The sequence below is a fragment of the Pseudomonas sp. HMSC065H01 genome (assembly GCF_001815235.1).
Taxonomy (GTDB): Bacteria; Pseudomonadota; Gammaproteobacteria; order Pseudomonadales; family Pseudomonadaceae; genus Pseudomonas; species Pseudomonas aeruginosa.
On record NZ_KV819837.1, the window covers coordinates 1 to 53,415 of the forward strand.

Sequence of the window (53,415 nt, forward strand, 5' to 3'; positions counted from 1 at the left end):
CGACGAAGTCGTAGTCGTAGCGCAGTTGCCAGGAGCGCTCGCCGGCGCTGGTGAAGTTGCGCACCTGGATGTCGTTGACCAACGGGGTGCTGGTGCCGGCGATGTAGAGCATCCCGTCGTCGCCGTACATGCGCTGGTAGCCTGCGCCGAGGCTGTGGCCGCCGCGGGTCGCGCTGAAGAAACCGGTCAGCGCGCGATTCTCCAGTTCACCGAGCTTCGCGGCACCTTCGTCGCGCGTGTCGAAGAGCCCGACGCTGGCGCCCAGGCGCCAGCCGCCGAAGCTCTGCTTGTGGCTCAAGCTGTAGTAGTCCTGCCGGTAGATGTCTTGCAGTCGCGCCTGCCACAGCCCGACCTGGCTGCGCTCGGCATTGAAGCGGTACTCCGCGCCCAGGTAGTCGAAACGGTCGGAGAACGCCCCGCCGCGCCCATCCACCGAGAGGTCCTGGTGGTCGCTGGAGTTGCGCTGGCTGAGCGAACGCATCTGCCCGCCGTGCAGGGTCAGGCCGGCGATTTCCCTGGAGGTCAGCATGCCGCCCTGGAAGGTCTGTGGCAGCAGGCGGCCGTCGTTGCGCAGGAGGATTGGCAGTTCCGGCAGCAGTTCGCCGAGCTTCAGCTCGGTATTCGACAGCTTCAGCTTCGGCGCCACGCCCAGTCGCGCGTAGTCGTCCGCTGCGCGTCCGTCGGCGTGGCGTGGCAGCAGCCCGGAGCCAGCACGATCAGGGCTGCTGTCGAGCTTCAGGCCGAGCTGGCCGATCAGCTCGACGCCGAGGCCCAGGGTGCCCTGGGTATAGCCGGACTTCGCCTGTAGGAGAAAGCCTTGGGCCCACTCCTCCTGTTTCGACTGCGCCGCGCCGGGCTGGCGGAAGTCGCGATTGAAATAGAGATTGCGCAGGCCGAGGCTGACGCTGGCGTCTTCGATAAAGCCCTCGGCGCCGGCGAGCGACGGCAGGCCGGCCAGCAGGACCGGAGCGAGCGAGGCGGATTTCAGCAGGTTCGGAGCGGAACGGGTCATTGTTGTTTTTCCTTTTCCCAGGCCGAAGCGAGCCGTGGAGCGCTGCGGCTCCAGGCGATGTGTCTCTCGTCGAAGGTGCGACGCCTCCTGCCCCGCCGCGACGGTACAGGGAGGCGCCAGGGAGCGCGTTACGAAGGGGCGGCGCTCTGGTTGTCGTGTCGCATGCAGGCGATCAGGCTTTGCGCCTGCCCATCCGGCAGGCGATCTCGAACGCCTGGCGGGTGGCGCCGACGTCGGCCCTTCCCTGCCCGGCGATATCGAAGGCGGTACCGTGGGCCGGCGTAGCGATGGGGATCGGCAGGCCGCCCTGGACGGTTACGCCGCGGGAGAAGCCCATCAGCTTGATCGCGATCTGCCCCTGGTCGTGGTACATGGTCACCACCGCGTCGAAGGCACGGGCGTCGCCCTGCACCTTGAGGAAAATGGTGTCGGCGGGATACGGGCCGTCGGCGGCGATCCCCTGTTCGCGCGCCTTCTGCACCGCCGGAGCGATGATGTCCAGCTCCTCGCGGCCGAAGCTGCCGTTGTCGCCGTTGTGCGGGTTCAGTCAGCAGACGCCGATGCGCGGCCGCGCCAGGCCGCTGCGGCGCAGCGCGTCGTCGATCAGGCGGATCGCCTCCCCTACCCGCTCCTGGCTGAGCAGGCCCGGCACCTCGGCCAGGGCTACGTGGGAGGTCACCCGCGAGGTCCAGAGGTCGTCGAGGACGTTGAACTCGCAGAACGGGCCGCCGAACCCCAGGCGCTCGGCGAACCAGTGCAACTCGTCGCTGTGGTCCATGCCGGCCATGTGCAGCGAGGTCTTGTTCAGCGGGCCGAAGAGGATCGCGTCGGTCCTGCCGCTGCGGGTCAGTTCGAGGGCCAGCGCGAGGGTTTCCAGGCTGTAGCGGCCACCGACGGCGCTCGCTTCGCTGCGTGGGAACTCGTCCCCGCCCTGGCTGAGCCAGGGATGCAGCAGTGGCGTGGCGTCGGCGAAATCCAGGGTCTCCAGCGCGTCGATGCGCCGGTAGGGGAATTCGCAGCCGGCGATGCGCATGCCGCGGCGCATTTCCGCTTCGTCGGCGATCAGCACGATGTGCGCCTTCTCGCGCACCTCGGTGTCGGCCAGCAGGCGGGCGATCAGTTCCGGGCCGATGCCGGCCGGATCGCCCAGGACCATGGCCAGTCGCGGTAGGGATGGAGCGTTCATGGGGAAGTCCTCGGGTCGAGCGACGCCTGCTGCAGGCGCACGGTGTCGGGTACGGTGCGGTAGATGCGCCGCGCGTTGCTATGGAAAAGCCGTTCCTGGTCGGCGTACGGCAGGTCGGCGACGATGCGTTTGAAACCGCCATAGATGTCGTCGAACGAGCCGCACAGGCTGTCCACCGGGAAGTTGCTGGCGAACATCGCCCGCTCGACGCCGAACAGGGCGATGCTTTCGCGGACGATCCAGGCGTTGTCCTCGACGCTCCAGCGCCGGCCGGCCTGGCCGATGCCGGAGATCTTCAACGCCACGTTGGGGCATTCGGCGAAGCGCGCCATGGCCCGTTGCCAGGCGGCCAGCCCCTCCTCGCTGCGATCGGACGGCAGGCCGGCGTGGTTGAGCACGATCAGCGTATCGGGGAAGTCGCGCGCCAGGCATGCGGCCTCGGCGAGGTTCCACCAGGGTGTCTGCAGGTCGAAGTGCAGGCCGTGCCGGGCCAGCTCGGCATAGCCGCGGCGCCAGCGCTCGTCGCTCATCAGGCTGCGCAGCTCGCCGACCTGTTGCGGGCGTTGCGGACCGCCGGGCTTGTGGCGGACGCTGCGGACCCGTGCGAAGCCCGCCTGCGCCGCCAGCACCTCGGCGGCGTCCGGCGCGTCCAGCCAGGCCTGCGCCACCACTGCGTGGGGCGCGCCATGGCGTTCGGCGAGGTGATGCACGAAGCGGGTTTCGCCGAGCGGATCGCGCGGGTCCCACTCGGTTTCCACGTAGACCGTCTCGACCACCCGGTGTGCGCCGACGTCGCCGAAGTAGTCCGCCGGCAGGTAGCGGCGCTTGATCGCGCTGTAGTCGCCGTAGCGGAACGGAATCTTGGCGTCCTCCGCGAGCCAGGGGTGGTAGTTCGCCTGCGGGTCCCAGAAATGATGATGGGCGTCGACGATCGGCCCGTCGTACAGCTCAGCCATGCTTTGCCTCGGTCTTGTCCAGGGAAATCAGCAGGGTGCCGGCGATGAAGGCTGCCGAGCAGAGGGCGAAGAAGCCCAGCACCGCGGCATATCCGCCCAGGTGTTGCAGCAGCAGCCCGACCAGGATCGGCACGGCGATGCCGCCGAGGCTGCCGGCCATGTTCATCACCCCGCCGACCAGGCCGACCCGGGCCGGAGTGGCGAGCAAGGCCGGAAAGCTCCAGTACAGGCTGCCCCACATCAGGAAGAAGGCGGTCAGCGCCAGCAGGGTCACGGCGGCATAGGCATCTTCCAGGCTCGGCAACAGCAGGAAGGCGACCAGCGCCGCGAGGCCCGAGACCGTCAGCAGGCCCTTGGCCGCCAGGCCGCGGCGCACGCCCTTGCGGATCAGCAGGTCGCAGAGGAAGCCGCCGACCAGGGAACCGACGGCGCCGCAGAGGAAGATGACGAAGGTCGCGGCGCCGATACCCTTGATATCGAAGCCGCGCGCCTGCGCCAGGTAGCTAGGACCCCAGGTCAGCAGGCCGAAGAACACCATGGCCCAACTGGCGCGGCCGAGGACGATACCGACCAGGGAGCGGCCGGCGATGCCCAGTCTTCCGCCGGCCTGGCAGTCCGCTTCGGCGAGCGGGGTGGTGCGGTCGGCGTTGATCCGGTCCAGCTCGGCGGCGTTGACCCCGGGATGCTCGGCCGGGTCGTCGCGCAGGTAGTGCCAGGCCAGCCAGGCCATGGCCAGGGTGGCGATGCCGGCGATGAAGAAGGCGCTGCGCCAGGAGCCGAGCACGGCGATCAGGTAGGCGATGACCAGTCCGCCGAGAGCGACGCCCAGCGGCCCTCCGCAGTCCATCAGCACGGCGCCGCGGCTGCGTTCGCTGGAGCCCAGCCACAGCGAGTTGAGCTTGCCGCCGGAGGGGAACAGCGGCGCTTCCGCCGCGCCCAGGGCGACCCGGGCGAACATCAGCGACAGGCCGCCGCTGGCGAAGGCCGCGAGGGTCTGGAAGGCTCCCCAGAGGCCGGTGGACCAGCCGATCACCCGGCGCGGGCCGTAGCGGTCGATCAGCCAGCCGCCGGGAATCTGCAACAGCGCGTAGGCCCAGAAGAAGCTGCTGAGGATCAGCCCCTGCATGCTCGGCGTGAGCTGGAATTCACCGGCGATGGTGGGCATGGCGATGGACAGCGAGACCCGGTCGACCAGGTTGATCACCGTCAGGGCGAAGACGATGGCGAAGATGCGCCAGCGGACGTTGCTGGGTTTTGCGGCAGTGGCCTTGTCCTGGGCAGGATCAGCCTGGAGCACGGCGGTCTGTGCCTGAGCCATGGGTCGTACCTCTTTTATTGTTGTTCTTGTGCTGCGGAACTGGGTTGGCAGGTCCGGCACGCCCACTATCCGGCTTCCCATCGATAACCGTCTAATCAAAGCTGCTCATACGGCCATTTCCTACGGTTATCGCTCCAGGTATCCGACATCCGCTTCCACTCATAACCCCAGGCTATCGGTGTATGCCTTATTTTGAGTGGACGCTTATCGGTGCGCTTCGCACACTCCGCTCTACCCATAACAACAATGACAACCAGAGGTCCTCCATGCGTACCGCATATGCGCGCTCCGTCCCCTCCTTCCTGGCCGCTTGCGCCCTGCTCTGCTGCACCGCCCTGCCCGCCCTGGCGGCTGCCTGGAAACCCGAAGAGAACCTGGAGATCGTCGTCGCCGGCGGTCCCGGTGGCGGCACCGACCAACTCGCCCGCCTGGTCCAGTCGGCGATCAGCCAGAACAAGCTGCTCGACGTCAACACCGTGGTGCTGAACAAGGGCGGCGGCAACGGCGCCGAAGCCTTCCTCGACCTGAAGCTGGCCAAGGGCAACGCGCACAAGCTGGTGATCGGCACCAACAATGTCTACCTGCTGCCGCTGGTGGCCCGGCTGGGCTACCAATGGACCGACCTGACGCCGGTGGCGGCGGTGGCCGAGGACGACTTCATCCTCTGGACCTACCAGGCGGCGCCGTGGGCGGACGCCGCGGCGTTCCTCGCCGATCTGAAGAAGGACGCGACAGGCATGCGCTTCGGCGGCAGCCAGTCGAAGGACGTCGACCAGACTCTAAGCCTGCTGCTCGGCAAGCAGGTCGGCGGCAAGCTGACCTACATCCCCTTCAAGAGCGGCAGCGAGGCGTCCATCCAGTTGGCCGGCAGGCACATCGCCGCCAACCTCAACAACCCGGCGGAAAGCCTCAGCCAGTGGCGCGGCGGCCAGGTCCGGCCGCTCTGCGTGTTCAGCCACGAGCGCATGATCTACACCGCCAAGGTCGCTGCCGAGCAGTCCTGGGCGGACATCCCCACCTGCCACGAGCAGGGCCTGGGCATCGACCAGTACCGCTTCCCGCGCACCGTGTTCCTGCCCGGTGGAGTCAGCGACGAGCAGCGCGCCTTCTACGTCGAGTTGATGCGCAAGGTCAGCCAGACCGCCGAGTTCAGGGACTATGTCGAACGCTCGGCGCTGGCGCCGACCTTCCTCGCTGGCGAAGACCTGGTGAGCTACATCGAGAAGGACCGCCAGCGCGTCATCCCGCTGTTCCAGGAAGCCGGCTGGCTTCGCCAGTAACCCGCGTAGCGCGACCAGGAGACGAACATGTCCAGCTCATCCGATGCGCCGCTGGTCGCCACCCGCTGGGTGGAGATCGGCCTGGCGCTGTTCACCGCCGCGCTCGGCGCGATCGTCATGTACGGCAGCCAGGATATCGGCATCGGCTGGGGCGACAGCGGCCCCGAGGCCGGCTATTTCCCCTTCTACATCGGCCTGCTGCTGAGCGCCGCCAGCCTCGGCAACCTGCTCTTGGCCCTGTGCCGCTGGCGGGCGCTGGGTACCTCGTTCGTCGCCCGCGCGGCCTTTCGCCGGGTGCTTGCGGTGTTCCTGCCGATCGCCGCCTACGTGGCGGCCATGCCGTTCGCCGGGATCTACCTCGCCTCCGCGTTGTTCATCGCCTGGTTCATGTGGCGCGACCGTAGCCGCGACAAACCCTACGGCGTGCCGCTGATCGTCACGCTGTCCTGCGGCGCGGCGCTGGCCAGCTACCTGGTCTTCGCCGTCTGGTTCAAGGTGCCGCTGGATGCCGGAATACTGGTCGACCTCGCGGCCTTCGTCGGGAGCGCCAGGCCATGAGCGAATTCGATTCCCTGATGCAGGGCATGAGCCTGGTCCTCAGCGCCCATCACCTCGGCCTGATGGTGATCGGCGTGCTGCTCGGCATCCTGGTCGGCGTGCTGCCGGGCCTCGGTGCGCCGAACGGGGTGGCGCTGCTGCTGCCGCTGACCTTCAGCATGTCGCCGGTGTCGGCGATCATCCTGCTTTCCTGCATGTATTGGGGCGCGTTGTTCGGCGGCTCGATCACCTCGATCCTGTTCAACATCCCCGGCGAGCCGTCGTCGGTGGCCACCACCTTCGACGGCTACCCGATGGCGCGCAACGGCCAGGCCGGCGAAGCGCTGACCGCCGCCTTCACCTCGGCGCTCCTCGGGGCGCTGGTCGGCGTGCTGCTGCTGACCTTCCTGTCCACCCATATCGCTCGCTTCGCCCTGGCGTTCAGCTCGCCCGAGTTCTTCGCCGTCTACCTGCTGGCGTTCTGCACCTTCATCGGCATGAGCCGCAACCCGCCATTGAAGACCCTGGTGGCGATGACCATCGGTTTCGCCATGGCCGCCGTGGGCATGGATACCGTGTCCGGCGACCTGCGCCTGACCTTCGACCAGCCCTGGCTGCTTTCCGGGCTGAGTTTCGAGGTGGCGGTGATCGGCCTGTTCGGCATCGGCGAGATCCTCTGCACGGTGGAGGAAGGACTGGTGTTTCGCGGCGAGCGCGCACGCATCACGCCGATGGTGATCCTGCGTACCTGGGCCAGGCTGCCGCGCTACTGGCTGACCTGGCTGCGCAGCGCGCTGGTCGGCTGCTGGATGGGCGTCACTCCGGGCGGCCCCACCGCCGCCTCGTTCATGAGCTACAGCCTGGCGCGGCGCTTCTCGAAGAACCGCGAGAACTTCGGCAAGGGCGAGGTGGAAGGCGTGATCGCTCCGGAGACAGCCGACCATAGCGCCGGCACCAGCGCCCTGCTGCCGATGCTGACGCTCGGCATCCCCGGCTCGGCGACCGCCGCGGTGATGCTCGGTGGCCTGATGATCTGGGGGCTGCATCCCGGGCCGACGCTGTTCGTCGAACAGCACGACTTCGTCTGGGGCCTGATCGCCAGCATGTACCTGGGCAACGTGGTCAGCCTGATCGTGGTACTGGCGACCGTGCCGCTGTTCGCCTCGATCCTGCGGATTCCGTTCGCCATCGTCGCACCGATCATCGTCATGGTCTGCGCCATCGGCGCCTACTCGGTGCACAACGCCATGCTCGACGTGGTCCTGATGCTGCTGTTCGGCGCGCTCGGCTACCTGTTCAAGAAACTCGGCTACCCCATCGCCCCGCTGGTGCTCGCCGCGGTGCTCGGCGACAAGGCCGAGGACGCGTTCCGCCAGTCGATGCTGTTCTCCGACGGGCAACTCTCGGTGTTCTGGTCCAACCCGCTGGTGGCCAGCCTGACCGGCGCGGCGCTGGCGATGCTGCTCTGGCCGTTGCTGGCGCGGTGCGCCGGGGCGCTGTTCCGGCGTGGCCGGCGGAGTCTCCGGCATGCCGCCTGAGCCTGCGTCTGGCGGCGGGGTGGATTTCTTGTCACCCTGGGTCTCCCCGCCGCCAGCGAGATACGCCATGTCCCGGATTCCCGACGCCAGCATCATCCACAGCCGCCTGCGCCTGCGCCAGTTGCGCCTGATGCTGGCCCTGGAGGAACTCGGCTCGCTGCGCCGCGCCGCCGACGAGATCGGCATGACCCAGCCGGCGGCGACCAAGATGCTCCACGAGGCCGAAGACCTGCTCGGCGTCGAGTTGTTCGAGCGTTTGCCGCGCGGCATGCGCGCGACGCCTTTCGGCGAGACGCTGATCTATTACTCGCGGATGATCTTCGCCGAGCTGTCCGGGATGCGCGAGGAACTGGTCGCGCTGGAATCCGGCAACCTCGGCCGGGTCACCGTCGGAGCGATCCCGGCGCTGGCCTCGAGCCTGCTGACGCGCACCATCGCCACCCTGAAGCAGAGTCATCCACGGCTGTCGATGAGCATCCAGGTGGACACCAGCGACGTGCTGGTCCAGGCCCTGCAACAGGACCAGCTGGACGTGGTGCTCGGACGCATCCCCAGCGGCGCGCGCACCGACGACCTGGTGTTCGACAGCCTCGGCGAGGAAGAACTCTGCGTGGTGGTCGGCGCGCAGAACCCGTTGTCGCAGGCACGCAAGCTGGACTGGGGCGAGTTGCAGGAGCTGACCTGGGTGTTGCAGCAGCACCCCAGCCCGATGCGCGGGATCGTCAACCAGGCCTTCCACAATGCGCGCATCGACCTGCCGAGCAGTATCGTCGAGACCACCTCGATCATGACCCTGCTCTCCCTGCTGCAACAGACCGACATGATCGGCATCACTCCACGCTCGGTGATCGAGGACTACCCGGGCAAGCACCTGCTGGCGATCCTGCCGATCCAGCTGGAGCCGCGCCTGCCGCCCTACGGCCTGATCACCCGACGCAACCGGGTCCACTCCTCGGCCATGCAGACCTTCATGGCCAGCGTACATGCCGAACAGGCGCGGCACCTGGCGAAGTGAGCGGCACTAGCACAAATGAGCTAATAGCCGCGAGCCGGCTGGACCTCTAACATCCTGCGGCATTTCAACGGAGTGAATGCCATGCCCTCGATCAAGCCCTTCGGTCTCGCCCTGCTCGTCCTCGGTCTCAGCGCCTGCGCCTCCCTCGGTCAGTCGGGGAATCGCGACAACGAGGTCAAGGTCGCCGCGCAGAAGCTCATCGGCCAGCCCGCCGGCAAGGCCTTCGAACTGTTCGGCAAGCCCGACCAGGGCCTCGGCCCTTCGTCCTACGGTAGCGGCGGCTTCTACGCCTGGAACCGCGTGCGGACCCACATGGGGCCGGACAAGGTCTTCATACAGACCGGCACCGAGTACGTCGGCCAGCGCGAGACCTGGGTCGGCGTCGGTGGCCAGGGGGTCGCCGGCATGGCGCCGGTGAGTAGCGAGGCGGTCTATCGCAAGACCGGCTACTACGAGAACGAGACCATCCTCGACTATTTCTGCAGCATCACCCTGTACACCGACAGCCGGGACATCATCACCAACGCCAGTGTGATCGACTGCCGGGACAGCCGCTGACGGGGCCGCCGGGCCCCGGCCTTCCTTCTCGACGACGAACCCCCGACGCGGAAGCCCTGCGGACAATGGCGTTACGCTATCGTTTTTTATTTCCTTGAATCCTTGTTTTCATACCTCTTATTTCGTCTGGAAATAAGATAGATCGATTCATTCTTTTCTCCCGACCCTTGGCCCCTGCCAAACTCCCTTCGCCACGGGATACCCCCGCGCCGACATGGCGGCATTCCCATCCGGAATGTCCGCCCCACATTGCAAGGCCCTGATCGTCGATCGCGGCCGACAAGGAGCTGGAACTTTCATGAAGAAACTCCCCGCCATCACCGCCCTCGCCCTCGCCCTGATCTCCGGCCTGGCCCAGGCCGACCGCCTGGAGGACATCCGCAAGGCCGGCGTATTGCGCGTCGCGTCCTTCGACAGCAACCCGCCGTTCGGCTTCGTCGACGCCAAGAGCAAGCAGATCGAAGGCCTCGACGTCGACTATGCCAAGGCCCTGGCCGACAAGCTGGGCGTCCGGCTGCAAGTGCTGCCGACCAACCCGGCCAACCGCATCCCGCTGCTGACGGCGAACAAGGTCGACCTGGTCCTGGCCAACTTCACCATCACCCCGGAGCGTGCGCAGCAGGTGGACTTCAGCATCCCCTACTTCTCCTCCGGACAGCAGTTCATCGTCAAGAAAGGCACCCTGACCTCGCCGGAAGTCCTCAACAAGTGGCGGGTCGGCGTGGACAAGGGCACGGTCAACGAAGGCGTGCTGCGCGAGAAGTTCCCCGGCGCCAAGGTCATCGCCTACGACGACACGCCCTTCGCTTTCACCGCCCTGCGCAACGGCCAGGTCCAGGCCATCACCCAGGACGGTCCGAAGCTGATCGGCCTGCTGGCCAACGTGCCCGACCGCGACAAGTACGAAGTGCCGCCCTTCACCATTTCCAACGACCTGATCGGCGTCGGTATTCCCAAGGGCGAGAAGGCCCTGACCGAGTTCGTCGACAAGAGCCTGCGCGAGCTGGAGCAGGACGGCCAGGCGCAGAAGATCTACGACACCTGGTTCGGTCCGCAGACCAAGACCCCGCTGGCGCGCCTGTACAAGATCGGCGACAAGAGCTGAGCGGCCCGCTTCGCCCGCACGACCCGCGCGCCTCACTTCGCTGAGGCGCGTTTTTCGTTCTACCCGACGGAATCCCGCACATGTTCGGCGAACTTCTCGCCCCGCAGTACCTGCGCTGGTTGCTCGACGGCTTCCTGCTGACCCTCGGTCTTGCCCTGCTCAGTTGCCTGCTCGCCACCCTGATCGGCGCCCCCCTGGCCATCGCCCGGCTGTCGCGCCGGCGCCTGCTGTCCTGGCCGGCGCGCGCCTACCTGGCGCTGTTCCGCAATACCCCGCTGCTGGTGCAGCTGTTCTTCTGGTACTTCGGCGTTCCCGCGCTGCTGCCGGAGGCGCTGGTGAGCTGGCTGAACACGCCGCACGAGACGCCCTTGCTCGACTGGCCGTCCTTCGAGTTCCTCGCCGGTGCCTGGGGGCTGACCCTCTATACCTCGGCTTTCGTCGCCGAGGAGTTCCGCGCCGGCATCGCCTCGGTACGCCCCGAGCAGCGCGCCGCCGGCCTCGCCCTGGGGCTGACCCAGCGCCAGGTATGGCGCGTGGTGGTGCTGCCGCAGGCCCTGCGCACGGCTCTGCCGCCGCTGCTCGGGCAGTACATGAATGCGCTGAAGAACTCCTCGCTGGCGATGGCCATCGGCCTGGCCGAGCTGTCCTACGCTTCGCGCCAGGTGGAAACCGAGACCTTCAAGACCTTCCAGGCCTTCGGTATCGCCACCCTTCTCTACATCGGCGCCATCGCCCTGATCGAAGCTTTCGGCCAGGCGTTGCAGCAGACCCGCCGCTACCGCCAGGGAGGTGCCTGAGATGGATTTCTCGGTCATCTCGGACAACCTGTCCTACCTGCTGCTCGGCGCCTACCCGGACGGCCCGCTCGGCGGAGCGGCGCTGACCCTGCTGCTGGCGTCGCTCTCCGGACTGGCTTCGGCGGTGCTCGGCCTGGTCCTCGGCGTGGCCCTCGCGGTGCTGCCCGGCAAGCCGCGCCTGCTGCTGGTGGCGCTGCTCGGCTTCTTCCGCGCGATCCCGGTGCTGATGCTGATCTTCTGGACCTACTTCCTGCTGCCGATCGTCTTCCATGTCGACGTACCGGCGCTGGCCACCGTGGTCTGCGCGCTGTCGCTGATCGGCGGCGCCTACCTCGCCCACTCGGTGTACGCCGGCATCCACAGCCTCCCCGCCGGGCAGTGGGCGGCCGCCCGCGCGCTCGGACTGCGGCCGTGGCAGGTATTGCGCCTGGTGATCCTGCCGCAGGCGCTGCCGGTGATGCTGCCATCCTTCCTCAACCAGTGGGTGTCGCTGATCAAGGACACTTCCCTGGCCTACGTGATCGGCGTCGGCGAGCTGTCCTTCGTCGCCACCCAGGTGAGCAACCGGGTGATGGTCCACCCGACGGAGATCTTCCTGTTCGTCGCCCTGCTCTACTTCCTGCTCTGCACCAGCCTCGACCTGGCCGCCGCGTTCCTCGCCCGCCGCCGGCGGGCCTGAGCGGCGGCCGGTGGCTCAGGCGTCGCCGCGCGCCCGCGCGTAGTCGACCAGGTCGCCGAGGTAATGCGGCGAGGCGCGCAGGACGCCATCGTCCCAGCCGTAGAGCACGCCCAGCGCCGACACCTCCATGGCCCACCAGCCCCAGGCGTAGGGGCCGGTCAGGCGGCGGGTCTTCTTCTGCGCCTTGGGGGAAAGCTGGAAGAACTCCCGGTACTGGCTTTGCAGGTAAGGCGCCAGCGCCTGGGCGTCGCTGCCGTCCGCCTCTTCGAAGAACGCCCGCAACTGTCCGAACGGCCGTGGATGGAAGGTTTCCTCGCTGGCGGAAGTCAGGCCGAGGGCGGCCGCGCCGAGATAGTCGAGCAGGCGGTCGGTATCGAACTGCAGGACCTCCTCGACCAGCGCCGGGATGAGCTCCTGGGCATCGAGCAGCACGCCCATGGCGAGCAGTTGCAGCGCGAACGGATACTGGCCTGTGCGCGGCGCCAGGGCCGGCGCCGTCTCGAAGTCGACCTCGCCCTGCTCGCGCAGGCTGTCGCGGGCGGCGCCGAGCAGCCGGCTGTAGTCCAGCCACAGCGCGGCGGTCTCCAGGTAGATGGAGCGCAGTTCGGCGCCGGCCAGGCCCCGGTCGATGGCCTTGAGCAGCAGCGTACTGGCGTTTTCCGCGGCCTGGCCCCAGGCCCAGGCGTTTTCCAGGGCTGCGTGCCCTTGCGCGGCGAACGGCTGGCGATAGCCGTGGCTCCGGGAAAACCTGTCGAGCGCGGCGATCAGTTCGCGCCAGTCGGCTTTCCAGTCGGCGAGGTCGATGTTCCTTCGCGGCGCCCGGTCGGTGCGGGCCAGGTTGCGCCATAGCGGCAGGGCTTCGGCGAGTCGGTTGTCCAGGGTGAGGGGGAATGCGTGCATGGCGGCCTGTGGTGATCGCGGCCGTTTCCGGCCGTTCCGTGCGATCCGGAGTGCGGCCGTCCAGGCCGCATCCGGTATGGACGGCCGATGCTAGCGCAGCGTGGTGCCCCGCGGAAGGTCCGTTCTAGCGGCCCGCCGGCTGGTTCCGGTAGTAGTCGAGGAAGGCCTCCAGCGGCAGTGCCTTGCCGAAATGCCAGCCCTGGCCGAGGGCCTCGGGCGAGCGGCGCAGCACGTGGTCGGCCTGGGCCTGTGTCTCGATCCCTTCGACGACCACGCCGATCTCCAGGTGCTCGGCCATCGAGCAGAGCTTGTCGAAGATCAGTTCGACGGCGCTGCTGTCGCCGATGGACTGAGTGAAGACCTTGTCGATCTTGATCGCGTCTACCGGCAGGTTGGCCAGGTAGACCAGGTTCGAATGACCGGTGCCGAAATCGTCCACGTAGATCTTCAGGCCGAGTTCGCGCAGGCGGTTCATCCCGGCCAGCAGGCAGCCCTGGGCCTCGGTGGTGCGCTCGGTCAGTTCCAGCGCGACCTGTTCCGGGCGCACGCTTTCCCTGGCCATCTGGCGCATGGCGAAATCGATGAAACCGGGGTCGGCGATGTCCTTGCCGGTGACGTTGACGCTGACGTAGAAGCTCCGCTGCTCCCTCAGCAACGGCCCGAGCTGCTTCAGGGCGCGGCGGAAGACGAAACGGGTCAGCAGTTCGATGTCGCCGCTCTCCTCCAGGGCGCCGATGAAGACATCCGGGGAAACCCGCCCCAGGCTGCTATCGGTCCAGCGCGCCAGGGCCTCGACCCCGGCGCAGCGGCCGCTGGCCAGGCGCACGATGGGCTGGTAGTGCACCTCCAGGGCCTCGCGCTTCAACGCGCGCAGCAGCCTGGCCGGCAGTTTTTCGTCGTTGAGGAAGCCGAACAGGTAGCTGAGCAGCAGCATGACGCCGAACAACAGCCCGCCGCCGATCGCCGCGGCCATGGCCGCGCGTCCGGGCTCGGTGCCAAGCAGGCCGCGTTCGCGGAGAAGGGAGACCACGCAGATGTCCTGCGTCGGGTCGCACAGGCTTATCTGCCGGGCGCCGATGAAGCGCGGCCAGCCGGGCCGGCCGAGCGCCTCGAGGGGCTGGTCGTCGTCCCAGGCGAAACGGTGGTAGATGTAGTCGCCGCCACTGCTGACGGCCGCCGCCGAGATGCCCGGGTCCGGGTGGTCGACATCGAAATAGGCGTGCGGGGCAATGAATACGACGGCGTTGCCGCGACTGACCAGTCCGGTGGGCAACGCCTGCAACGGCAGGGGCATGCCCTCCGTCCAGAAGCGGGTGCCGGCGGCATCTACCCGGTCGGGCGCGGACAATCCCCAGGGCGCGCGCAGCCGGCCCCGGACGCCCGTGCACATGACCCGGTCGCCGCTGATCCTGCCAACGTCGCTCATGAAGCGCGACTCGAGCACGATGGAACGCAGCATTTCCAGGTCCCGGTCGCTGCAGGCCGGCGCGCTGCCGGCGTTCATCTCGCGGAGCATCTGGTCCGCCGCGGAGGAAATCTCCAGTGCCCGCTCCAGCGCCCTCTCGGTGTACGAGCGCAGGTGCGCGCCGTCGTGCTGGCGATCCAGTTCGTTGATGACGAAGATCCCACAGACACCGCCCACCAGGGTGGTGGTGAGCAGTATCGGCAGGATGCGTCGCCAGTTGATCCGGCCTTCTGCAGCCGTTCCACGCTCGGACATACCTTCTTCCGCCTAATGAATCCATGGAAAGCACGCCAGATTGCCGAACAGCTTCACGGGCCCTGCCGGGCCGTGCGCAGAACCTTTTCAGATTTGTCCCGATCGTGACAACGCTACCTTCGCCAGCGCCGTCCAGTCCGATTCCCCGTCGCCATGGGCGATGGCTTCGAGCAACACGTCGTGCAACAGGCTGGCCAGCGGCAGCGGCACGTTGTGGCGCTTGCCGGCGGACAGCGCCAGGTCGACATCCTTCAACCCGAGGACCAGGCGGAACCTGGCCGGTGTGAAACGCTGCTCGACGATCTGCGGGCCGTAGTTGCGATAGACAGGCGCATCGAAAAGCGTCGAGGACATGAGCTCCATGAACCGGCCGGGCTCGACGCCCAGGCGCTTCACCAGGGCGACGCTTTCGCCCATGCTTTCGATGGCGCTGGCGATCATGAAGTTACCAGAGATCTTCACCGCCATTGCCCCGCGCGGGTCTTTTCCGAAAAACCATGTCTTCTGTCCCATAATTTCCAGCAGCGCCTTGACTTGCTCGATGGCTTCCTCCGGACCGCCGACGACGATGTTCAGCTTGCCGGCCTCCGCCACGTCGGTGCGGCCGAACACCGGCGCGGCGACGAACGCGAGGCCCTGGCGCTGGTGCTCCTGGTCGAGCGCCTCGACGCAATCGAGCGACAGGGTCGACATGCTCAGGTGGATGAGACCCGGCCTCGCCCGTTCGAGCGCGCCGCTGTCGAGCAGCACGCCGCGAATCGCCTGGTCGTCCGCCAGCATGCTGATGACCACGTCGAGGCCGAACAGCTCGCCGACCTCCTCCGCCCTGGCAGCGCCCAGCGCCACCAGGGGCTCGCAGGCCGCCGCGGAACGGTTCCACACCGTCACTTCGAGTCCCGCCTGCACCAGGCGGGTGGCCATGGCGGCGCCCATGCCGCCCAGGCCCAGAAATCCGACTTTCATCCGTTTCACTCCTCATGGGGTCTTGTAGGTTCCGGATCTACCGGAGACAGGCTGGCCGCTGGCAGTTCCTCGAGGAGGAACACCTGGCGGTCCGCCAGGAGATCGGCGACGGCATCGGCCATCGCCCTGTAGTGCGGCATCCGTCGGTGCCGCTCGATGGCGTCGCGGTCGGCCCAGCGCTCGACGAAGACGAAGCGCCCGGCCTCGTCGAGGCTCCGGTGCAGGACATAGGACAGGCAGCCGTCCTCGGCCCGCGACGGCTGCACGCAGGCCAGCAGCAGCCGCTCGACCTCCGCCGCCCTGCCCTCGCGCGCCTGCAACAGCGCTACCACACGGACCGCCTGGTTCATGCGTCGGCTCCGACGCGCACCACCAGCTTGCCGAAATTGCGTCCCTGGAGCAGGCCGAAGAAGGCCTCGGGGGCATTCTCCAGGCCGTCGACCCGCTCTTCGCGGTACTGGATGAGGCCGTCGGCGAACCACTTCGACATGTCGCGCTGGAATTCATCGTAGCGATGGCCGTAGTCGTCGAAGATGATGAAGCCCTGCACCTTGATGCGCTTGCGCAGGATCGTGCCCATCAGCGCCGGCAAGCGGTCCGGCCCGGGTGGCAGCTCGGTGTCGTTGTAGTGGGCGACGATGCCGCAGACCGGGATCCGGGCCTTGGCGTTGAGCAGCGGGAAGACGGCGTCGAAGACCTTGCCGCCGACGTTCTCGTAATAGATGTCGATGCCGTCCGGGCAGGCCTCGGCCAGTCGTTCGGCGAAGTCCGCGGCATGGTGGTCGAGGCAGGCATCGAAGCCGAGCACCTGCACGGCGTGGCGGCATTTTTCCGCACCGCCGGCGACGCCGACCACTCGGCAGCCCTTGAGCTTGCCGATCTGTCCGACGGTGGCGCCGACCGGCCCGGTGGCGGCGGCCACCACCAGGGTCTCGCCGGCCTGGGGCTTGCCGATGTCGAGCAGGCCCATGTAGGCGGTGAAGCCGGGCATGCCGAGCAGGCCCAGGGCGTAGGACGGATGCTCCGGCGACTCGCCCAGGCGCGCCAGGCCGCTGCCGTCGGATAGCGCGTAGTCCTGCCAGCCGTTGGCCGAGAGCACCCAGTCGCCGACCTTGAACCCGGGATGGTTCGAGGCTTCCACCCGGCTGACCGTGCCGCCGACCATGACCGCGCCGAGTTCCACCGGCGGCGCGTAGGACGGCGCGTCGCTCATCCGTCCGCGCATGTAGGGATCGAGCGACAGGTAGACGGTGCGCAGCAGCACCTGGCCCGCGCCGGGCTCAGGAAGCGGAACCTGCTCGATGCGGAAGTTATCCCGGGTCGGGGCGCCGTGGGGGCGCGAGGCGAGGACGATGCGGCGGTTGACCTGCGTGGATTGGGACATTTCCAGACTCCTCTGTCTGACGAACGTGGCGAACGGCTCATACCGTGCGCCGGGCAAATTAGACCAGTCAACTACTGACGGGTCGAAAAAACACCCGCCTCTCGCGGGGCGGGTATTTCCTGGCGGAACCTCAGATTTCCAGCAGGCTGCGGGTGGTCTGCATGGCTGTTTCCAGCGGTCCTGGGCTGCGGTGCAGCTTGCTCAGCAGGCTCGCGCCGAGCCACAACTGGTACAGCGCGCTGGCCATGTGCCGGGCATCGCAGGGCGCGAGGGAGCCGTCGTCGCGGCCCTGCCCGAGGCAGCCGACCAGGCGTTCGATGATCCCGTCGGAGCCGTCGCGCAGGGTGATGCGCATGCTTTCCGAAAGGTCCGCGACCTCGGCGCTGAGCTTGACCACCAGGCAGCGCTGCTCGTCGCAGGGCGGGCAGGCGTTGTCCAGCCACTTCTGCCAGTAGCTCATCAGTCGTTCGCGGGCATTCAGCCCTGGCGCGGAGAAGCGTTGGTCCATGTCCGCCAGGTAGACGCGGAAGTAGTCCTCCAGCAGGGCCTGGCCGAACTGTTCCTTGGATTTGAAGTAATGGTAGAACGAGCCCTTGGGAACGCCCGCGCTCTGCAGGATTTCGTTGAGGCCGACTCCGGAGAAGCCTTTGACCGCCATGATCCGGTATCCGGTATCGAGCAGATGCTGGCGGGTGTCGTCGTAGCTGGTTTTCATGGGGCGCACGGTAGCTTGAATTAGACCAGTCGTCTAGAAATAATTCGAAGCCATGAGTATAGCGCCGACGGCAACTGCGCCGCTGTCGGGAACCGTGCGGAACGGACGCCGGTCCGGCGCCCGCCCCGCTCCGCGGATTTACCCCTCGCGGACCTAGCAGGCCGCGACCGCCACGGCGGCAGGCTCCGGCTGGAAGCGCGCGGCGAGGAACGGCGCGATGTCCAGCGGCAGCGTCTCTTCGTGGACCAGCCGGTCGAGCAGCACCCCGGTGATCGCCGACGTGAGGATGCCGGTGCGGAAATGCCCGCAGGCATTCAGGTAGCCCTCCACTTCAGCCACCGGACCGAGAATCGGCAGTTCGTCCGGCGAGCCCGGGCGCAGGCCGGCCCAGGTGCGCTTGAGGTTGACCTGTTGCAGCTCCGGCACGCAACGCACCGCGCCCTGCACCAGGCCGGCGATTTCCGGGAAGGTGTTGCTGACGTCGAAGCCCTTGTCCTCGGTGGTGCTGCCGATCAGGATCTCGCCATTGTCCTTCTGCGCCATGTAGCAGTCGCTGGTGGTCAGGCAACCGTTCAGCAGTCGTGGCATGCGCTCGGTGAGGACGATCTGGCCCTTCACCGGCTTCACCGGGATGCGCCGGCCGGTGGCCATTTCGCTGAGTTCCGCGGCCCAGGCGCCGGCGGCGTTGATCAGGGTCCGGCAATGCAGCACCCCGGCATTGTCCGTGCGCACCCCGCTGATCCGCCGGCCCTGGCGCAGCACGCCGGTGACGTTGGTTCCCGGCAACAGCTCGACGCCGTTCTGGCGCGCCGCCTCCAGGTAGGCGTCGGCCAGGCGGAACGGGCTGACCTGGTGGTCGCAGAGGAATTCCAGCGCGCCGTGGGCCGCGTGGCTGACCGCCGGCTCGGCACGACGCAGTTCCTCGCGGTCCAGCCAGCGCACCTGCTCGGCCAGATGCGGGATCTGCGCCACGATGTGCTCGGCGTACTGGCGATCCTCGTCGTCCTGGATCACGTATTTCAGCCCGGTGCGCTCGAACTTGAAGTCCATTCCGTGGCGTTCGATCAGTTCTCGGTGCAGTTCCGGGTACAGCGCGTTGGATTGCAGGGCGAGGTCGAAGAACGCCGGCGGCAGGATGTGCGGCGTGCTCGCGTCCACCGCCACCGCCGCGCCCTGGGCCTCGCGCCGGTTGCGGGAGGACATCATGCGGAAGAAGATCACCCCGCAGCCCAGTCCCACCGATTCGCCGATGGCCCAGAGGCCGCCGGCCGAGGCGCGGGTGGCGTTGCCCGGTCGCTTGTCGTCGACCACGGCGATGCGCAGGTTGCCGCGCCTGGACAGTTGGTAGGCGCAGGACGCGCCGATCACGCCGCCGCCGGCAATCACGATGTCATAGGTTCTGTTCATGTTCAGGCTTCCGTACCGAGGTTCTGGAATGCGGAAAACGGGATCGGATCGATCGGGAAACGCGGCCGCAGCCAGCCGACGTCGTGGCGTCCGGTGGCGCGGCGCAGGCGATCGCTGCAGTAGCCGATGCACATCCGCCCCTGGCAGTCGCCCATGCCGGCGCGGGTGCGCATCTTCAGCCCGGCGATGTCCTGCACGCCCTGTTCGAGCGCGCGCTCGATGTCGCCACGGGTGACCTGTTCGCAGCGGCAGATCACCGTATCGGCCCGCGCCAGTTCGACCTGGCGGGCGCCGCGCTGGGTGTAGCGCTCGACTCCGGCGCGGAAGCGCTTGATCGCCTCCAGGCGGGCGAGATGGGATTCTCGGCGTTCGATGGCCTCGGCGGGCGCGATGGCCTCGCGTTGCAGGAGGATCGACAAGGCCGCGATGCGCCCGCCGATCATCGCCGCCTCGCCGCCGCGGATACCCGCCATGTCGCCGGCCAGGTGGATGTGCGGTTGGCTGCTCTGCTGCCAGACGTTGCATTCCGCGCGCAGGTATCCGTCGTCGCTGAAGCCGTGCTCCAGACCCAACTGCTGGCTGAGCTGGGTGCGTGGGATGAAGCCATAGCCGACCGCCAGGGTGCTGGCCTTCACCGGTCGCGCGTTTTCCAGGTCGGGCCGCCACTCTTCGTCGTAGGGCGCTACCGTCACTTCCGTCAGTTCCCCCTCGCCGCTGGCCTCCACCACGCCCCAGCCATAGTGCAGCGGAATGCCGTTGAGCTTGAGATAGCCGAGCATGCTCAGGCCGTCGAGGAACAGTTGCGGCTTGTTCAGCAGCGCCAGGCTTTCCCTGGCCATGCGGCCGAACGCGCAGGCCTCGTAGACCCCGGCGACACGTACCCCGGCCGCATGCAGCTGGCAGGCCACCAGTGGCAGCAGCGGGCCGCTGCCGGCGATCAGGGTATCGCCCAGGGGCTTCACCACGCCGCTCTTGATCTGCAATTGCAGGCCGCCGAGGAGCATCACCCCGGGCAGGGTCCAGCCGGGGAACGGCACGCTGCGCTCATGGCAGCCGGTGGCCAGGAGCAGGTGCGAATACTCCACCTCGTGCAGCTGTTCCGCCTCGTCGAGGACCATCAGGCGCTGGCCGTCGCCACCGACCACGCGGCTGTTCAGGCGCAGGTCGATGTGCCCGGCGCAGGCGGAGAAATCGCGCCGCAGTTTTTCCAGCATCCGGGTGTAGCGCGCGCCGAGGTAGGCCGGATCGACGCCGGCCCGCAAGGGGCCGCGATAGACCACCCCGCCGGGACGCGAGGCCTCGTCGAAGAGGACGCAGGGGACCCCGCGCCTGGCCAGCTCGATGGCTGCGGCCATGCCGGCCGAGCCGCCGCCGACGATCACCGGGCGCAGGTTCATGACCGTTCCTCCTGGTCGAAGCGGTTACTTTCGGTTTCCACCCGCATGCCCGGCCGGACGACGGTCTGGCAGGCGCGGCGCTTGGGCCGGCCGTCGATGGCGACCAGGCAGCAGTGGCATACGCCCATGCCGCAGAAGGCGCCGCTGGCCTGGCCATGGTCGTTGCGCGCGAGCCGGCGCAGGCCCACGGCATTGAGCACGTTGAGCACGGTCTCACCGGCAGCCGCCGCGACGGGCTGGCCATTGAGGTGGATGGTCATGTCTGCCCGCGAGAGGGGCTGGATATCGTGTTGACGTTCAAGAAGGTGCATTGCCCTTTCATCCGTGAGAGAGAGTCGGGAGCCGGCGACACTAGGAGTCGGGCCGGGCGCGGACATTGATCCATGACAGGTGGGTATCTTCCCCTGCCAATTCTGGTAGGTGGGGTGCAGGCGTTCGCGCGGAAAAGTCGAACCCGCGCCTACCCCAGGGTGCCAAGCAGCAAAGCCGGCTCACCCGTGGAGGCCCCATGCTGCAATCCTTCCAGCCGCCCTGGTGGAAACGCGCGGTGATCTACCAGGTCTACCCGCGTTCGTTCACCGACAGCGACGGCGACCTGCCCGGCCTGGTCGCGCGCCTGGACCACCTGCGCCGCCTTGGCGGCGACGCCCTCTGGCCGTCACCGGTGTATCGCTCGCCCGACCCCGGCGCTGCCGCCGCAGATCGCCACCACCCGTCGTTCCGTCATGTCCGACTCAGTGCGCGCGGGCCACGCCGCGCAAGAGGTTGGCGCTGAGCTTGTCGGCGTTGCAGGTCGCGATGTTGGCCAGCGAGACGATGCCTACCAGGCGCTTGTTGCGATCCATTACCGGCAAGCGGCGCTTCTCCAGTTGCGCCATGTTCTTCGCCACATGGTCCACTTCCTCGTCCTCGAAGCAGTAGCGCAGTTCCCCGCTCATCACCTCGCGCACCGGGCGGTCGGCTCCGAGTCCATCGGCGAGGCCGCGCACCGCCAGGTCGCGGTCGGTGACCACGCCGGTCAGGCGCTCGCCCTCGTTGACCAGCAAGGCGCCGACATCGGCTTGGCGCATCAGCAGCGCCGCCTCGCCGAGGGTGGTCTGGGGGGTGACGGTACGTACTTCGCGACTCATGATTTCACGGACTTTCATCGTTCTGTCTCCTTCTTCCGGCGCGCCGTTTTCGGCGCGGCTCTCCCTGCTTGTGAATCGCCCGCATACGGGGAGTTCGAAGTTTCTTCCCGGCGTCGCAGCCATCTACCTAGCGCTCGCGCGGGCAGCGTGCGGAAAACAAAAAATTTGTCCGCGTTTTCTGATATCTCGCCGCTGCCCGGATTCTTATTCTCGACTCCTTCTTTGGCATATGCGGGAAAACGAACCATGCGTATCGACGGTCATCGTCAGGTGGTTTCTAACGCAACGGCACAGCCCGGACCGCTACTGCGCCCTGCGGATATGCAGGCACGGGCTCTACAGGACCTGTTCGATGCGCAGGGGGTGGGGGTTTCCGTCGAACATGCCTTGCGCATGCAGGCGGTGGCCAGGCAGACGAATACCGTCTTTGGCATTCGCCCGGTTGAAAGAATCGTCACCACGCTGATCGAAGAGGGTTTCCCGACCAAGGGCTTCTCGGTGAAGGGGAAAAGCTCGAACTGGGGTCCGCAGGCGGGGTTCATCTGTGTCGACCAGCATCTCAGCAAGCGGGAAAACCGCGACACGGCGGAAATACGCAAGCTGAACCTGGCTGTGGCGAAGGGAATGGATGGCGGAGCCTATACCCAGACCGACCTGCGGATCTCTCGGCAACGCCTTGCGGAGCTGGTGCGGAATTTCGGCCTGGTGGCAGACGGTGTCGGGCCGGTTCGCCTCCTGACCGCGCAGGGCCCCAGCGGCAAACGCTATGAGTTCGAGGCCCGCCAGCAGCCGGACGGTCTCTACAGGATCAGCCGCCTGGGGCGGTCGGAAGCGGTGCAGGTACTGGCCAGCCCGGCTTGCGGGCTGGCGATGACTGCCGATTATGACCTCTTCCTGGTAGCGCCCTCGATCGAGGCGCATGGCAGTGGTGGTCTCGATGCAAGAAGGAATACCGCGGTCAGATACACCCCCCTCGGTGCAAAGGATCCCCTGAGCGAGGACGGATTCTATGGCAGGGAGGATATGGCCAGGGGAAACATCACTCCGCGCACGCGGCAACTGGTGGACGCCCTCAATGACTGCCTGGGCCGGGGGGAGCACAGGGAGATGTTTCACCACAGCGACGATGCGGGCAACCCAGGCTCCCATATGGGTGACAACTTCCCGGCCACCTTCTACCTTCCCCGGGCCATGGAGCATCGGCTCGGAGAAGAGTCCGTTCGCTTCGACGAGGTCTGCGTGGTGGCGGATCGGAAGAGCTTTTCCTTGCTGGTCGAGTGCATCAAGGGCAACGGCTATCACTTCACCGCCCATCCCGACTGGAACGTGCCGCTGCGGCCCAGCTTCCAGGAGGCGCTCGACTTTTTCCAACGTAAGGTCTGATGCGCGAAGGTCGTTGGCAAAGCCCGCTTTCCCCGGCGGCATGGGCATCCTGCCGCCTGTTCGAACGGGACTTTCCGAAGCCCCGGACCGGCTCTCTTCGGCCGATGTGAAAACGGCGCATCCCGTTGGGGATGCGCCGTACGCTTCAGCGGTTCGGCACGGTCAGGACGAGCGTCCGCCGCCGTGGCTGTGCTGGCCACCCTTGCGTCCTGCCTCGGAGGCCTTTTCCCGATCGTTGGCGAAGTTCCCGCCGCTCTGCTGGCCGCCCTTGCGGCCCGCCTCGGCGGCTCTTTCCGGGTCATTGGCGAAATTGCCTCCGCTCTGCTGGCCACCCTTGCGCCCGGCTTCGGCGGCGCGCTGCGGGTCATTGGCGAAGTTGCCGCCGCTGGCCTGGCCACCCTTGTGGCCGATCTCCTGGTAGAACTCCTTGCCGTGGCTCCTGGAGGTAGCTGCGCCGCCTTTCTGCCCGGCTTCGCTGGTGCTCATGCCTTGTCGTTTGTCGGTCATGCTCGTGTCCTCCTCTCGAGGGTTGAAAGGGATGCGGCGTTTTTCGCCGCGTGCACTTACTCCGAAGGCTTGCGCGATGGATCGTTCAAACTCTTTGCGGGCGCCCTGGGACGAAAAAATCATTAGCCGATCCAAGGCCTTCCGCTTGCCGGAATATGCTGGGCGGCGCGGGAAACTAAGAATGGATACTCCACTGGCAGGCGGCAGCGGGTATAGGTGAATCGTCCACCGTATGGATCAGTCCGCAAGCCAGGGCGTCTTCCGGACCGAGGATGCGCGGATAGGCCATCAGGTAGCGCGGGATGTCCAGGCGTTCCGGCGCATCACGGGTGTTCTCGGCGACGATCCGGGCGTAAAGCTCCAGGTCGTAGTCGAGGCTCATCGCATATTCCGCCATCCGCGCATGGTCCACCGCGCCATGCAGGGTCCAGTGGAAAGGATGGAACAGGAACTTGCTGTGGGCACTGGCGCTGCGTCGCTCGCCGGCGAGGAACAGGATGTTGCCCATCGACTCGACGGTACCCAGGTTGTGGGTATGTATCGGCACCGGCAGCGCGCGCAGGAAGTTGTACAGGGTAAAGCCGTAGCTGCATTCCCCGCCCATGGTGGCGATGTTGATCCGCAACTCCTCGGCCTCCTGTTGCAGGACCTTGGCGCAAGTGTTGATCAGATTGCCGCAGGTGGACGAATTGATCGGCCCGGTGAAATGGATGATGTGCTGCTTGGACATGCTCGCCTCTCTTTCCGTATCGGTTCCTCGACGGTCTGCAATGCTTTCCCTACAGAGGATTGCCGTACGTCCGCCGTGAGCCATCGTCGCGACGAATGGCACCCAGGGAGCGAGGGCCTGCGTTCCTCGCCGGCCTCCACGACTCAACGTGGTGCAGTGGCCTCCGGGGGCCGGTATCGAGCGCCACCCATCCCGCCGAATGAACTCCGGTGCTGCTGCGCACGCCCCACCTGCACGACCCACAGCCAGGAGCAATGCCATGCGCGCCCTCACCTTCCACGGCAGCCACGATGTCCGTATCGATCGGGTTGCCGAACCGCGCCTGCAGGAACCCGACGACCTGCTGCTTCGCGTGACCGCCACCGCCATCTGCGGCTCCGACCTGCATCTCTACCGGGGCAAGATCCCGATGGTCGAGCAGGGCGACATCCTCGGCCACGAGTTCATGGGCGTCGTCGAGGAAGTCGGCTCGGCCGTGACCGCGGTGCGTCCGGGCGACCGGGTGGTGGTGCCCTTCGTCATCGCCTGCGGCGAGTGCTTCTTCTGCCGCCTGAACCTGCACGCCGCCTGCGAGACCACCAACCCGGGGCGCGGCGCGATCCTCAACAAGAAGCAGATTCCGCCGGGCGCGGCGCTCTATGGCTACAGCCACCTGTACGGCGGCGTGCCGGGTGGCCAGGCCGAATACGTTCGGGTGCCCAAGGCCAACAGCGGGCCTTTCGTGATTCCCGACGTAATGGAAGACGAACGCGTGCTGTTCCTCAGCGACATCCTCCCCACCGGCTACCAGGCGGTGCGCAATGCCGGCGTCCGCCAGGGCAGTAGCGTGGCGATCTACGGCGCCGGCCCGGTCGGCCTGATGGCCGCCGCCTGCGCGCGGATGTTGGGCGCCGAGCGGATCTTCATCGTCGACCACCATCCCTACCGGCTGGACTTCGCCGCGCGCACCTACGGTGCGATTCCCATCGACTTCGACCAGGAGGACGATCCCGCCGCGGCGATCATCGAGCGCACCGACGGGCACCGCGGCGTCGACGCGGTGATCGACGCGGTGGGCTTCGAGGCCAAGGGCAGCGTCACCGAAACCGTGCTCACCGCGCTCAAGCTCGAAGCCAGCAGCGGCAAGGCACTACGCCAGTGCATCGCGGCTGTCCGGCGGGGTGGCACGGTGAGCGTGCCGGGCGTGTATGCCGGCTTCATCCATGGCTTCCTGTTCGGCGATGCCTTCGACAAGGGCTTGACCTTCAAGATGGGCCAGACCCATGTACAGGCACTGCTGCCGGCCTTGCTCGAACACATCGGCAACGGCGACCTGCATCCCGAGGCGATCATCAGCCACCGCCTGCGTCTGGACGACGCACCGGAGGGCTACGCCCTGTTCGACGAAAAACGCGAGGATTGCCGCAAGGTCGTCCTGCGCCCATGAGCCATCACGGCGCGGCGGTTCAGTCGTCGCGCCGTCGCTCCTCGCCGCATCCGCACTGGCGCTCTTCCTCGGCGGCGACGCTTTCTGGCGTCTCGCCGTCCTGCTCGCCCATGTGCTGGTAGCGCTGACGCAGTTCGCGAAGGGTATCGGCGTCCAGGTCGTCCAGACCGAGCAGCGCATTGTGGGCACGTCGGGTGCTGCGCAACAGTTCGTCGATCTTGATATGCAGCGCGTCGGTATCGCGGTTCTGGGTGTTCTGGATGAGGAAGACCATGAGGAAGGTGACAATGGTGGTCGAGGTATTGATCACCAGTTGCCAGGTATCGTTGAAGTCGAAGAGCGGCCCGCTGATCGCCCACAACAGGATCAATCCGAGGGCAACGACGAAGGTTGGCGGGCGGCCGGCCCAGTTGGACAGGCGTTGGGCGAAACGGGAAAAACTCATGGCGGCGGACTCCCTGCTGCATTCTCCCTACTGATGACCGCCCGCCCCGCCGGGCTTTCCAACGACCGGACGAAATGACCGGCGCCCTGCGGGCGCCGGCGACTTCAGGCGGGACGACGGGCTTCGCCGGGGCCCGCTACGTCGGGATCGTCCGGGGCGAATTCCGGTTGCGCCTCGCTCGCCTGGTCGCGCTTGCCCCGCTCGGGACGTAGCGTCGGCGAGGCGGGGCTCAGCGGGGTGTTTTCTGTCTCGGGTGTTTCGCGCTTGGCGGTCATCTCGAGGCTCCTCTGCCGTGCCTCCACGCTAAGGTGCCGGGCGTGGAGGCCGGGACTCGCCCGCCGACGTCGGGCATCCGCGCTCAAGGCGCTTTGTCGGCAGCCGCGCCAGCGCCCAGGTCCGCACCTGTCAGCGGATCGGTCATGGGGTCGGAGCGGGTGCGGTCTGCCATTCGCTGCAACACCTCCTGCTCAGTCTCGGACAGGTTCACGCTGGCCGTGCCGTCGCCTCCATCCAGGGCCGGCTGTGGCGCCTCCACGTATTCCCAGCCATCACCCTCGTTCCAGGAACCGCGCGTGTCGCCCTCGCCGCGCGACATGTTCAGGTAACGCCGGGCGAACTCCGGCATCCCTTGCAGCTTGCCTTGCGGGAAGTTCGGCTGGATCGAGTGCAGGGCCTTTTCGAAGGAAAGCTGGTGCGCCAGTTCGCGGGTCATGAGGAAGGTCAGCGCATCCTTGATGCCGGGATCGTCGGTGAGGTTGATCAGTCGTTCGTAAACGATCTTCGCACGCGCCTCGGCGGCGATGTTGGAACGCAGGTCCGCGGTCGGCTCGCCGATGGTATCGATGTAGGCCGCGCTCCAGGGTACGCCACCGGAGTTCACCAGGGCGGGCCCGCCGCCGTAAAGCAGCGAGGTGATATGCGAGTCGTTGCCGCCTCCGGTCAACGAACGGTACAGCTCGGCCTCCTCCTCCACCGCTTCGGCCAGACGCCCCTTGGCGCCCTTGTTGAGCATGCCGACGATCGAACCGATGATTTCCAGGTGGCTGAGTTCCTCGGTGGCGATGTCCATCAGCAGGTCCTTGCGACCGGGATCGCACTCGCCGAGGCCCTGGGTGAAATAGCGCATGGCGGCGGCCAGCTCGCCCTGCGGCCCGCCGAACTGCTCCAGCAGCAGGTTGGCCAGGCCAGGATCGGGCGCGGCGACCCTGACGGTGTACTGCAGTCGCTTGTCATGTACGAACATGGTTCGTTCCTCTGTGGGTTCGTGGACCTTCCCTCCGACGGACATTCGAACAACGGCTATTCGAAGCGGCGCTTTCATCCTGCGCACGGAAGCTCGGAATCCCGCAGCGGGCGATGGTTCAGAACTTTTCCCCAACGCGTCTCGCCTGGCGCAACGGCGCCGCTGCGCTGACTGCTACCGGTCGGAAAAGAAACTGAACGCTGCGCCCGGCGGCCACCTCTGAGCAGACACATACACACCGAGGAGAACCGCGATGACGAGCAAACAGGAAAACCTGCTGGACTGGCTGCGCGATGCCCACGCCATGGAGCAACAGGCCGAGCAGATGCTGAAAGCGCAAGCCGCGCGGCTGGAACACTATCCGCAACTGAAGACGCGGATCGAACAGCACATCGAGGAAACCCATGGCCAGCAGCGTCTGCTCGAGGAGTGTCTGAAGCGCCTGGACAGCAGTCCGTCGACGCTGAAGGACATCGGCGCCAAGCTGATGGCCTTCGGCCAGGCGGTGGCTGGCATGACAGTCAGCGACGAAGTGGTCAAGGGCGCCATGAGCGGCTATGTGTTCGAAAACATGGAGATCGCCGCCTACACCGTGCTGATCGCCGCCGCCCGCGAAGTCGGCGACGCCGAAACCCTTGCCGCGCTGGAACGCATCCTGCCCCAGGAACAAGCCATGGCGGACTGGTTGCGCGACCATCTGCCGGAACTCACCCAGGCCTTCCTTGCCCGCGACTCTCAGCCGGACACCGAGGCCAAGCGATGAACCCAAGGGTGATCGGGGCGTGCTGCGGGCGATCGGACCCGCAGGCGCCCCTGCTCAAGACCCTGACTTTCGCCATACTGCACTTCAGCATCGCCTTCGGCGTGGCCTACACGCTGACCGGCTCGGTGCTGACCGGCGGCCTGATCGCGCTGATCGAACCCAGTTGCAACACCGTGGCGTTCTATTTCCACGAGCGTGTCTGGCAGCGCTTCGGCGCCCGGCCGCGCCGGGAGAGCGGACACGGCCACGGCAATCTGGTGCCGTCGGAACGCCGCGACTGAGCCGGCGCGCTTCGAGGGCGACGAAAGCCGCCACCGGGCGCAGCAAGCCGGTGGTTCGAGGAGCGACGAGGGTCTCGCGTGTCCGTAGGCGCGTCTCCTTGGAAAGAAGATTTCCTGGCCTCACCCGCGTTTCGGCAATTCCGTCGAAATCGTCGGTTCGCGATGGAGAAAGCGAGGCCTTTGCCGTTTCGTTTCGCCTGCCTGGAAGAGGCGCCCGTCGATCGTTGCATGTTTCGCTCGCGGGTATCGTCGCGGCTAAGGTCAGAGTAACGATCCACCCTGGAGTATCAGCCATGACTACGCCCCGCATGATTGCCAACAGTTTCCGAAATTACCTGGCTGGCTACGACTGCCTGGTTTCCATCAGCGATACCCATGAAGTCACCTTGCAATTCAGCAGCCATGTCAATCCGCAAGAAAACATCACCATTCCAGGAGTCGCCCTCGATCTCCTGGCCAGTGACGAGGCGGTACGCCGGATGAGCGAAGTCCTTCACGACGAGTTCGCCCTGCTCCTCGCCGGTGCCCGCCGTACGCCGCGGATCGGGCGCGCCTGTTCCTGACCGGCCCGGCTCAGTGATAGCCGGCATCGGCGCTCTTGCCGCGAAATACGTAGTAGCTGCAGGCGGTGTAGCCGAGGATGAAGGGAATGATGAACGGCGCGCTAGCCGGCCAAGGCCGGCTGGAGATTTTCCTCCAGCAGCTCCTCCACCAGCCGGCGCAGTGCCGGATGGCGCTCCTGGCCCGCTTCGCGCAACCTCCGGTAACGCCGCAACTGGCGGGCGGCGGAGGTCTCTTCGAGTAACCCGCAGGCATGCTGGTAGGCCCATTCGTTGCCCTGGCGGGCCTGCGGCCGGCACTGTCGCCAGGCCATTTCCAGCCAGTCCCCGGCACCTACGCAGCGGCCATCGACGAGATAGCGGCCGGCGCAGCCGTAACGCAGCGCCTGCCAGTAGTTTTCCTCCAGGCAGGCGTCGCGCGCGACCGGCAACGCATGCGGGCCCGCGCCCAGCGCTTCGCCCACCAGCGCCCTGAACAGCCCGGCCAGGCTCAGCGCGTCGGCCAGGCGCGGGCAGGCGTCGCAGATACGCAGCTCCAGGGTCGGCACATGGGATGACGGCCGGATCATCCACCAGACCTGGCCATCCTCGCGGATGCAGCCGGTCTCGCGCAGCAGCGCCAGGTGGCGGCGATAGGCGTCCTCGTCGGGCAAGGCAGGAGGAATGTTCATCCTCGGCCACTCGCCGCAGAGTGCCCGTCGATAGCTCGCCAGGCCGCTGCGCCGGCCGCCGCGGAACGGCGAGGATGCGCTCAACGCCAGCAGCAGCGGCAGCCACGGCAACACGCGCTGGAGCACGGCCATGCGGTCGTGGCTCGGCGGTATCTCCACATGCACGTGCAGGCCGCAGACCAGGCTGCGCCGGGCCACCCGCCCCTGGTCCTCGAACAGGCGGGCGAAGTGCGCCGCCGGGTTGCTTCGCGCCCGCCGCCAGTCGGCGAAGGGATGGGTGCCGACGCAGAGCGAGCGCAGGCCGAAGTCCATGGCCAGATGCGCCAGGCGTTGCCGGGCCTGACCGTGGAAGCGCGCGGCCTCGGCCAGGGTGGAGAACACCGGGCTGGCCACCTCGACCTGGCATTCGAACATCTCCTCGGCGAAATGCTCGCCGAGCGTGTCACGGCAGGCCGCGACGAATCCGGCGGGTGCGGAGCGGACGATGTCCAGGTCGGAGGCATCGAGCAGGAAGAATTCTTCCTCGATGCCGAAGCGAAGGCCGTTGGCGGCCAGGTCGTGGGTCATCGGCGCAGCTCCCGGGGATTGTCTCGGGAAGACGCCGGAGTGCCGTCGAGGTTCGTTTTTTCCGCCGTGAGGTTCCCCGGCGCGCCGCCGATCCTGCCAGTGAAACCTTTTTCCCCTGGTGTCACTCGCACCCATATGTGTGGTCGCCCCGGCCGCCCCCGCAAACCCACGACAAGGAACGCGACATGAGCCTGTCTTCACCCCTCCCTGCCTCCAGTGCAAGCCCTTCGCCCAGGGTCCGCGACCTGTACCACGCCCTGCTCGACGAGCCCCGCGAGCACCTCGAAGCCGCCGGCGAGTTCCTCGACCAGCAATTGAGCCTGGCCGCCACCCATGACGACGACCTGCCGGAGGACCCCGCCGATTGGCCGGCCTGGCTCGATGCCGGTGCCCGGCGCACCGCCGAGGCGCATGCCGAATACCTCCGGGCACGTCGGCGCGGCGAAGGGCCACGCTACTTCCAGGTTCCCTCCCAGGCGATGCACTTCATTCGCAGCGTGGCCCCGACCAAGCTGGTCGACGGCGCCTGGCTCTATGGGCTGTTGCCGCATCATGGCGAGGAACGCCTGCGGCCGCTGCTGGAGACCTTCCTCGAAGAACTCGGCGACGGCGTCCCGGCACGCAACCACGTCCTGCTCTACCGGCGCCTGCTGGCCAGCATCGGCAGCGAGGAAGTCGAAGGCCTCAGCGATCTCCACTACCTGCAGGGCACCCAGCAACTCGCCCTCGGCCACCTCGCCGCGGACTACCTGCCCGAAGTGATCGGCTACAACCTCGGCTACGAGCAACCGCCGCTGCACCTGTTGATCACCACTCAGGAGCTGCGCGAGCTGGGCTTCGACTCCTACTATTTCCAGTTGCACGTGACCATCGACAACGCCGCCAGCGGGCATGCGCGCAAGGCCCTGCGCGCGCTCTACGACAACCTGCCGCAGCTTGGCGGGCGCGCGGCCTTCCTCGAACGGGTGAGGAACGGCTACCGCCTGAACGAGGTCGGCCTGAGCACTACGCAGGTAATCGACGGCTTCGATCTCGAGGAAGAATTGCTGGCCATGTTCGAGCGCAAGCGCCCCTACGCCGCCGGTATGCATTCGGATCGTTGCCGGATCGGCGGGCGCACGGTGAACCAGTGGCTGGCGGTGCCCGGGCGGTTCCCGGCGTTTCTCGCCTGCCTGGAGGAAGAGGGCTGGATCCGGCGCCATGCCGATCCGCGCGGCAGCCGCTTCTGGAACCTGATCGAGGGCGACCGGGCGGCAATGTTCGGAGTCTTCACTCCCTACGAGCAGCAGTTGCTGTACGACTGGATCGCTGGCGACTGGCAAGCACCCGCTCCGGCGGACAGGGACCCGCTTGCGCCGCTGGCGGAGCCGGCGACGGCGGGCGGAGACGTGGATGCCGAGCAGGTCGCGCTGCGGCGCGAGCTGCTGCGGCTATCCCCCGAGCAGGGCGTGGCACGCCTTCTCGAACTGATGGCCCCGCACCGCCACCACGGACCCGCCGGTCTCCTTGCCACGCGGATGTTCAGCCAGCGCTGGAGGGCCGCCCATGCCCAGCCTGAATGATCCGCGCCTGGACGTCCTGGTCAGCCTCGGCAACTGGTTGCGAGGCCAGGACTACCGTTTCGTCACCGTCACCCCGGCTACCCATGAGCGCGTCAACGCCCGCCCGGAAAACCGCATGGCCCGGGACCTGGCCGGCATCTTCGGCTGGAGCCGGGCATTCGCCGGGGAAAGCCTGCCGGCCGACTGGCTGACCCTTCTTGCCGGCGCCGACCTGATCCGCCGCGAGGCGGACGGCTGGCGCAGCCAGGTGCGCGTCTCCAGCCTCGGCGAGCAACTGTTCGTCCATTCGGCCTTCCCTACCCTGGCCGCCGACGCGGTGTTCTTCGGCCCCGACACCTACCGCTTCGACCGGCTGATCCGCAGCCACCTGGCATCGTCCGATCCGGCACGCATCCGCCGTGCGGCGGATATCGGCTGCGGCGCCGGCCCCGGCGCGATCCGCATCGCCATGGCCTGCCCGGACGCCGAAGTACACGGGCTGGATATCAATCCGGCGGCGCTCGACCTGGCGCGGGTCAACGCGGCGCTGGCGGGGGTCGGTAACCTGACCCTGGCGCGTAGCGACCTGCTGAGCCAGGCGCCCGGTCGCTTCGACCTGATCGTGGCCAACCCGCCCTATCTCCTGGATGCCTCGGAGCGCGCCTACCGGCATGGTGGCGGGATGCTCGGCGCCGGGCTCTCGCTGGCAATCGTCGATGCCGCCCTCGAGCGCCTGGAAGCCGGCGGCAGCCTGCTGCTGTATACCGGCGTGGCGATGGTCGAAGGCGGCGATCCGTTCCTCGCCCGCATCCGCGAACGCCTGGCGTCTCGGGAGTGGGACTGGGACTACCAGGAACTGGACCCGGACGTGTTCGCCGAAGAGTTGGACAGCCCCGCCTACCGCGAAGCCGAGCGGATCGCCGTGGTCGGCCTGCGGGTCACTCGTTCCGCCTGAGGCGCTCCAGGCCTTCCAGGCTCCCCACCAGATCCTCGTTCAGGCGCTGCCAGCGCTCGGCCACCTCGGCCTCGGCCGGAATCACCGCGAGGACCTCGTCATCCACCCACTCCCAGGGCAGGCACAGGCGTTCCGCCTCGGCCCGGCTGGCGGCGCGCACGGTGCGGGCGAAACGCCGCCAGCCGCGCATGTGCTGGATTTCGTAGGTGGTCATGGCTCCTCCGGAAGACAGGGACGTTTGTCTTTCGGCGCTCCCCGCGTCTTCCGGTTCAAGGCCCTGGATGGGCGGTCGCGGACCGCCCGGCACGCCACCTGAACCCCCTCGCGCCGGGCCGGTCCAGACTCCTGAACGCCACAGAAAAGAGGTGCCCGTCATGACCCGCGAAATGGCTCGGCTACTGATCAGTCCCTCCAATGCCTGGCCTCGTCTGCGCCAGGACTACGACCATCACCCTTTCGCCTTCCTCGTTCCGCTGTTGCTATTGCCGCTGCTGCCGGCGGCCTGCCTGTTCATCGGCACTACCCAGGTCGGCTGGTCGCTGCCGGGCAACGACAGCGTGCAACACCTCTCCAGCGGCAGCGCCCTGCTGCTGGCGACGATGTGTTACCTGGGCTTCGTCGCCGGCGTGGTGATCATGGGCTTCTTCGTACGCTGGGTGCTATTCCGCACGCCGTCGCGCCCCAGCGTACCGGGCAGCCTGACCTTCACCACGGCGATCGCCGTGCCCTTGATGCTCGCCGGGATCGTCGCCCTGGTGCCCTGGCGGATCCTCCTGCTGCTGGCCGCGGCGGCTGCCTGCGCCTACTCGGTACGCCTGCTGTTCACCGGCCTGCCGCTGTTCATGCGCATGCAGGAGCGGCAGACATTGTTCTACGCCTTCTGCATCCTCGGCGTCGGCTTCCTGACCCTGCTGACCACCGCCTTCATCTTCATCGAGTTCTGGGGGCAAAGCCTGGCCGGCAGCGGCGAGTACCTGCGCTGAGGCTCAGCCGGCCTTCAGCGTGCCGGTCAGGAACAGGTACAACTCTTCCTGGCCGAACGGCTTGGCCAGCTTGGGCAACTGTGCCGCCGCGCCTTCGATCTTTTCCGCGAAGCCGGTGGCCAGGGCCATCTTCAGCGGCCGGCCCTGGGCCATGACCCGCTCCACCAACTGGCTGCCGTTCATCCGTGGCATCGCCTGGTCGGTCAGGAGGATGTCCAGCTCCGGCGTCGCCGTGAGAATCTCCAGGGCCAGGCTGCCGGAGTCGGCCTTGAGTACCGAGCAACCGAGGTCCTCCAGCATCGCCGCGGTGTTGTTCAACACCAGCGGGTCGTCGTCCACCACCAGTACTCGACAGGACAAGCGCACCCGCTCGCTTTCGCTGGGCGGCTGCGGCGTCGCGCCATTGCCCGTACGGGCGCTTTCCGGGGTTCGCGGGACGGCGGGTATCCAGATGTTCGCGGTGGTGCCGACGCCCGGCTGGCTCTCCAGGGTGAGCCGGCCGCCGAGCTGCTCGGCGAGGCCGTCGACGATCGACAGGCCCAGCCCGGTGCCACGCCCAATTCCCTTGGTGGTGTAGAAGGGTTCCACCGCACGGCGCAGGGTTTCCTCGTCCATGCCGCTGCCGGTGTCGCTGATGCTCAGGCAGATATAGTTGCCCGGTGCGAGGCGATGGGGATTGTCCGCCGGCACCCGCTGGTTGCTCGCGGAAAAGACGATGCGCCCGCCGTTGGGCATGGCGTCGCGGGCGTTGGTGGCAAGGTTGATGATGGACAGTTCGAGCTGGTTGGCGTCGGTCAGGCCGAGGTCGAGATCCAGGGGAAAGCGCGTCTCGATCGATACGCTCGGTCCCAGGGAGTGGATCAGCAGGTCGGTCATCCCGCGCAACAGGTCGGGGATCGCGCAGGGCTGCGGATCGAGACGTTGCTTGCGGGCGAAGGAAAGCATCCGCTGGGTCAGGTTGGCGCCGCGCTGGGCGGCCTCCAGGGCGTTCTGCAAGAGGTCGGCGGTGCGCTGGTCGCCGGGCAGGCGTTTCTTCAGCAGCCCGAGGCTGCCGATGATTACCGTCAGCAGGTTGTTGAAGTCGTGGGCCACGCCGCCGGTGAGGTGCCCCAGGGACTCCATCTTCTGGGCCTGGAACAGCTCCTGGCGGGCCCGTTCCAGTTCGCGTTCGGCTTCGATCCGGTGGGTGATGTCACGGGTTACCTTGGCGAAGCCGATCAGCCGGCCATCGCTGTCGCGGATCGGATCGATCACCACGTTGGCCCAGAAGCGACTGCCGTCCTTGCGCACCCGCCAGCCTTCCTTCTCGAAACGTCCTTCGCGTTCGGCGGCGGCCAGGCCGCGGGCCGGTTCGCCGGCCTCGCGGTCTTCGGGGGTGTAGAAGCAGGAGAAGTGCCGGCCGATCACCTCTTCCGGCAGGTAGCCCTTGATCCGCTGGGCGCCGAGGTTCCAGTTGGTGATCCGCCCGCGGTGGTCGAGCATGTAGATGGCGTAGTCGGTAACGCTCTGCACCAGCAGGCGGAACTGCTCCTGGCTGCGCCGCAGCGCCTCCTTGGCCGCGCGCCCTTCGCTGAGGTCGTGGATCAGCTGGGCGAAGCCGAGCAACTGGCCCTGGCTGTCGCGGATGGCGTCGATCACCACCTGCGCCCAGAAGCGCTTGCCGTTGCTGCGCACCCGCCAGCCCTCGGTCTCGAAGCGGCCCTCGGCATCCGCCTGGCGCAGCGCCTGTTGCGGAACGCCGGCGTCGCGGTCCTTGCGGGTATGAAAGCAGGCGTAGTCGCGGCCGAGGATCTCGCTCGCGTCGTGGCCGAACAGGCGCGCCGCGCCGGCGCTCCAGCTGGCGATACGGCCAGCGCTGTCCAGGGTGTGGATCGCGTAGTCGTCGACCGCTTCGTCGAGCAGGCGGTTGCGCGTGGCCTGGTTCAAGGGGACTTTCGGTTTTCTTGTGGTTTTCATGGACGTGTTCACTCGTCGGCTGCTCGACCCGGGCTGCAAGGCACACCCAGCAAGGTAGTACGAAGAACGTCTTCCGGCCGCTCGCTGGCTCGCCCCAGGAACTTGGCCGACCTTTCGGAAGACCCCGGCGCGGCCGGCGAATTCCATTCGCCGGAACCTTGTCCGGAGTATGGCTTTCGATATGCAGGTAGGGACATCTCCTTTCCACCGCACCGACCCCGGAGTTCCCATGCGCAACCTGGAAACCGCAACCCTGAAGCTGGGGATATTCCATCCCCACGACAGCCTGAGCCAGGCGCTGATCGCCGCCGCCCTGCAGCGACAGATCGAAGTCAGCGCCTTGCAAGCCGATCTCAACAGCCTGCAGGCGCGCCCCGGGCTGCGCTGCAAGCCAGCCAGCCTGGCGTCGTCGATCGAGGTCAGCCAGGCGGCTGCCGGTCTCGACCTGCTGTTCGCGCCGTTGTCCGACTACGCCGCCGAAGCCTTGCCGCCGATCTGCGCCGCGCTGATCGATGGCGCCCTGCGCGCCGAGGTACCGCGCCTGTTCCTGCTTGGCCATTGGCAATGGCTGGTGGCGCCGCGCGACGCCGGCGAGGAGCAACTGGGTGCCGGGCTCGAGCGCAGCCTCACGGTCAGCGGCCTGGACTGGACGCTGGTGGAGGTCCCGAGCCTGCCCGCCGGCCTGCGCATCGACGATTTCAGCCGCGCCGGCGACGTCGCGGAAGTGGAGGCCGCCAGGGTGTTCGCCTGCGCCGAAGCGCTGCTCGACGAAGTCCGTCTCGGCCTGCACAAGCGCCAGTGCCTGCGCCTGGCGCCCTGAGGAGAACCCGCCATGTCCGGACCCGATACCCTCAGCCAGGCCTTCGGCACCCTGCTGCTGGCCCTGGCCTTCAGCGCCTTCATCGTTTTCGTTCGCGGCTACCGCCCGGGCGGGGTCAGCGGCGCCTGGTACGACCTGGTGCTCGCCTTCGTCGCGGTATGGCTGGCGTTCTGGCCCGAAGCCGGCGTACTCGCACGCTCGCCGAGCCTGGCCAATGCCCTGGGGTTGGTCTTGCAGGTCGGCGCTACCCTGCTCGGCTGCCTGCTTGGCTACGGGGTGGCAAGGGGATTGCGGCGGGCGATGCGGGAAACCCGGCAAAAAAGATCGGCTTCTTCGCCAACGAGCCGGCGAGGTTCCTAGAGGAAATATCGAGAAAATCCATATAACCATATGGGCGAAAAGTTCTTTCGAATGCCCATAAGGAGCGCCGAACGGGCTTTTCGCCCGTCATGATCGCACTCCGACATGAGCGTTCTGCACGACTTCTTGCATTCTGCATCCCGCGCCTCATGCGGGATACAGCTTATCCCGCAGATTCTGGATGTGGCCGGTATTTCATCGGCGCGGCGCCTATAGTTATCCCTACCGTTGTACGTATCGACGGTTTCTCTCTGATTCAGGCTAATCCCGCTCCAGGGACGGAGTGGATCTTTTTCTTGCGCTTCGCGAACTGGGGAGACCTGACCAGATGAACCTTTCCTACCTGTACCTGAAGAAGATCCTCGAGGAGGAACTGCGCGACCACGACTGCCAGTGCCAACTGAACCCCGACTTCACGGTGACCATCAGTTGCCGCGTCGACGGCCCCCACGGCGCGCTCTACATCGTGCCCAACAGCGACTTCCTGAAGAGCAGCAGCTTCAGCGACCTCAGCGCCTTCATCCTCAACCTGCGCGAGGAAATCAGGCGCTTCGGCGAGTTCGAGGCGGAACTCCAGACCGGCACCGGCTGAGCCCCTCCCCCCTTCTTTTTCCCCTCCCGCCGTCAGGGCTGCTGGTAGTGTCCCGGCGTGGTGCCCGGTTCATGGGTACGCTCCACCTTGCTGACCTGGATATCGCTGATAGCCTCGGCGTCGTGCGGTCGATGCAGTGCCTCCAAGTGGCGGCGGGCCTCCTCGCGGCTGAGGGTATCCGCCTCGCTGTGCAATTCGCAGGTCATCGGCTGGTCGTCGAGGATGTAGCTGATCAGGAACAGATGGCTGGCCATCGTCTCGCCCTCCTCTCTTCGATGGGCCCTGCGCCAGGCGCAGGGCCCATGGCTATCACGGCAGGTTCGGCGGCAGTTCGGCGTCCAGCGCAGCGTCCTGCCGCGAGTCGTCGCGCTGGCGCTCCTGCAGGCGCTGCAGGCGGCGGGTCAGGTGCTGCACCTCTTCGCGCAGCAACTGCAACTCTTCCCGCGGTTCATTGAGCAGGCCCTTGACATGGCAATGCCCACTCAACCCGCGGCTGACCAGCAGGCCGCCGGCGACAGCCTTGCAGGCGCCGGGCAAGCCACCGCGGGCCAGGCCGAAGCCGGCCAGGACCAGTCCGGCGCCGATGGAAGCGAGTCGCTCGCCGCGCTGCAGGTTGTGCGGCAGGCCATTGGCCGTCGAAGTGGGCAGGTATTCGTTCATGGAATTCTCCTTGCGTCGGTTATCGGTCAGGCTTCGTCGTCCGGCGGTTGCACGAGGAACTCGACCAGCGTCCGCCGGCAAGCCTCGATGCCCTCTTCCAGGACGATCTCGAAACCGTGGGTGTTCTCGGTCGGAATGCCGATGCAGCCGACCTGCGCGGCCTCGCCGTGGCTCAGCAGCGCGCTGGCGTCCGAGGCGAAGTCCACCAGCAGCGCCGCCTGCGGCTGGTACTGGCAGCGTTCGGCGGCGCGCAACAGGCGGTCGGTGACATGGCGGCTGTAATAACCCTTGGAGTCGCCGCTGTTGACGATCGGGTCGCGGCACAGCCGGGTGCCGTATTCGGCTACCGTTGGGCCGACTTCCACCGCGATGCTGATGTCGCCCGGCAGTCGGCGCGCGGTGAACAGCGCGCCGACGTTACTCTCCTCCTCCATGGTGGTGAGCACCAGGTAGAGGTCGCCGTGCAACTCATCGCGGCGCCGGGCGATCTCGCGAGCCACGCCGAGCACGGCGAGCAGCGGTGCGCGGTCGTCGAGGAAGTGCGCGGCGACGCAATCCTGGAAGTACAACGGGCGCCGCCACAGACGGTTGAGCACCACGCGGGTACCCGGTCGCACGCCCAGGTTCGCCAGCTCCTCGGCGCTGCGCCGGGTGACCACGTGTACGTCGCGCCAGTGCACCGCGCCCGAGAGCACGTCGGAGCCCTGCGGCGACTCGCCGGTAGCATGCATGCTGCCGTAGGACAGCACGCCGTCGAGTACCGCCTCGCCGGCCAGGATCTGTACCGGACAGACGCCGAAGCTCACCGGCTGGGCGCCGCCGAGCGCCACTACGCGCAGGGTACCGTCGGCGTCGACGCGCTTGACGATCATGGCGATCTCGTCGAGGTGCGCGAGCAGCCGCACCGCGGCCCGCCGCGCCTGCTCGCGCGGCAGGTGCGGCGGGCTGATGCGCGCGACCAGGTTGCCGGCGGCATCGCTGCCGACCTCGTCGCAACAGCCCTCGAGTTCCCGCTGGCAGATGGCCCTGACCTCGTCTTCCTGGCCACCGGGGCCACGTGCCAGCAGGAGTTCCTCGAGCAAGGCGCGGTCTTCTTCGCGCATGCCTCAGGCCGCCCGTTTTTCCAGGCGCGCTTTCAGCTCTTTCTTGTGCTGCTGCATGGCCTGGCCGAGTTGCTTGAGGGCGGCGGCGTCGAGCAATTGCCGGGCGCGTGGGAATAGTTCGCCCTCTTCCTCCTCGATGTGGTGTTCGAGGAGTTCCTTGAGCACCTTGACCCGGCCGGCGAACTGCACGGTATCCGGGCGGGTGCGCTTGAGGTCGGGAAGGACCAGGGAATCCACCGTGCGGTGTTCCTCCTTGGCCTCGTAGTACATTTTCAGCTCTTCCTTGCCGCCGCTTTCCCTGATCGCCGGATAGAAGATGTCTTCCTCGATGGCGGTGTGCAGCACCAGTTCCAGCTCCAGCCTGCCCAGCAGCTCGCTGCGCTTCTTCAGCGCCCGTTCGGTGGTCTCGCTGAGTTCGTTGAGCAGTTTCTTCACGGTCTCGTGGTCATGGACCAGCAATTCGATGGCGTTCATGGTCGCTCCTCATCGGTTTGTTATCCGAGTGCTCCGGCACTCTCTCTGGCTGAGCGCGCGTTCCTCCGCCGAGTTCAGTCGCGAGGACGGGCGGTCGCCGCACGCGGGCCGGCGACCGCCCAGATCAGCACGCCGAGCACCGGCAGCACCGCGATCAGCAACGACCACAGGGCTTTCGAATTCACGCTGCGATCGCTGCGGAACACGCTGACGAAGGCCAACAGGTCGTAGAAACCCACCAGCGTGGCCAGGCCGATGAGCAGGAAAGCCAGGGACTGGCTCATGGCGCGCTCCTCCTCGCGGGGTCGGCTCAGGCGCGGGCGTCGCGCAGGGCTCGGACCCGGTCGTGGTGACGGAGTACGCCCTGGTATTGGCGCTCGATCACCTGGTGGATCTCCGCCGGCAGCGGTTTTTCCAGCGCCGCCTGGTAGCGGTGCTTGGCGACATCCTCGCCGCGCTCGCATTCGTTGAGCACCGCCTCTTCGTCCTTGCCGGTGACCAGTGACTTCAGGTCGACCCAGCGCCGATGCAGGTCACCGGCGAAACTGGTGCTGTCCTTGGGTTTGCCACCCAGTTCCAGGACGATCCGCTCCAGCTCGTCGGCGGCCGCGGCGCAGTCGCGGCTCTGCTCCAGCATCGCCGCCTTCAACTGCGGGTCGCGCAGGTCCTCGGCGCAGGCGTGGAAACCGGCCTCGCCATCCTTGCTGGTTTGCAGCAGGTCGTTGAGTACGTCGAGGGTGTCGTCGAGGTTGGTCTGGTTCATTTCGCTCTCCTTGGCCCGGAGCTGTCCGGGATTTCTCGCGTCTGTCGGCGCCGGCGCCTGCCGGCACGGAACGTGGGCAGCAACCAGTGCCCACGGAAGGTGGGAGGCTCGCCGTCGCGGAGCGTTCAGAAAGCCGGATGGATGGTGGCGTAGGCCGGGGTGATGCTGAGACGTTCGCCGACCACCATCTCGGTGATCCAGTCCACCAGGATCGAGGTATAGGCGTCCTGCGCCGCCTCGCTGCTGAGCGCATGGTCGGCGTGGTCGATGATCCGGTGGGTCAGCGAATGGGTCTGCTGGAAGGCGGCGCGGAAACTCATGATGGTCGAGTGCGGCACATAGCTGTCGAACTCCGACTCCACCAGCAGCACATCGCCGCGGAATCCCGCGCAGGCCTGCAGGGCTCGGTTGCTGGCGGCCGGGATCAGGCTGCTGCGGTATTCGCTGAGATCCTCGCGGTCGAGCAGCAGCTTGGGCGTCAGCCAATCCTCGTCGCGGTAGATCGCCGGCACCCGCAAGGCCAGCCAGCGCACCGCGCGCAACTGGCTGAGGATCGCCGCCAGGTAGCCGCCATAGCTGGTGCCGACCACCGCGATCGCCTCGCTGTCGATGGCCGGGTGGGCCACCAGCCGGTCGTAGGCGGCGAGCAGGTCCTGCAGGTTGTCCTCGCGCGTCACCAGTGCCTGGCGCCCGCTTTCCGCGCCGTGGCCGCGCAGGTCGAAGGTCAGGCACACGCAGCCGAGCCCGGCGATGCCCTGGGCGCGCTTCAGGTCGCGCTGCTGGCTGCCGCCCCAGCCGTGCACGAAGAGCACGCCGGGAACCTTCGCCCGGGGGCTGAGGAAGGTGCCTTCGATCCGGTCGTCGCCGACCCCGATGCGGATGCGTTCGCTGTTCGCCGTCATGCCTCCCCCGTCATCGCATACTTGAGCAGGAAGTCGCCGTGTTCGTCGGGACCGCGGTAGATCACCCGGCTGTTGTCCGGCAGGCGCTTGTCTTCGTGGATCTCGAACGACGCGGCGCGCACCGCGGGCAGCCCCGGATCGGCGCGGAAGGCTTCCAGCGCGGCGATCTCGGCGCTGCTCGCGCCGCCGACCCGCCAGGACTGCTCGAGCACGCCGAAGCGCTCCCGACCGTTGCCATCCCGGCCCTGGGCAATGTCGTAGTTGCGCCGCGAGGCGAAGCAGCCGGGGAAGAAGATCGCCGCGGCGGTGTCGAAGATCCGCGCGTACTCGATGGCCTGGCGCACCTCGCGGGCCAGGTCCAGGGCCAGCAGCTCGGCGTAGCCACCGCGCGCCACCAGCAGGTCGGAGCCGGCATAGACCAGTTCGCCGCGCGCGTTGCGGGTCTGGTGCTGGTGACCGTGGTAGCTCAGCAGGAAACCGTTGACCCGGAGCTGGCCGACGCTGTGGGTGACGATGCTCTCCAGGTTGGCTTCCAGTACCAGGCCCTGCGCCAACTGACGCTCCTCCAGCCCGCCGAGCCAAGCGTCCAGTTCGTCGAGGTCGTGCGCCACGTACTGGCCGAGGCCGCCACAGGCCTCCGCCAGCTTGGCCCGCACCGGTCCTTCGGCGAGCATGCGAGCGCCGGCGCGGTGTGCGTCGGCCAGGCTGAAGACGCTGACGCCGTTGAGCACGACGTCGCGGACCTTCTCCGCGAACAGCGGGTTCCAGCCTTCCGGCGCCACGCCGCCGCGCGGCAGCGGATGGACGATGGCCTTACCGGCGATGAACGCGTGCTCGACGAAACCGCCGAGCAGATCTTCGTCACTGTTCACGCCCAGGCGCACGGCGGTCTCCCTGCCGACCAGGGTGCGGGTCGGGACCAGGTAGAGGGGGCCTCGCTGGTGCAATTCGGGTTCGTAGCGGCCGCCGAACTCCAGCTTCTGGACTTCCGCCAGCCAGCGCGCCAGGGCCAGGTTGCCCTGCACTTCGTGTTCGGCGGCCGCGGGATCGACACTATGGGCCACCACCAGTCTCTGCCGAGGGTCTGCGCTCATGTTCCGCTCCTCCTGGATGGAAACCGGGCATTCAGGGCTCCGGTATGGGCGAGAGGGGCTCTTCGTTGGGCTGTTCCATCGGAATCTCTTCCGGGAATTCCTGGGGGACGTGGCTTTCGTGGTCAGGAACCGGATATTCGTCCGGATCCCTCGAGGGGTTGCGTGGAGTGGTCGCTGTCGCGCCCGATGATGCAGAAGTGGGAAAACGCATGTCCGCCTCCATCGTAGGGATGACTTCTAGATGGAGGGGGCGAAGACGGATTTGGTTCGGACCATGCGTCGGAAGGCCGGGTCGGCGACTGACCGACCCGGAGCTGAAACAGCCTGCTCAGCGAGCCAGGCTCATGGTACGCAGCTTGCCGCCGGCGACCAGGACCTTGCGATGAGTGAGATGCTGGTTGTCGCTGTCGCGGAACGTGAGCAGGTCGATGCGCTTGCGGAAATAGTCGCTGTCGCGCGTCTGCAACGGCCCCTGGTCGATGATCAGGTCCCGGCGGATGCGTTCCAGCACCTGGTTCAGCAACAGCGGGCTGCTCTGCTCCTGGCCGGAGATCGCCCGGCTCATCAGGCGCTTGCCCTGGTTATTACGCAAGGTCACCAGCAACGCGCCGTCAGGGCGAGGTTCGCAACTGACGCGCACATCCTTGAAATGCTCTTCCAGGTACTCAACCACGTTTTCATCGGTATCTAGCATTGCTGGCCTCCTGTCTCATCAGATTCTTTGACGCCGGTAATCAGGCGCATCCCTTTCGAGCAGAAGGCGTACCAATTCTTCTTGAGAATTAATTTCTTATAAATCAATAGGTTGAAAAACAAAGCGGCGAATTGATATTTGCAATTTGCAAGAAAGCCCCTGCCGAGCCTTGCATTCGGCAACCCGTTGCGCCCGTCGTCTCGCCTGCAACCCCCTGGCGCGGCTTCTCGCAAGCCGAGCCGCCGGTAAAAAAAACTAAACTTCCGGCGCTCCCCTCCGGTCACCCCTAGCAAGGACTTCGCCCATGCCACGGCGCGACGGAGTCCGACCGACCAACGCCAAGGACAACGTACGACCGGAGGATGACATGGGACATTCTGTTGCAGGCGTTTGCCTGGAAGAACCCGCGGTACTGACCGCTTTTCCGTCGCTGCTGCACCCGCAGGACCCGCCGCAACAGAGGGATCGGATACTCTTCGTTACCGCCGAGCTCAGCGATTTCGTCAAGGTCGGCGGACTCGGCGACTTTTCCGCCGCGCTGCCGAGGGTCCTCAAGCGCGAGCATTCGGTGCGAGTCCTGCTGCCCGGCTATCGCCAGGTGCTGGAGCGCTGCCGCGACTTGCGGATCATCGGCAGCCTGCCCGGCCGGGCGGCGATCCCGCCCTGCGAGATCGGCCTGGTGACCCTCGACGACGGCCTGGAAGTCATGCTGGTGCTCTGCCCGCTGCTCTACGAGCGCGAGGGTACGCCGTACATGGACGACCAGGGCAACGACTGGCCGGACAACCACCTGCGCTTCGCCCGCCTGTGCCTGGCCGCCGCCGAGATCGCCGGCGGACGCGGCGCCCAGGGCTGGCAACCGGGCCTGGTGCACGCCAACGACTGGCCGTCGGCGCTGACGCCGGCCTACATGGCCTGGAACGGCGTGCGCACGCCGAGCCTGTTTACCATCCACAACCTCGCCTACCAGGGCCTCTGCGACCTGCAATGCAGCGCCGAACTGGGCCTCCCCGACGAAGCGCTGAGCCACGAAAGCATGGAGTTCCACGGGCGCCTGTCGTTCCTCAAGGCCGGCATCGCCCATGCCCACCACATCACCACGGTGAGCGAGACCTACGCCCAGGAAATCACTACCCCGGAATACGGCTGCGGCCTGCACGGCATCCTCAAGTACAAGGTCGAGAAGCGTCAGCTCAGCGGCATCGTCAACGGTATCGACGATAGCTGGCAACCGCACTGCGATCCGCACCTGGTCGCCTGCTTCAGCGCCCGCCAATGGGCCGGCAAGCGCGCCAACACGCGCTACGTGGAGGAGCGTTTCGGCCTGGAGCCGGGCAAGGGGCCGCTGTTCGCGGTGGTCTCGCGCCTGGTGCAGCAGAAAGGCATCGACCTGACCCTGGAGATCAGCGATGCCCTGCTCCAGGCCGGCGGCCGTCTGGTCAGCATCGGCCGTGGCGAGCCGAACCTGGAGAAGGCCATGCTCGAACTCGCCCGGCGTCATCCCGGCCAGGTCGGCGTGCACATCGGTTTCGACGAGACCGAGGCCCGCCGTATCTACGCCGGCAGCGACTTCCTGCTCATGCCCTCGCGTTATGAGCCCTGCGGGCTCAGTCAGCTCTATGCGCAATGCTTCGGCTCGCTGCCGATCGCGCGCTGCACCGGCGGCCTCGCCGATACCATCGTCGACGGAGTCACCGGCTTCCTGTTCCGTGAGGAAACCGCGCAGAGCTACCTCGATGCGGTGATGCGCGCGATCAACGTCTACCACTGTCCCTCGCTGCTCAACGCCATGCGCTGCAAGGCGATGGCCGCGCCGATGTTCTGGAGCGACTCGGTGGAGCCTTACAACCGCCTGTACCGGCGCCTGTTGAGGAATACCGCTCCGGCCCTGCGCGGGGTACGCCAGTGATGGCGATCCGGCGCCGCTTCGGCGCCCAGTTCCAAGGCAACGGCCGGACCTGCTTCGGCCTCTGGGCTCCGGACGCCCGTGAGGTCCGGGTCGAGACCGCCGACGGCCGAGACTGGCCGCTGGAAGGCAGCGACAGCGGCTGGTTCGAGGCGACCCTGCCCTGTCCGCCCGGCACCCGCTACCGTTACCGCATCGATGGTCGCCCCGGGGTGCCGGACCCGGCCTCGCAGTTCCAGCCCGACGGCGTGCATGGCCACAGCCAGGTGCTGGACCATGGCGCCTACGCCTGGCGCGTCGACGAGTGGCGCGGGCGGCCCTGGCACGAAGCGGTGATCTACGAGCTGCACGTCGGCCTGTTCGGCTCCTACGCCGAGGTCGAGCGCTTCCTTCCGCGCCTGGTGGAACTGGGCGTGACCGCCGTGGAGCTGATGCCGCTGGGCGAGTTTCCCGGTCGCCGCAACTGGGGCTACGACGGCGTGCTGCCGTTCGCCCCGGCGTCGGCCTACGGCACGCCCGAGCAACTCAAGCATCTGATCGACAGCGCTCACGGCATGGGCCTGATGGTCTTCGTCGACGTGATCTACAACCACTTCGGCCCGGACGGCAACTACCTCGCGCAGTACGCCGCCGCGTTCTTCCGCGACGACCGGCAGACGCCCTGGGGCCAGGCCATCGATTTCCGTCGCGGCGAAGTCCGCGAGTTCTTCTATGAGAACGCCCTGATGTGGCTGCTCGACTATCGCGTCGACGGCCTGCGCTTCGATGCCGTGCACGCGATTCCCGATAGCGCGTTCCTCGTCGAGATGGCCCGCCGCCTGCGCGGCGCCGCCGGCCCCGAGCGCCATGTGCACCTGGTCCTGGAGAACGACGACAACCGCGCCAGCCTGCTGCGCCAGGGCTACGACGCACAGTGGAACGACGATGGCCACCATGCGCTGCACGTCCTGCTCACCGGCGAGAACGACGGCTACTACCAGGACTACCCCGAGCCGCTGCGTTGCCTGGCGCGCTGCCTGGCCGAAGGCTTCGTCTACCAGGGCGAAGCCAACCGCCACGGCCGGCCGCGCGGCGAACCGAGTGCCGACCTGGCGCCGGACGCCTTCGTGCTGTTTCTGCAAAACCACGACCAGGTCGGCAACCGCGCCTTCGGCGAGCGTCTCAGCGTCCTCGCCGAACCCCAGACGTTGCGCCTGGCGATAGCGCTGCAACTGCTCGCGCCGATGATTCCGCTGCTGTTCATGGGCGAGGAATGCGCCGCGCGCGAACCGTTCCTGTATTTCACCGATCACCAGGGCGAACTGGCGGACGCGGTCCGCGAGGGACGACGCAAGGAGTTCGGCGAGTTCGGCCGCTTCGGCGAGGGCGCCATCCTGGCTTCGCTCCCCGACCCAAACGCGGTGGAGACCTTCGAGCGCTCGCGTCCCGGCCTGGCCGATTGCGACCCGGCCTGGCGCGGCTTCTACCGGCAACTGCTGGAAATCCGTCATGAACACCTGATCCCGCGCCTGCGCGGCGCCCGTTCGCTGGGCGTTACCACCATCGCCGGCGCCGCGCTGTCGGCGCGCTGGCGACTCGGTGACGGCAGTGACTGGCGAATCGACTTCAACCCTTCTCCGCTCGAAGCGGAAGTCGAGCCGCCGGCGGCCGCCACCTGGGTGCTGTTCCTCGACAACCTCGCCTGTGCCGAGTATCGCCGCGGCCGCCTAAGTCCCCGCAGCATCGCGGTCAGCCTGGAGCCCGCCCATGAGTGACGCACGCCTGGCCGAACTGGCCGCCGCCGTGGGCCTGCAACTCGACTGGCAGGACGCCAACGGACGGCCGCAGCGGGTCGACCCGGAGGTCCAGCGCGGCCTGCTGGAAGCACTCGGCTATCCGGCGCAGAGTCCGCAACAGATCGAACAGAGCCTGGCCGCGCTGGCCCGGCTGCGCGAGGACAGCGCCAACCTCGGACTGCTGGTCGGCGAATGCGGCCAGCCGCTGGAGCAAGCGCTCGGCCCCGCCGGCACCCCGGGCGAGCTGGTCTACGAGGACGGCACGCGGATCGCCCTGCGCCTGGATGCCGAAGGCCGCCTGCCGGCGCAGGCCCGCAGTGGCTATGCGCAGCTGTCGCTGGAGCAGCGGGAATGGGCGGTGGCGATGGCGCCGCCGAGCTGTCCGTCCCTGGCCAGCCTCGCCCCGGGTCGCTCGCGTCGCTGGGGTCTGGCCGCCCAGGTCTATGCCCTGCGCCGCCCCGGCGACGGCGGCCTGGGCGACAGCGCCGCCCTCGAGGACCTGCTGCGCAGCGCCGCGCGGCATGGCGCCGACGCGCTGGCGATCAGCCCGCTGCACGCCCTGGCCGAGGCCAACGGACATGCCTACAGCCCCTACTCGCCGTCCAGCCGGCTGTTCTTCAATGTCCTGCACGCCGCGCCGGCGACCATTCTCGGCGCGGCGGCGGTGGAACAGGCGATCCGTCGCGCCGGCCTGGCCGCGGAGATGGCCCGCCTGGAGAGCCTGGAGCTGATCGACTGGACAGCGGCGGCGGACCTGCGCATGCGCCTGCTGCGCCAACTCCACCGCGACTTCACCGAGCGCGCCAGTCCCTTGCGCCACGACCTCGCCGAATTCCGCCGCGAAGCCGGCGAGGCCCTGCTGCACCACTGCCGCTTCGAGACCCTGCAGGCGCACCTGGGCGCCGGCCCCGACTGGAGACGCTGGCCGGAGCCGCTGCGCCGCCCCGGCGAGCCGGCGGTGGCCGCGTTCTGCGCCGATCACGCCGAGGAAGTGGACTTCCGTGCCTTCGGCCAGTGGCTGACCCAACGTTGCCTGCAACATGCCCAGCGCCAGGCGCGCGAGGCCGGGATGGCCATCGGTCTGGTCGCCGACCTGGCGGTGGGCGCCGACGGCGGCGGCAGCCAGGCCTGGTCGCGGCAGGAAGAGCTGCTCGCCGAAGTGAATGTCGGCGCGCCGCCGGACATCCTCAACCAGTCCGGACAGGACTGGGGCGTTTCCGCGTTCAATCCCGAAGGCCTGCGCCGCCACGGCTACCGGGCATTCCGCGAGATGCTGCGGGCCAACCTGGCCTGGCCCGGAGGGCTACGCATCGACCATGTGATGGGCCTGCAACGTCTCTGGCTGATCCCGCGCGGCCAGCCGCCCCACGCCGGCGCCTACCTGCGCTACCCGCAACGCGAGCTGCTGCGCCTGCTGGCGCTGGAGGCCAGTCGCGCCTCGGCGCTGGTCATCGGCGAGGACCTCGGCACCGTTCCCGAAGGCCTGCGCGAGGAACTGGCACGCCGCCAAGTGCTGGGTACCCGCGTGCTGCTCTTCGAGCGGCGCGGCGAACGCTTCGTGCCCCCGGCGCAATGGCCGGCGGACGCCATGGCCACCACCAGCACCCACGACCTGCCGAGCCTGTCCGGCTGGTGGCGGGGCCAGGACATCCACTGGCGCGGCCGCGCCGGACACCGCAGCGCCGAGGAATGCGCGGCCGACCTGGAACTGCGCGCCGAGGAGCGCCGGGCCCTGGCCGCCAGCCTCGAACCGCCGGTCGATCCCGACCCCGCCGCCGAAGTACCGCTGGACGCCTGCATCGGCTATGTCGGGGCAACCCCCGCGCCGTTGGTGCTACTGCCCCTGGAGGACGCCCTGGGCAGCCTGGAGCAGCCGAACCTGCCCGGCCCCGGCGACGCCCACCCGAACTGGCGGCGGCGCTGGCCGGAAAACGCCGCGCAGATGCTCGGAACGCCGCAGGTCGACCGGCGCCTGCGCCTGCTCGAACGCAGCCGCCGGGATGCCGAGGAGGCCGCCCATGATTGAGCCCCGCGCTACCCTGCGCCTGCAATTCCACGCCGGCTTCACCCTCGACGATGCCCTGCCCTGGCTGGACTATTTCGCCGACCTGGGCATCAGCCATCTCTACGCCTCGCCGCTGTTCCGCGCGCGGCCCGGCTCCAGCCACGGCTACGACGTGGTCGACCCGACCCGGATCAATCCGGAACTGGGCGGCGAGCCGGCGCTGCTGCGCCTGATCCAGGGGCTGCGGCAACGCGGCATGGGCCTGCTCATGGACATAGTGCCGAACCACATGGGCATCGGCGGCGGCGCCAATCCCTGGTGGCAGGACGTGCTCGAATGGGGGCGCGAGAGTCCCTACGCGAGTTTCTTCGACATTCAGTGGGAATCCCACGACGCCGCGTTGCGCGGCCAGGTGCTGCTGCCGTTCCTGCGCAGCGACTACGGCGAGGTCCTGGCTGCCGGGGAGATCGGCCTGAGCCTGGACCGCGAGGCCGGCCGCCTGCTGGCGAGCCACGGCGAGCAGCGCTTCCCCCTCTGGCCGGGCAGCTACCCGGAGCTGCTGGAAGACAGCGGCGAGCCGCGCCTGTCAGCCCTGGCCGGCGGTTTCCGCGAGTGCCGGCAGGACCGCGAGGCCTTGCGCGAGATGCAGCGTCGACTGGCGGCTGCGCTCGCCGAGAGCGCTCCGCGCGCAGCCCTCCAGCGCACGCTGGGCGAACTCCAGGAACGCCACGAGGAGGCTCGCCAACGCCTGCACCGCCTGCTCGAGGCGCAGCACTACCGCCTGGCCAGTTGGCGCACCGCGGCGGACGACATCAACTGGCGCCGTTTCTTCGACATCAGCGAACTGGTCGGCCTGCGGGTCGAGCGCGGCGAGGTGTTCGAGGCCGTGCACGGCAAGGTCTTCCAGTTGCTCGAGGACGGTCTGCTCGATGGCCTGCGCATCGATCACGTCGACGGCCTGGCCGATCCGCGCGGCTATTGCCGACGCCTGCGCCGCCGCAGCGAGCGGATCCGCGCCCATCGCGGCGGCGCGCCGATGCTGCTGTACGTTGAGAAGATCCTCGGTGGCGAGGAGCGCCTGCCCGAGGATTGGCTGTGCGACGGCACCACCGGCTACGACTTCATGAACCAGGTCAGCCTGTTGCAGCACGATCCGCGCGGCGAACGACCGTTGCGCGAACTCTGGCAGCGGGTCAGCGGACGCCCGGAGGCGTTTCTCGACGAGGTCTACCAGGCTCGCCAACTGGTCCTGGCGGGAAGCCTCGCCGGTGACCTGGAGAACCTCGCCCAGGGTCTTTTGCGGGTGGCGCGGGCCGACCTGGCCAGCCGCGACCTGACCCTGGGCGGTATCCGCCGCGCGCTGTTCCAGTTGCTCGCGCGCTTTCCGGTCTACCGTACCTACGCTGGGGCCTGCGGTCGCTCGGTGCAGGATCGCGAGGTGTTCCGCTATGCCGCAGAGGCGGCCCGCGAGGATCTCGACGAAGCCGACCGGGCGGTCCTCGACCATCTCGAACGCTGGCTCGGCGGGCAGCCGCTGCGCGAGCTGCCGCCCGGTCCGCTGCGGCGCCTGCGCGGCGAGTTGCTGGCGCGCTTCCAGCAGTTGAGTTCGCCGACCGCCGCCAAGGCCGTGGAGGATACCGCCTGCTATCGCTCGGCGGCCCTGCTCTCGCGCAACGACGTCGGCTTCGACCCGCAGCGCTTCGCCGCTTCCGCCGAGGAATTCCATGCCGCCTGCGAAGCCAGGCGCCTGGCCAGCCCGCGCGCCCTGCTGGCCACCGCCAGCCATGACCACAAGCGCGGCGAGGACGCCCGCGCCCGTCTTGCGGCGCTCAGTGAACTGGCGCCCTGGTTCGCGCGTAACGTCGAGCACTGGCAAAGCCTGGCCACGCCGTTGCGCCGCGACCTCGCCGAGGGGCCGGCGCCGAGTCCCGGCGACGAGCTGATCCTGTTCCAGGCCCTGCTCGGCAGTTGGCCGCTCGACGCGCCTTGCGACGGCGCCGCCCTGGACCAAGCGTTCCTCGCGCGGATGCGCGAATGGCAATGCAAGGCCTTGCGCGAAGCCAAGCTGCGCACGCGCTGGACCGCGCCCGACGAAGACTACGAGCGCGCCTGCGCCGACTATCTGGAACAGCTCCTGCGCGCGCCACTGGCCCAGGCCCTGCGCCAGTCGCTGGGCAACGCGGCGGCGCGACTGATGCCGGCCGGGGCCCTGAATGGCCTCGCCCAATGCCTGCTGCGCCTGACCTGCCCGGGTATCCCCGATCTCTACCAGGGGCGCGAGTACTGGGACTTCAGCCTGGTCGACCCGGACAACCGGAGGCCGGTGGACTTCGCCCGGCACGCCGCCGCCCTGGCCGCGCCGACGCCCTTCCCGGAACTGCTGGAGCACTGGCGCGACGGTCGCATCAAGCAGACCCTGATCGCCCGCGTGCTGGGGCTGCGGCGGATGCAGCCGGGCCTGTTCCGCGACGGCGACTACCTGCCCCTGGAGGTCAGCGGCGAGCATGCCGAGCGGGTCCTGGCCTTCGCCCGGCGCAGTCGTCACGGTTGCCTGCTGGTGGTGGTCCCGCGCCTGGCCTGCGCCCTGCTCGGCCACGCCACGCAGCCGCAGGTGCCGGCCGAGGCCTGGGGCGACACCTGCCTCCTGCTGCCGCCGAGTCTCTCCGAATGCACCTACAGCGGCCTGTTTTCCACCATGCCGCTGCCCAGCGACGGGCACCTGAGCCTGTCCGAAGTGCTCGCCGACTTTCCCGTCAACCTGCTTTACCGCCTCGCCCAGGAGGACACCCCATGAGCGCCGACGAAAAACGCATACGAGAGTTCGCCTACCAGATCTGGGAATCCGAGGGCTGCCCCGACGGCCAGGCCGAACGCCACTGGGCCATGGCCCGGCAACTGGCCGAAGCGGAAGCCGCCGCGGCGGCACCGAAGAAGACCCGCGGTCGGGCCAAGGCCGCCAAGGAAACCCCGGCCCTGCTGCAAGCGCCGGCCGCCAAGCCGCGCAAGCCGAGGGCCGCGTCCCCGGCGCGGCCCGCCAGCGAAAAACCGGCGGCGGCCAAGCCGCGCAGCCGCCGCAAGCCCGAAGCGGGCGAATGAGGAGTCCAGTGCATGAGCAGAAAGCGTAGCCCCGCTCCTTCGCGGATCAGCGAAGGGCACCCCTTCCCCCTTGGCGCCACCTGGGACGGCCTCGGCGTCAATTTCGCGCTGTTCTCGGCCCACGCGACCAAGGTCGAGCTGTGCCTGTTCGACGCGCGCGGGGAAAAGGAGATCGAGCGCATCGAATTGCCCGAGTACACCGACGAGATCTGGCACGGCTACCTGCCCGACGCCCACCCGGGGCAGATCTACGGCTACCGGGTGCACGGTCCCTACGAGCCGGATGCCGGCCACCGCTTCAATCCCAACAAATTGCTCCTCGATCCCTACGCCAAGCAGTTGGTCGGCCGCCTGCGCTGGTCCGAGGCGCTGTTCGGCTACACCATCGGCTCGGCCGACGCCGACCTCAGCTTCGACGAGCGCGACAGCGCGCCCTTCGTGCCCAAGTCGAAGGTCATCGATCCGGCCTTCACCTGGGCCGAGCGCCCGCCGGTACGCGTCCCCTGGGACCGCACGGTGATCTACGAAGCCCACCTGCGCGGCCTCAGCATGCGCCATCCACAGGTCCCGGAGGCGGTTCGCGGGACCTTCGCCGGGCTGATGAACGCCGACCTGCTGGCGCACATCCGCCGGCTCGGGGTGACCAGCGTCGAGCTGCTGCCGATCCACGGCTTCGTCGACGACAAGCACCTGCTGGAAAACGGCATGAGCAACTACTGGGGCTACAACAGCATCGCCTTCTTCGCCCCGCACCCGGCCTACCTCGCCAGCGGCCAGGTCAACGAGTTCAAGGAGATGGTCGCGCACCTCCACGACGCCGGACTGGAGCTGATCCTCGACGTGGTCTACAACCACACCGCGGAAGGCAACGAGCTGGGTCCGACCCTGTGCATGCGCGGCATCGACAACGCCTCGTACTACCGCCTGATGCCCGACCAGCGCCGCTACTACATCAACGATTCCGGCACCGGCAACACCCTCGACCTCAGCCACCCCTGCGTGTTGCAGATGGTCACCGACTCGCTGCGCTACTGGGCCACGGAGATGCGCGTGGACGGCTTCCGCTTCGACCTGGCGACCATCCTCGGCCGCCATCCGGACGGTTTCGACGAGCGCCACGGCTTCCTCGTCGCCTGCCGCCAGGACCCGGTGCTGAGCAAGTGCAAGCTGATCGCCGAACCCTGGGATTGCGGCCCCGGCGGCTACCAGGTAGGCGGCTTCCCGCCCGGCTGGGCGGAATGGAACGACCGTTTCCGCGATTGCGTGCGCGCCTACTGGCGCGGCGACGACGGCATGCTGCCGGAACTGGCGCGACGCCTAACCGCCTCCGGCGATCTCTACGACCAGCGTGGACGGCGGCCCTACGCGTCGGTGAACTTCGTCACCGCCCACGACGGTTTCACCCTGCGCGACGTGGTTTCCTACGATCACAAGCACAACGAGGCCAACGGCGAGAACAACGCCGACGGCAGCGACCACAACCTGTCCTGGAACCACGGCTGCGAGGGCCCCACCGACGACCCGGAGATCCGCGCCCTGCGCCTGCGCCAGATGCGCAACCTG

General features: G+C 67.7%; 56 protein-coding genes and 2 pseudogenes (1 of these 58 only partly in view). 26 read left to right on the plus strand and 32 right to left on the minus strand.

Annotation, left to right across the window (positions count from 1 at the left end; translation table 11 throughout):
* The 4 genes and pseudogenes from HMPREF3014_RS03365 to HMPREF3014_RS03380 all read right to left on the minus strand — a co-directional run.
* A partial coding sequence (locus HMPREF3014_RS03365; RefSeq protein ID WP_049299015.1) for an OprD family porin occupies window positions 1-1,012 on the minus strand: 1,012 nt, incomplete at its 3' end.
* A gap of 172 nt (window positions 1,013-1,184) precedes the next feature.
* Window positions 1,185-2,198 (minus strand): annotated as a pseudogene (locus HMPREF3014_RS03370) (4-hydroxythreonine-4-phosphate dehydrogenase PdxA).
* The gene (locus tag HMPREF3014_RS03375) at window positions 2,195-3,154 is read right to left on the minus strand and encodes an amidohydrolase family protein (RefSeq protein WP_003159110.1); all 960 of its coding nucleotides are present in this window, start codon (window positions 3,152-3,154) and stop codon (window positions 2,195-2,197) included. Before HMPREF3014_RS03375 ends, HMPREF3014_RS03370 begins: the two are co-directional and overlap by 4 nt.
* Window positions 3,147-4,472, minus strand: a complete 1,326-nt coding sequence (locus HMPREF3014_RS03380; protein WP_003113698.1) for an MFS transporter — start codon at window positions 4,470-4,472, stop codon at window positions 3,147-3,149. Before HMPREF3014_RS03380 ends, HMPREF3014_RS03375 begins: the two co-directional genes overlap by 8 nt.
* Before the next feature lie 266 nt (window positions 4,473-4,738).
* Between HMPREF3014_RS03380 and HMPREF3014_RS03385 the strand changes: the two genes are divergently transcribed.
* From HMPREF3014_RS03385 to HMPREF3014_RS03420, 8 genes are all read left to right on the plus strand, one after another.
* The gene (locus HMPREF3014_RS03385; protein ID WP_003089055.1) at window positions 4,739-5,752 is read left to right on the plus strand and encodes a Bug family tripartite tricarboxylate transporter substrate binding protein; all 1,014 of its coding nucleotides are present in this window, start codon (window positions 4,739-4,741) and stop codon (window positions 5,750-5,752) included.
* 27 nt (window positions 5,753-5,779) lie between these two features.
* Window positions 5,780-6,310 carry a tripartite tricarboxylate transporter TctB family protein gene (locus tag HMPREF3014_RS03390; RefSeq protein WP_003160233.1) on the plus strand — a complete coding sequence of 177 codons (531 nt, stop codon included), beginning with the start codon at window positions 5,780-5,782 and terminating at the stop codon, window positions 6,308-6,310.
* On the plus strand, window positions 6,307-7,827 hold the full coding sequence (locus tag HMPREF3014_RS03395) for a tripartite tricarboxylate transporter permease (protein WP_003089051.1): 1,521 nt from the start codon (window positions 6,307-6,309) through the stop codon (window positions 7,825-7,827). Before HMPREF3014_RS03390 ends, HMPREF3014_RS03395 begins: the two co-directional genes overlap by 4 nt.
* 67 nt (window positions 7,828-7,894) lie before the next feature.
* Window positions 7,895-8,842, plus strand: coding sequence for a LysR family transcriptional regulator (locus HMPREF3014_RS03400; RefSeq protein ID WP_003089050.1), 948 nt, complete (start codon window positions 7,895-7,897; stop codon window positions 8,840-8,842).
* 81 nt (window positions 8,843-8,923) lie between these two features.
* Complete coding sequence (locus HMPREF3014_RS03405) at window positions 8,924-9,400, plus strand: hypothetical protein (RefSeq protein WP_003089049.1); 477 nt, start codon at window positions 8,924-8,926, stop codon at window positions 9,398-9,400.
* A 298-nt stretch (window positions 9,401-9,698) separates the two neighbouring features.
* Window positions 9,699-10,505, plus strand: coding sequence for an ABC transporter substrate-binding protein (locus tag HMPREF3014_RS03410; RefSeq protein ID WP_003089047.1), 807 nt, complete (start codon window positions 9,699-9,701; stop codon window positions 10,503-10,505).
* An 80-nt stretch (window positions 10,506-10,585) separates the two neighbouring features.
* Window positions 10,586-11,302, plus strand: a complete 717-nt coding sequence (locus HMPREF3014_RS03415; protein WP_003089046.1) for an amino acid ABC transporter permease — start codon at window positions 10,586-10,588, stop codon at window positions 11,300-11,302.
* Between the two features lies 1 nt (window position 11,303).
* Window positions 11,304-11,981, plus strand: a complete 678-nt coding sequence (locus HMPREF3014_RS03420) for an amino acid ABC transporter permease (protein ID WP_003113694.1) — start codon at window positions 11,304-11,306, stop codon at window positions 11,979-11,981.
* A 15-nt stretch (window positions 11,982-11,996) separates the two neighbouring features.
* On the opposite strand, the gene HMPREF3014_RS03425 is transcribed toward HMPREF3014_RS03420, so the two are convergent.
* The 9 genes from HMPREF3014_RS03425 to hcnA form a co-directional block, all read right to left on the minus strand.
* Entirely contained in the window at window positions 11,997-12,881 is an 885-nt protein-coding gene (locus HMPREF3014_RS03425; RefSeq protein ID WP_003113693.1) for a DUF1911 domain-containing protein, read from the minus strand.
* Between the two features lie 124 nt (window positions 12,882-13,005).
* Entirely contained in the window at window positions 13,006-14,601 is a 1,596-nt protein-coding gene (locus tag HMPREF3014_RS03430) for an EAL domain-containing protein (protein WP_003116964.1), read from the minus strand.
* Window positions 14,602-14,688: 87 nt separating this feature from the next.
* Window positions 14,689-15,564 carry an NAD(P)-dependent oxidoreductase gene (locus HMPREF3014_RS03435; protein ID WP_003116965.1) on the minus strand — a complete coding sequence of 292 codons (876 nt, stop codon included), beginning with the start codon at window positions 15,562-15,564 and terminating at the stop codon, window positions 14,689-14,691.
* A 5-nt stretch (window positions 15,565-15,569) separates the two neighbouring features.
* A complete protein-coding gene (locus tag HMPREF3014_RS03440; protein WP_003113690.1) occupies window positions 15,570-15,914 on the minus strand; it encodes a putative quinol monooxygenase in 345 nt (114 codons plus the stop codon).
* On the minus strand, window positions 15,911-16,948 hold the full coding sequence (locus HMPREF3014_RS03445) for an NADP-dependent oxidoreductase (protein ID WP_003113689.1): 1,038 nt from the start codon (window positions 16,946-16,948) through the stop codon (window positions 15,911-15,913). The genes HMPREF3014_RS03440 and HMPREF3014_RS03445 overlap by 4 nt, the downstream gene beginning before the upstream one ends.
* A 130-nt stretch (window positions 16,949-17,078) precedes the next feature.
* Window positions 17,079-17,663 (minus strand): TetR/AcrR family transcriptional regulator, encoded by a 585-nt coding sequence (locus HMPREF3014_RS03450; protein ID WP_003113688.1) that lies wholly within the window; start codon window positions 17,661-17,663, stop codon window positions 17,079-17,081.
* Window positions 17,664-17,816: 153 nt separating this feature from the next.
* Window positions 17,817-19,070, minus strand: a complete 1,254-nt coding sequence (gene hcnC / locus HMPREF3014_RS03455; protein WP_003113686.1) for a cyanide-forming glycine dehydrogenase subunit HcnC — start codon at window positions 19,068-19,070, stop codon at window positions 17,817-17,819.
* A gap of 2 nt (window positions 19,071-19,072) precedes the next feature.
* Window positions 19,073-20,467 (minus strand): cyanide-forming glycine dehydrogenase subunit HcnB, encoded by a 1,395-nt coding sequence (gene hcnB / locus HMPREF3014_RS03460; RefSeq protein WP_003144254.1) that lies wholly within the window; start codon window positions 20,465-20,467, stop codon window positions 19,073-19,075.
* On the minus strand, window positions 20,464-20,778 hold the full coding sequence (gene hcnA / locus HMPREF3014_RS03465) for a cyanide-forming glycine dehydrogenase subunit HcnA (protein ID WP_023087529.1): 315 nt from the start codon (window positions 20,776-20,778) through the stop codon (window positions 20,464-20,466). The genes hcnB and hcnA overlap by 4 nt, the downstream gene beginning before the upstream one ends.
* Before the next feature lie 197 nt (window positions 20,779-20,975).
* Between hcnA and HMPREF3014_RS35305 the strand changes: the two genes are divergently transcribed.
* A complete protein-coding gene (locus tag HMPREF3014_RS35305; protein WP_003147575.1) occupies window positions 20,976-21,242 on the plus strand; it encodes an alpha-amylase family glycosyl hydrolase in 267 nt (88 codons plus the stop codon).
* On the opposite strand, the gene HMPREF3014_RS03475 is transcribed toward HMPREF3014_RS35305, so the two are convergent.
* Window positions 21,202-21,615, minus strand: coding sequence for a CBS domain-containing protein (locus tag HMPREF3014_RS03475; protein WP_023087530.1), 414 nt, complete (start codon window positions 21,613-21,615; stop codon window positions 21,202-21,204). The genes HMPREF3014_RS35305 and HMPREF3014_RS03475 overlap by 41 nt on opposite strands.
* 228 nt (window positions 21,616-21,843) lie before the next feature.
* Here HMPREF3014_RS03475 and exoY point away from each other — a divergent pair, with 228 nt between their 5' ends.
* The gene (gene exoY, locus HMPREF3014_RS03480; RefSeq protein WP_023087531.1) at window positions 21,844-22,980 is read left to right on the plus strand and encodes a type III secretion system adenylate cyclase effector ExoY; all 1,137 of its coding nucleotides are present in this window, start codon (window positions 21,844-21,846) and stop codon (window positions 22,978-22,980) included.
* A 162-nt stretch (window positions 22,981-23,142) separates the two neighbouring features.
* Here the strand turns inward: exoY and HMPREF3014_RS03485 are convergent, their stop codons facing one another.
* Both HMPREF3014_RS03485 and HMPREF3014_RS03490 read right to left on the minus strand, forming a co-directional pair.
* A complete protein-coding gene (locus HMPREF3014_RS03485) occupies window positions 23,143-23,487 on the minus strand; it encodes a con-10 family general stress protein (RefSeq protein ID WP_003113680.1) in 345 nt (114 codons plus the stop codon).
* Between the two features lie 175 nt (window positions 23,488-23,662).
* Window positions 23,663-24,217: a ClpP family protease gene (locus HMPREF3014_RS03490; protein WP_003113679.1), complete on the minus strand. Its 555-nt coding sequence runs from the start codon at window positions 24,215-24,217 to the stop codon at window positions 23,663-23,665.
* Window positions 24,218-24,476: 259 nt separating this feature from the next.
* Between HMPREF3014_RS03490 and HMPREF3014_RS03495 the strand changes: the two genes are divergently transcribed.
* Window positions 24,477-25,643, plus strand: a complete 1,167-nt coding sequence (locus HMPREF3014_RS03495) for a zinc-dependent alcohol dehydrogenase (protein WP_003120175.1) — start codon at window positions 24,477-24,479, stop codon at window positions 25,641-25,643.
* A gap of 19 nt (window positions 25,644-25,662) precedes the next feature.
* On the opposite strand, the gene HMPREF3014_RS03500 is transcribed toward HMPREF3014_RS03495, so the two are convergent.
* The 3 genes from HMPREF3014_RS03500 to HMPREF3014_RS03510 form a co-directional block, all read right to left on the minus strand.
* A complete protein-coding gene (locus HMPREF3014_RS03500; RefSeq protein ID WP_010794157.1) occupies window positions 25,663-26,088 on the minus strand; it encodes a low affinity iron permease family protein in 426 nt (141 codons plus the stop codon).
* Between the two features lie 104 nt (window positions 26,089-26,192).
* On the minus strand, window positions 26,193-26,363 hold the full coding sequence (locus tag HMPREF3014_RS34600; protein ID WP_003113676.1) for a hypothetical protein: 171 nt from the start codon (window positions 26,361-26,363) through the stop codon (window positions 26,193-26,195).
* Between the two features lie 83 nt (window positions 26,364-26,446).
* A complete protein-coding gene (locus tag HMPREF3014_RS03510; protein WP_003113675.1) occupies window positions 26,447-27,331 on the minus strand; it encodes a manganese catalase family protein in 885 nt (294 codons plus the stop codon).
* 253 nt (window positions 27,332-27,584) lie between these two features.
* Between HMPREF3014_RS03510 and HMPREF3014_RS03515 the strand changes: the two genes are divergently transcribed.
* From HMPREF3014_RS03515 to HMPREF3014_RS03525, 3 genes are all read left to right on the plus strand, one after another.
* Window positions 27,585-28,094 carry a ferritin-like domain-containing protein gene (locus HMPREF3014_RS03515; protein ID WP_003113674.1) on the plus strand — a complete coding sequence of 170 codons (510 nt, stop codon included), beginning with the start codon at window positions 27,585-27,587 and terminating at the stop codon, window positions 28,092-28,094.
* Window positions 28,091-28,375, plus strand: a complete 285-nt coding sequence (locus tag HMPREF3014_RS03520) for a DUF2061 domain-containing protein (RefSeq protein WP_003115518.1) — start codon at window positions 28,091-28,093, stop codon at window positions 28,373-28,375. Before HMPREF3014_RS03515 ends, HMPREF3014_RS03520 begins: the two co-directional genes overlap by 4 nt.
* Before the next feature lie 293 nt (window positions 28,376-28,668).
* Window positions 28,669-28,938: a hypothetical protein gene (locus HMPREF3014_RS03525; RefSeq protein ID WP_003116974.1), complete on the plus strand. Its 270-nt coding sequence runs from the start codon at window positions 28,669-28,671 to the stop codon at window positions 28,936-28,938.
* A 10-nt stretch (window positions 28,939-28,948) separates the two neighbouring features.
* On the opposite strand, the pseudogene HMPREF3014_RS35365 reads toward HMPREF3014_RS03525, so the two are convergent.
* Window positions 28,949-29,050, minus strand: a pseudogene (locus tag HMPREF3014_RS35365) (hypothetical protein); the annotation flags it as partial.
* Window positions 29,040-30,173 (minus strand): carboxylate-amine ligase, encoded by a 1,134-nt coding sequence (locus HMPREF3014_RS03530; RefSeq protein WP_023087532.1) that lies wholly within the window; start codon window positions 30,171-30,173, stop codon window positions 29,040-29,042. The pseudogene HMPREF3014_RS35365 and the gene HMPREF3014_RS03530, both read right to left, overlap by 11 nt.
* 185 nt (window positions 30,174-30,358) lie before the next feature.
* On the opposite strand from HMPREF3014_RS03530, the gene HMPREF3014_RS03535 reads away from it, so the two are divergent.
* A complete protein-coding gene (locus HMPREF3014_RS03535; protein WP_016851698.1) occupies window positions 30,359-31,735 on the plus strand; it encodes an iron-containing redox enzyme family protein in 1,377 nt (458 codons plus the stop codon).
* Window positions 31,719-32,669, plus strand: coding sequence for a methyltransferase (locus tag HMPREF3014_RS03540; protein WP_003113669.1), 951 nt, complete (start codon window positions 31,719-31,721; stop codon window positions 32,667-32,669). The genes HMPREF3014_RS03535 and HMPREF3014_RS03540 overlap by 17 nt, the downstream gene beginning before the upstream one ends.
* Here HMPREF3014_RS03540 and HMPREF3014_RS03545 read toward each other — a convergent pair.
* Window positions 32,653-32,883, minus strand: coding sequence for a hypothetical protein (locus tag HMPREF3014_RS03545; RefSeq protein WP_003113668.1), 231 nt, complete (start codon window positions 32,881-32,883; stop codon window positions 32,653-32,655). The genes HMPREF3014_RS03540 and HMPREF3014_RS03545 overlap by 17 nt on opposite strands.
* A 160-nt stretch (window positions 32,884-33,043) precedes the next feature.
* Between HMPREF3014_RS03545 and HMPREF3014_RS03550 the strand changes: the two genes are divergently transcribed.
* The gene (locus tag HMPREF3014_RS03550; RefSeq protein WP_003123473.1) at window positions 33,044-33,652 is read left to right on the plus strand and encodes a Yip1 family protein; all 609 of its coding nucleotides are present in this window, start codon (window positions 33,044-33,046) and stop codon (window positions 33,650-33,652) included.
* A 3-nt stretch (window positions 33,653-33,655) separates the two neighbouring features.
* Here HMPREF3014_RS03550 and HMPREF3014_RS03555 read toward each other — a convergent pair whose 3' ends face one another.
* Window positions 33,656-35,608 carry a hybrid sensor histidine kinase/response regulator gene (locus HMPREF3014_RS03555; RefSeq protein WP_003088988.1) on the minus strand — a complete coding sequence of 651 codons (1,953 nt, stop codon included), beginning with the start codon at window positions 35,606-35,608 and terminating at the stop codon, window positions 33,656-33,658.
* 229 nt (window positions 35,609-35,837) lie between these two features.
* On the opposite strand from HMPREF3014_RS03555, the gene HMPREF3014_RS03560 reads away from it, so the two are divergent.
* The 3 genes from HMPREF3014_RS03560 to HMPREF3014_RS03570 all read left to right on the plus strand — a co-directional run bounded on the left by HMPREF3014_RS03560 (window position 35,838) and on the right by HMPREF3014_RS03570 (window position 37,380).
* Window positions 35,838-36,428 (plus strand): NAD(P)-dependent oxidoreductase, encoded by a 591-nt coding sequence (locus HMPREF3014_RS03560; protein ID WP_003088985.1) that lies wholly within the window; start codon window positions 35,838-35,840, stop codon window positions 36,426-36,428.
* Window positions 36,429-36,440: 12 nt separating this feature from the next.
* Window positions 36,441-36,788, plus strand: coding sequence for a hypothetical protein (locus HMPREF3014_RS03565; RefSeq protein WP_003088982.1), 348 nt, complete (start codon window positions 36,441-36,443; stop codon window positions 36,786-36,788).
* 283 nt (window positions 36,789-37,071) lie between these two features.
* Window positions 37,072-37,380, plus strand: coding sequence for a hypothetical protein (locus HMPREF3014_RS03570; protein ID WP_003144276.1), 309 nt, complete (start codon window positions 37,072-37,074; stop codon window positions 37,378-37,380).
* Window positions 37,381-37,412: 32 nt separating this feature from the next.
* Here HMPREF3014_RS03570 and HMPREF3014_RS03575 read toward each other — a convergent pair whose 3' ends face one another.
* The 9 genes from HMPREF3014_RS03575 to HMPREF3014_RS03615 all read right to left on the minus strand — a co-directional run bounded on the left by HMPREF3014_RS03575 (window position 37,413) and on the right by HMPREF3014_RS03615 (window position 43,070).
* Entirely contained in the window at window positions 37,413-37,634 is a 222-nt protein-coding gene (locus tag HMPREF3014_RS03575) for a hypothetical protein (RefSeq protein ID WP_003113664.1), read from the minus strand.
* 55 nt (window positions 37,635-37,689) lie between these two features.
* On the minus strand, window positions 37,690-38,040 hold the full coding sequence (locus HMPREF3014_RS03580; protein ID WP_003088973.1) for a YgaP family membrane protein: 351 nt from the start codon (window positions 38,038-38,040) through the stop codon (window positions 37,690-37,692).
* Between the two features lie 26 nt (window positions 38,041-38,066).
* Window positions 38,067-39,143 (minus strand): zinc-binding metallopeptidase family protein, encoded by a 1,077-nt coding sequence (locus HMPREF3014_RS03585; protein WP_023087533.1) that lies wholly within the window; start codon window positions 39,141-39,143, stop codon window positions 38,067-38,069.
* A 3-nt stretch (window positions 39,144-39,146) separates the two neighbouring features.
* Entirely contained in the window at window positions 39,147-39,617 is a 471-nt protein-coding gene (locus HMPREF3014_RS03590; protein WP_003113663.1) for a hemerythrin domain-containing protein, read from the minus strand.
* Between the two features lie 74 nt (window positions 39,618-39,691).
* Window positions 39,692-39,901 (minus strand): PLDc N-terminal domain-containing protein, encoded by a 210-nt coding sequence (locus HMPREF3014_RS03595; protein ID WP_003123477.1) that lies wholly within the window; start codon window positions 39,899-39,901, stop codon window positions 39,692-39,694.
* A 26-nt stretch (window positions 39,902-39,927) separates the two neighbouring features.
* Entirely contained in the window at window positions 39,928-40,380 is a 453-nt protein-coding gene (locus tag HMPREF3014_RS03600) for a PA2169 family four-helix-bundle protein (protein WP_003123478.1), read from the minus strand.
* Window positions 40,381-40,505: 125 nt separating this feature from the next.
* Window positions 40,506-41,282, minus strand: a complete 777-nt coding sequence (locus HMPREF3014_RS03605) for an alpha/beta hydrolase family protein (protein WP_003113660.1) — start codon at window positions 41,280-41,282, stop codon at window positions 40,506-40,508.
* On the minus strand, window positions 41,279-42,376 hold the full coding sequence (locus tag HMPREF3014_RS03610) for a DUF3182 family protein (protein WP_003088961.1): 1,098 nt from the start codon (window positions 42,374-42,376) through the stop codon (window positions 41,279-41,281). The genes HMPREF3014_RS03605 and HMPREF3014_RS03610 overlap by 4 nt, the downstream gene beginning before the upstream one ends.
* A gap of 328 nt (window positions 42,377-42,704) precedes the next feature.
* Entirely contained in the window at window positions 42,705-43,070 is a 366-nt protein-coding gene (locus HMPREF3014_RS03615) for a DUF3509 domain-containing protein (RefSeq protein WP_003113659.1), read from the minus strand.
* Between the two features lie 367 nt (window positions 43,071-43,437).
* Here HMPREF3014_RS03615 and glgA point away from each other — a divergent pair, with 367 nt between their 5' ends.
* The 6 genes in view from glgA to glgX are tightly spaced (at most 12 nt apart) and all read left to right on the plus strand, a layout consistent with a single transcriptional unit that may run on beyond the window.
* A complete protein-coding gene (gene glgA, locus HMPREF3014_RS03620; protein ID WP_003115521.1) occupies window positions 43,438-44,979 on the plus strand; it encodes a glycogen synthase GlgA in 1,542 nt (513 codons plus the stop codon).
* Window positions 44,979-46,730 (plus strand): malto-oligosyltrehalose trehalohydrolase, encoded by a 1,752-nt coding sequence (gene treZ / locus HMPREF3014_RS03625; protein WP_016851665.1) that lies wholly within the window; start codon window positions 44,979-44,981, stop codon window positions 46,728-46,730. The genes glgA and treZ overlap by 1 nt, the downstream gene beginning before the upstream one ends.
* Entirely contained in the window at window positions 46,723-48,777 is a 2,055-nt protein-coding gene (malQ, locus tag HMPREF3014_RS03630; protein WP_003120183.1) for a 4-alpha-glucanotransferase, read from the plus strand. The genes treZ and malQ overlap by 8 nt, the downstream gene beginning before the upstream one ends.
* Window positions 48,770-51,550, plus strand: a complete 2,781-nt coding sequence (locus HMPREF3014_RS03635) for a malto-oligosyltrehalose synthase (RefSeq protein WP_023087534.1) — start codon at window positions 48,770-48,772, stop codon at window positions 51,548-51,550. The genes malQ and HMPREF3014_RS03635 overlap by 8 nt, the downstream gene beginning before the upstream one ends.
* On the plus strand, window positions 51,547-51,852 hold the full coding sequence (locus HMPREF3014_RS03640) for a DUF2934 domain-containing protein (protein ID WP_003113653.1): 306 nt from the start codon (window positions 51,547-51,549) through the stop codon (window positions 51,850-51,852). Before HMPREF3014_RS03635 ends, HMPREF3014_RS03640 begins: the two co-directional genes overlap by 4 nt.
* A gap of 12 nt (window positions 51,853-51,864) precedes the next feature.
* A protein-coding gene (glgX, locus tag HMPREF3014_RS03645; RefSeq protein WP_003113651.1) for a glycogen debranching protein GlgX crosses the window boundary here: on the plus strand, window positions 51,865-53,415 show its 5' portion. It continues 600 nt past the right edge of the window; the window shows 1,551 of its 2,151 coding nt (coding positions 1-1,551); its start codon is at window positions 51,865-51,867; its stop codon lies beyond the right edge, outside the window.

Coding starts and splice junctions, on each gene's coding strand:
- HMPREF3014_RS03400 (WP_003089050.1), top strand. CDS start 7,895: ATGTCCCGGATTCCCGACGCCAGCATCATCCACAGCCGCCTGCGCCTG.
- HMPREF3014_RS03425 (WP_003113693.1), bottom strand. CDS start 12,881: ATGCACGCATTCCCCCTCACCCTGGACAACCGACTCGCCGAAGCCCTG.
- HMPREF3014_RS03595 (WP_003123477.1), bottom strand. CDS start 39,901: ATGAGCCAGTCCCTGGCTTTCCTGCTCATCGGCCTGGCCACGCTGGTG.
- HMPREF3014_RS03560 (WP_003088985.1), top strand. CDS start 35,838: ATGCGCAACCTGGAAACCGCAACCCTGAAGCTGGGGATATTCCATCCC.
- HMPREF3014_RS03435 (WP_003116965.1), bottom strand. CDS start 15,564: ATGAAAGTCGGATTTCTGGGCCTGGGCGGCATGGGCGCCGCCATGGCC.
- HMPREF3014_RS03635 (WP_023087534.1), top strand. CDS start 48,770: ATGATTGAGCCCCGCGCTACCCTGCGCCTGCAATTCCACGCCGGCTTC.
- HMPREF3014_RS03475 (WP_023087530.1), bottom strand. CDS start 21,615: ATGAAAGTCCGTGAAATCATGAGTCGCGAAGTACGTACCGTCACCCCC.
- HMPREF3014_RS03385 (WP_003089055.1), top strand. CDS start 4,739: ATGCGTACCGCATATGCGCGCTCCGTCCCCTCCTTCCTGGCCGCTTGC.
- HMPREF3014_RS03590 (WP_003113663.1), bottom strand. CDS start 39,617: ATGAACGCCATCGAATTGCTGGTCCATGACCACGAGACCGTGAAGAAA.
- HMPREF3014_RS03445 (WP_003113689.1), bottom strand. CDS start 16,948: ATGTCCCAATCCACGCAGGTCAACCGCCGCATCGTCCTCGCCTCGCGC.
- HMPREF3014_RS03585 (WP_023087533.1), bottom strand. CDS start 39,143: ATGCGCGAAGAAGACCGCGCCTTGCTCGAGGAACTCCTGCTGGCACGT.
- HMPREF3014_RS03610 (WP_003088961.1), bottom strand. CDS start 42,376: ATGAGCGCAGACCCTCGGCAGAGACTGGTGGTGGCCCATAGTGTCGAT.
- HMPREF3014_RS03405 (WP_003089049.1), top strand. CDS start 8,924: ATGCCCTCGATCAAGCCCTTCGGTCTCGCCCTGCTCGTCCTCGGTCTC.
- HMPREF3014_RS03580 (WP_003088973.1), bottom strand. CDS start 38,040: ATGAACGAATACCTGCCCACTTCGACGGCCAATGGCCTGCCGCACAAC.
- HMPREF3014_RS03530 (WP_023087532.1), bottom strand. CDS start 30,173: ATGACCCACGACCTGGCCGCCAACGGCCTTCGCTTCGGCATCGAGGAA.
- glgA (WP_003115521.1), top strand. CDS start 43,438: ATGGGACATTCTGTTGCAGGCGTTTGCCTGGAAGAACCCGCGGTACTG.
- HMPREF3014_RS03640 (WP_003113653.1), top strand. CDS start 51,547: ATGAGCGCCGACGAAAAACGCATACGAGAGTTCGCCTACCAGATCTGG.
- HMPREF3014_RS03485 (WP_003113680.1), bottom strand. CDS start 23,487: ATGACCGACAAACGACAAGGCATGAGCACCAGCGAAGCCGGGCAGAAA.
- HMPREF3014_RS03390 (WP_003160233.1), top strand. CDS start 5,780: ATGTCCAGCTCATCCGATGCGCCGCTGGTCGCCACCCGCTGGGTGGAG.
- HMPREF3014_RS34600 (WP_003113676.1), bottom strand. CDS start 26,363: ATGACCGCCAAGCGCGAAACACCCGAGACAGAAAACACCCCGCTGAGC.
- HMPREF3014_RS03615 (WP_003113659.1), bottom strand. CDS start 43,070: ATGCTAGATACCGATGAAAACGTGGTTGAGTACCTGGAAGAGCATTTC.
- HMPREF3014_RS03520 (WP_003115518.1), top strand. CDS start 28,091: ATGAACCCAAGGGTGATCGGGGCGTGCTGCGGGCGATCGGACCCGCAG.
- HMPREF3014_RS03575 (WP_003113664.1), bottom strand. CDS start 37,634: ATGGCCAGCCATCTGTTCCTGATCAGCTACATCCTCGACGACCAGCCG.
- HMPREF3014_RS03550 (WP_003123473.1), top strand. CDS start 33,044: ATGACCCGCGAAATGGCTCGGCTACTGATCAGTCCCTCCAATGCCTGG.
- HMPREF3014_RS03410 (WP_003089047.1), top strand. CDS start 9,699: ATGAAGAAACTCCCCGCCATCACCGCCCTCGCCCTCGCCCTGATCTCC.
- HMPREF3014_RS03540 (WP_003113669.1), top strand. CDS start 31,719: ATGCCCAGCCTGAATGATCCGCGCCTGGACGTCCTGGTCAGCCTCGGC.
- HMPREF3014_RS03605 (WP_003113660.1), bottom strand. CDS start 41,282: ATGACGGCGAACAGCGAACGCATCCGCATCGGGGTCGGCGACGACCGG.
- HMPREF3014_RS03395 (WP_003089051.1), top strand. CDS start 6,307: ATGAGCGAATTCGATTCCCTGATGCAGGGCATGAGCCTGGTCCTCAGC.
- HMPREF3014_RS03430 (WP_003116964.1), bottom strand. CDS start 14,601: ATGTCCGAGCGTGGAACGGCTGCAGAAGGCCGGATCAACTGGCGACGC.
- hcnB (WP_003144254.1), bottom strand. CDS start 20,467: ATGAACCTGCGCCCGGTGATCGTCGGCGGCGGCTCGGCCGGCATGGCC.
- HMPREF3014_RS03545 (WP_003113668.1), bottom strand. CDS start 32,883: ATGACCACCTACGAAATCCAGCACATGCGCGGCTGGCGGCGTTTCGCC.
- HMPREF3014_RS03420 (WP_003113694.1), top strand. CDS start 11,304: ATGGATTTCTCGGTCATCTCGGACAACCTGTCCTACCTGCTGCTCGGC.
- HMPREF3014_RS03515 (WP_003113674.1), top strand. CDS start 27,585: ATGACGAGCAAACAGGAAAACCTGCTGGACTGGCTGCGCGATGCCCAC.
- HMPREF3014_RS03375 (WP_003159110.1), bottom strand. CDS start 3,154: ATGGCTGAGCTGTACGACGGGCCGATCGTCGACGCCCATCATCATTTC.
- treZ (WP_016851665.1), top strand. CDS start 44,979: ATGGCGATCCGGCGCCGCTTCGGCGCCCAGTTCCAAGGCAACGGCCGG.
- hcnC (WP_003113686.1), bottom strand. CDS start 19,070: ATGAACAGAACCTATGACATCGTGATTGCCGGCGGCGGCGTGATCGGC.
- HMPREF3014_RS03450 (WP_003113688.1), bottom strand. CDS start 17,663: ATGAAAACCAGCTACGACGACACCCGCCAGCATCTGCTCGATACCGGA.
- HMPREF3014_RS03600 (WP_003123478.1), bottom strand. CDS start 40,380: ATGAACCAGACCAACCTCGACGACACCCTCGACGTACTCAACGACCTG.
- HMPREF3014_RS03510 (WP_003113675.1), bottom strand. CDS start 27,331: ATGTTCGTACATGACAAGCGACTGCAGTACACCGTCAGGGTCGCCGCG.
- malQ (WP_003120183.1), top strand. CDS start 46,723: ATGAGTGACGCACGCCTGGCCGAACTGGCCGCCGCCGTGGGCCTGCAA.
- HMPREF3014_RS03555 (WP_003088988.1), bottom strand. CDS start 35,608: ATGAAAACCACAAGAAAACCGAAAGTCCCCTTGAACCAGGCCACGCGC.
- HMPREF3014_RS03525 (WP_003116974.1), top strand. CDS start 28,669: ATGACTACGCCCCGCATGATTGCCAACAGTTTCCGAAATTACCTGGCT.
- HMPREF3014_RS03500 (WP_010794157.1), bottom strand. CDS start 26,088: ATGAGTTTTTCCCGTTTCGCCCAACGCCTGTCCAACTGGGCCGGCCGC.
- hcnA (WP_023087529.1), bottom strand. CDS start 20,778: ATGCACCTTCTTGAACGTCAACACGATATCCAGCCCCTCTCGCGGGCA.
- HMPREF3014_RS03440 (WP_003113690.1), bottom strand. CDS start 15,914: ATGAACCAGGCGGTCCGTGTGGTAGCGCTGTTGCAGGCGCGCGAGGGC.
- HMPREF3014_RS35305 (WP_003147575.1), top strand. CDS start 20,976: ATGCTGCAATCCTTCCAGCCGCCCTGGTGGAAACGCGCGGTGATCTAC.
- HMPREF3014_RS03565 (WP_003088982.1), top strand. CDS start 36,441: ATGTCCGGACCCGATACCCTCAGCCAGGCCTTCGGCACCCTGCTGCTG.
- HMPREF3014_RS03490 (WP_003113679.1), bottom strand. CDS start 24,217: ATGTCCAAGCAGCACATCATCCATTTCACCGGGCCGATCAATTCGTCC.
- HMPREF3014_RS03380 (WP_003113698.1), bottom strand. CDS start 4,472: ATGGCTCAGGCACAGACCGCCGTGCTCCAGGCTGATCCTGCCCAGGAC.
- HMPREF3014_RS03495 (WP_003120175.1), top strand. CDS start 24,477: ATGCGCGCCCTCACCTTCCACGGCAGCCACGATGTCCGTATCGATCGG.
- HMPREF3014_RS03535 (WP_016851698.1), top strand. CDS start 30,359: ATGAGCCTGTCTTCACCCCTCCCTGCCTCCAGTGCAAGCCCTTCGCCC.
- exoY (WP_023087531.1), top strand. CDS start 21,844: ATGCGTATCGACGGTCATCGTCAGGTGGTTTCTAACGCAACGGCACAG.
- HMPREF3014_RS03415 (WP_003089046.1), top strand. CDS start 10,586: ATGTTCGGCGAACTTCTCGCCCCGCAGTACCTGCGCTGGTTGCTCGAC.